General features: G+C 68.3%; 61 protein-coding genes and 5 pseudogenes (1 of these 66 only partly in view). 36 read left to right on the forward strand and 30 right to left on the reverse strand.

What is annotated here, in order from left to right:
• Positions 1-279, reverse strand: a 279-nt coding sequence (locus IG98_RS0140915; RefSeq protein ID WP_211264328.1) for a transposase, incomplete at its 3' end; no start/stop codon positions are given.
• A 44-nt stretch (positions 280-323) separates the two neighbouring features.
• Here IG98_RS0140915 and IG98_RS0140920 point away from each other — a divergent pair.
• A pseudogene (locus tag IG98_RS0140920) lies at positions 324-530 on the forward strand (Tn3 family transposase); the annotation flags it as partial.
• Positions 531-610: 80 nt separating this feature from the next.
• On the opposite strand, the gene IG98_RS0140925 reads toward IG98_RS0140920, so the two are convergent.
• Positions 611-1,750, reverse strand: a complete 1,140-nt coding sequence (locus tag IG98_RS0140925) for a hypothetical protein (protein WP_157594809.1) — start codon at positions 1,748-1,750, stop codon at positions 611-613.
• 147 nt (positions 1,751-1,897) lie between these two features.
• Here IG98_RS0140925 and IG98_RS0140930 point away from each other — a divergent pair, with 147 nt between their 5' ends.
• A complete protein-coding gene (locus IG98_RS0140930; protein ID WP_030925415.1) occupies positions 1,898-2,221 on the forward strand; it encodes a hypothetical protein in 324 nt (107 codons plus the stop codon).
• A 215-nt stretch (positions 2,222-2,436) separates the two neighbouring features.
• On the opposite strand, the gene cuyB is transcribed toward IG98_RS0140930, so the two are convergent.
• Together cuyB and IG98_RS0140940 are read right to left on the reverse strand one after the other, a co-directional pair.
• Entirely contained in the window at positions 2,437-3,273 is an 837-nt protein-coding gene (cuyB, locus tag IG98_RS0140935; RefSeq protein WP_063766376.1) for a cysteate racemase, read from the reverse strand.
• Positions 3,270-3,464, reverse strand: a complete 195-nt coding sequence (locus IG98_RS0140940; protein WP_030925419.1) for a hypothetical protein — start codon at positions 3,462-3,464, stop codon at positions 3,270-3,272. Before IG98_RS0140940 ends, cuyB begins: the two co-directional genes overlap by 4 nt.
• A gap of 121 nt (positions 3,465-3,585) precedes the next feature.
• Between IG98_RS0140940 and IG98_RS0140945 the strand changes: the two genes are divergently transcribed.
• A complete protein-coding gene (locus IG98_RS0140945; protein WP_030925422.1) occupies positions 3,586-4,626 on the forward strand; it encodes an Lrp/AsnC family transcriptional regulator in 1,041 nt (346 codons plus the stop codon).
• Positions 4,627-4,629: 3 nt separating this feature from the next.
• Here IG98_RS0140945 and IG98_RS0140950 read toward each other — a convergent pair whose 3' ends face one another.
• Both IG98_RS0140950 and IG98_RS0140955 read right to left on the reverse strand, forming a co-directional pair.
• Complete coding sequence (locus IG98_RS0140950; RefSeq protein WP_169750281.1) at positions 4,630-5,811, reverse strand: amidase; 1,182 nt, start codon at positions 5,809-5,811, stop codon at positions 4,630-4,632.
• 143 nt (positions 5,812-5,954) lie between these two features.
• Positions 5,955-6,830, reverse strand: a complete 876-nt coding sequence (locus IG98_RS0140955; RefSeq protein WP_030925426.1) for a LysR family transcriptional regulator — start codon at positions 6,828-6,830, stop codon at positions 5,955-5,957.
• Between the two features lie 109 nt (positions 6,831-6,939).
• Here IG98_RS0140955 and IG98_RS0140960 point away from each other — a divergent pair, with 109 nt between their 5' ends.
• The 6 genes and pseudogenes from IG98_RS0140960 to IG98_RS55030 form a co-directional block, all read left to right on the forward strand.
• Positions 6,940-8,508, forward strand: a complete 1,569-nt coding sequence (locus IG98_RS0140960) for an amidohydrolase (RefSeq protein WP_030925428.1) — start codon at positions 6,940-6,942, stop codon at positions 8,506-8,508.
• A 14-nt stretch (positions 8,509-8,522) separates the two neighbouring features.
• Positions 8,523-9,476: an ABC transporter substrate-binding protein gene (locus IG98_RS0140965; protein ID WP_030925431.1), complete on the forward strand. Its 954-nt coding sequence runs from the start codon at positions 8,523-8,525 to the stop codon at positions 9,474-9,476.
• A 2-nt stretch (positions 9,477-9,478) separates the two neighbouring features.
• Complete coding sequence (locus IG98_RS0140970; RefSeq protein ID WP_245651925.1) at positions 9,479-10,387, forward strand: amino acid ABC transporter permease; 909 nt, start codon at positions 9,479-9,481, stop codon at positions 10,385-10,387.
• Positions 10,384-11,184: an amino acid ABC transporter ATP-binding protein gene (locus IG98_RS0140975; protein WP_030925435.1), complete on the forward strand. Its 801-nt coding sequence runs from the start codon at positions 10,384-10,386 to the stop codon at positions 11,182-11,184. Before IG98_RS0140970 ends, IG98_RS0140975 begins: the two co-directional genes overlap by 4 nt.
• Before the next feature lie 166 nt (positions 11,185-11,350).
• A complete protein-coding gene (locus tag IG98_RS49665) occupies positions 11,351-11,596 on the forward strand; it encodes a response regulator (protein ID WP_051753574.1) in 246 nt (81 codons plus the stop codon).
• A 178-nt stretch (positions 11,597-11,774) separates the two neighbouring features.
• Positions 11,775-12,008: pseudogene (locus tag IG98_RS55030) on the forward strand (helix-turn-helix domain-containing protein); the annotation flags it as partial.
• A gap of 31 nt (positions 12,009-12,039) precedes the next feature.
• On the opposite strand, the gene IG98_RS53970 reads toward IG98_RS55030, so the two are convergent.
• Entirely contained in the window at positions 12,040-12,618 is a 579-nt protein-coding gene (locus tag IG98_RS53970) for a hypothetical protein (RefSeq protein WP_030925438.1), read from the reverse strand.
• A gap of 696 nt (positions 12,619-13,314) precedes the next feature.
• On the opposite strand from IG98_RS53970, the gene IG98_RS0140990 reads away from it, so the two are divergent.
• Entirely contained in the window at positions 13,315-13,947 is a 633-nt protein-coding gene (locus IG98_RS0140990; RefSeq protein WP_030925439.1) for a GNAT family N-acetyltransferase, read from the forward strand.
• 315 nt (positions 13,948-14,262) lie between these two features.
• Here IG98_RS0140990 and IG98_RS0140995 read toward each other — a convergent pair whose 3' ends face one another.
• Positions 14,263-15,693 carry an alpha/beta hydrolase family protein gene (locus IG98_RS0140995; protein ID WP_030925441.1) on the reverse strand — a complete coding sequence of 477 codons (1,431 nt, stop codon included), beginning with the start codon at positions 15,691-15,693 and terminating at the stop codon, positions 14,263-14,265.
• A gap of 152 nt (positions 15,694-15,845) precedes the next feature.
• Positions 15,846-15,986 (reverse strand): hypothetical protein, encoded by a 141-nt coding sequence (locus IG98_RS0141000; protein WP_157594810.1) that lies wholly within the window; start codon positions 15,984-15,986, stop codon positions 15,846-15,848.
• A gap of 141 nt (positions 15,987-16,127) precedes the next feature.
• Between IG98_RS0141000 and IG98_RS0141005 the strand changes: the two genes are divergently transcribed.
• Positions 16,128-16,526, forward strand: a complete 399-nt coding sequence (locus tag IG98_RS0141005; RefSeq protein ID WP_030925445.1) for a hypothetical protein — start codon at positions 16,128-16,130, stop codon at positions 16,524-16,526.
• Positions 16,527-16,735: 209 nt separating this feature from the next.
• Here the strand turns inward: IG98_RS0141005 and IG98_RS0141010 are convergent, their stop codons facing one another.
• Entirely contained in the window at positions 16,736-16,915 is a 180-nt protein-coding gene (locus tag IG98_RS0141010) for a hypothetical protein (protein WP_030925447.1), read from the reverse strand.
• A 305-nt stretch (positions 16,916-17,220) separates the two neighbouring features.
• Between IG98_RS0141010 and IG98_RS0141015 the strand changes: the two genes are divergently transcribed.
• Positions 17,221-17,880, forward strand: a complete 660-nt coding sequence (locus IG98_RS0141015; RefSeq protein WP_051753575.1) for a DUF4158 domain-containing protein — start codon at positions 17,221-17,223, stop codon at positions 17,878-17,880.
• Here the strand turns inward: IG98_RS0141015 and IG98_RS0141020 are convergent.
• On the reverse strand, positions 17,838-19,046 hold the full coding sequence (locus tag IG98_RS0141020; RefSeq protein ID WP_084196023.1) for a YncE family protein: 1,209 nt from the start codon (positions 19,044-19,046) through the stop codon (positions 17,838-17,840). The two genes, IG98_RS0141015 and IG98_RS0141020, sit on opposite strands and share 43 nt — an antisense overlap.
• 187 nt (positions 19,047-19,233) lie before the next feature.
• Positions 19,234-19,617 carry a Tn3 family transposase gene (locus IG98_RS0141025; protein ID WP_030925454.1) on the reverse strand — a complete coding sequence of 128 codons (384 nt, stop codon included), beginning with the start codon at positions 19,615-19,617 and terminating at the stop codon, positions 19,234-19,236.
• Between the two features lie 9 nt (positions 19,618-19,626).
• On the opposite strand from IG98_RS0141025, the gene IG98_RS0141030 reads away from it, so the two are divergent.
• From IG98_RS0141030 to IG98_RS0141040, 4 genes are all read left to right on the forward strand, one after another.
• Positions 19,627-19,833, forward strand: a complete 207-nt coding sequence (locus tag IG98_RS0141030) for a hypothetical protein (protein ID WP_030925457.1) — start codon at positions 19,627-19,629, stop codon at positions 19,831-19,833.
• A gap of 118 nt (positions 19,834-19,951) precedes the next feature.
• Complete coding sequence (locus tag IG98_RS55035) at positions 19,952-20,176, forward strand: DUF4158 domain-containing protein (RefSeq protein ID WP_169750282.1); 225 nt, start codon at positions 19,952-19,954, stop codon at positions 20,174-20,176.
• On the forward strand, positions 20,071-20,535 hold the full coding sequence (locus IG98_RS0141035) for a Tn3 family transposase (RefSeq protein WP_084196025.1): 465 nt from the start codon (positions 20,071-20,073) through the stop codon (positions 20,533-20,535). Before IG98_RS55035 ends, IG98_RS0141035 begins: the two co-directional genes overlap by 106 nt.
• Positions 20,528-21,052, forward strand: a complete 525-nt coding sequence (locus IG98_RS0141040) for a hypothetical protein (protein WP_030925462.1) — start codon at positions 20,528-20,530, stop codon at positions 21,050-21,052. Before IG98_RS0141035 ends, IG98_RS0141040 begins: the two co-directional genes overlap by 8 nt.
• Before the next feature lie 89 nt (positions 21,053-21,141).
• Here IG98_RS0141040 and IG98_RS0141045 read toward each other — a convergent pair whose 3' ends face one another.
• Both IG98_RS0141045 and IG98_RS0141050 read right to left on the reverse strand, forming a co-directional pair.
• Complete coding sequence (locus IG98_RS0141045; RefSeq protein ID WP_030925464.1) at positions 21,142-21,549, reverse strand: VOC family protein; 408 nt, start codon at positions 21,547-21,549, stop codon at positions 21,142-21,144.
• A complete protein-coding gene (locus IG98_RS0141050; RefSeq protein ID WP_030925466.1) occupies positions 21,546-22,331 on the reverse strand; it encodes an arsenate reductase/protein-tyrosine-phosphatase family protein in 786 nt (261 codons plus the stop codon). The genes IG98_RS0141045 and IG98_RS0141050 overlap by 4 nt, the downstream gene beginning before the upstream one ends.
• 132 nt (positions 22,332-22,463) lie before the next feature.
• On the opposite strand from IG98_RS0141050, the gene chrA reads away from it, so the two are divergent.
• Together chrA and IG98_RS0141060 are read left to right on the forward strand one after the other, a co-directional pair.
• Complete coding sequence (chrA, locus tag IG98_RS0141055) at positions 22,464-23,669, forward strand: chromate efflux transporter (RefSeq protein ID WP_245651926.1); 1,206 nt, start codon at positions 22,464-22,466, stop codon at positions 23,667-23,669.
• A gap of 12 nt (positions 23,670-23,681) precedes the next feature.
• Complete coding sequence (locus IG98_RS0141060) at positions 23,682-24,113, forward strand: HIT family protein (RefSeq protein ID WP_157594811.1); 432 nt, start codon at positions 23,682-23,684, stop codon at positions 24,111-24,113.
• Between the two features lie 44 nt (positions 24,114-24,157).
• On the opposite strand, the gene IG98_RS45985 is transcribed toward IG98_RS0141060, so the two are convergent.
• Positions 24,158-24,427: a DUF6223 family protein gene (locus tag IG98_RS45985; RefSeq protein ID WP_211264329.1), complete on the reverse strand. Its 270-nt coding sequence runs from the start codon at positions 24,425-24,427 to the stop codon at positions 24,158-24,160.
• A 104-nt stretch (positions 24,428-24,531) separates the two neighbouring features.
• Here IG98_RS45985 and IG98_RS49680 point away from each other — a divergent pair.
• Positions 24,532-24,720: pseudogene (locus IG98_RS49680) on the forward strand (response regulator transcription factor); the annotation flags it as partial.
• A 67-nt stretch (positions 24,721-24,787) separates the two neighbouring features.
• Entirely contained in the window at positions 24,788-25,204 is a 417-nt protein-coding gene (locus IG98_RS0141070) for a Tn3 family transposase (RefSeq protein WP_211264339.1), read from the forward strand.
• Here the strand turns inward: IG98_RS0141070 and IG98_RS45990 are convergent.
• Together IG98_RS45990 and IG98_RS49685 are read right to left on the reverse strand one after the other, a co-directional pair.
• Entirely contained in the window at positions 25,163-26,023 is an 861-nt protein-coding gene (locus tag IG98_RS45990) for an SDR family NAD(P)-dependent oxidoreductase (RefSeq protein ID WP_342666895.1), read from the reverse strand. The two genes, IG98_RS0141070 and IG98_RS45990, sit on opposite strands and share 42 nt — an antisense overlap.
• A 354-nt stretch (positions 26,024-26,377) precedes the next feature.
• Positions 26,378-27,058, reverse strand: coding sequence for a type II toxin-antitoxin system Phd/YefM family antitoxin (locus tag IG98_RS49685; RefSeq protein ID WP_169750283.1), 681 nt, complete (start codon positions 27,056-27,058; stop codon positions 26,378-26,380).
• A 672-nt stretch (positions 27,059-27,730) separates the two neighbouring features.
• On the opposite strand from IG98_RS49685, the gene IG98_RS0141090 reads away from it, so the two are divergent.
• Positions 27,731-29,062, forward strand: a complete 1,332-nt coding sequence (locus tag IG98_RS0141090; protein WP_169750284.1) for a pyridoxal phosphate-dependent decarboxylase family protein — start codon at positions 27,731-27,733, stop codon at positions 29,060-29,062.
• A gap of 636 nt (positions 29,063-29,698) precedes the next feature.
• Here IG98_RS0141090 and IG98_RS0141095 read toward each other — a convergent pair.
• On the reverse strand, positions 29,699-29,902 hold the full coding sequence (locus IG98_RS0141095; protein WP_030925482.1) for a recombinase family protein: 204 nt from the start codon (positions 29,900-29,902) through the stop codon (positions 29,699-29,701).
• A 198-nt stretch (positions 29,903-30,100) separates the two neighbouring features.
• Here IG98_RS0141095 and IG98_RS0141100 point away from each other — a divergent pair, with 198 nt between their 5' ends.
• Complete coding sequence (locus IG98_RS0141100; RefSeq protein ID WP_245651927.1) at positions 30,101-30,691, forward strand: recombinase family protein; 591 nt, start codon at positions 30,101-30,103, stop codon at positions 30,689-30,691.
• A gap of 73 nt (positions 30,692-30,764) precedes the next feature.
• Here IG98_RS0141100 and IG98_RS0141105 read toward each other — a convergent pair whose 3' ends face one another.
• A complete protein-coding gene (locus IG98_RS0141105; protein WP_030925484.1) occupies positions 30,765-31,454 on the reverse strand; it encodes an ABC transporter ATP-binding protein in 690 nt (229 codons plus the stop codon).
• Positions 31,451-32,575: an FtsX-like permease family protein gene (locus tag IG98_RS0141110; RefSeq protein WP_342666896.1), complete on the reverse strand. Its 1,125-nt coding sequence runs from the start codon at positions 32,573-32,575 to the stop codon at positions 31,451-31,453. The genes IG98_RS0141105 and IG98_RS0141110 overlap by 4 nt, the downstream gene beginning before the upstream one ends.
• A 91-nt stretch (positions 32,576-32,666) precedes the next feature.
• Between IG98_RS0141110 and IG98_RS0141115 the strand changes: the two genes are divergently transcribed.
• Both IG98_RS0141115 and IG98_RS0141120 read left to right on the forward strand, forming a co-directional pair.
• Positions 32,667-33,869, forward strand: a complete 1,203-nt coding sequence (locus IG98_RS0141115; protein WP_051753578.1) for a sensor histidine kinase — start codon at positions 32,667-32,669, stop codon at positions 33,867-33,869.
• Positions 33,866-34,489 carry a response regulator gene (locus IG98_RS0141120; protein WP_030925487.1) on the forward strand — a complete coding sequence of 208 codons (624 nt, stop codon included), beginning with the start codon at positions 33,866-33,868 and terminating at the stop codon, positions 34,487-34,489. Before IG98_RS0141115 ends, IG98_RS0141120 begins: the two co-directional genes overlap by 4 nt.
• Before the next feature lie 131 nt (positions 34,490-34,620).
• On the opposite strand, the gene IG98_RS45995 is transcribed toward IG98_RS0141120, so the two are convergent.
• Entirely contained in the window at positions 34,621-34,824 is a 204-nt protein-coding gene (locus IG98_RS45995; protein WP_037972662.1) for a putative signal transducing protein, read from the reverse strand.
• Positions 34,825-34,940: 116 nt separating this feature from the next.
• Complete coding sequence (locus IG98_RS0141130) at positions 34,941-35,126, reverse strand: hypothetical protein (protein WP_030925488.1); 186 nt, start codon at positions 35,124-35,126, stop codon at positions 34,941-34,943.
• A gap of 24 nt (positions 35,127-35,150) precedes the next feature.
• On the opposite strand from IG98_RS0141130, the gene IG98_RS53980 reads away from it, so the two are divergent.
• Positions 35,151-35,597 (forward strand): DUF4158 domain-containing protein, encoded by a 447-nt coding sequence (locus tag IG98_RS53980; protein WP_084196027.1) that lies wholly within the window; start codon positions 35,151-35,153, stop codon positions 35,595-35,597.
• A 74-nt stretch (positions 35,598-35,671) separates the two neighbouring features.
• A complete protein-coding gene (locus IG98_RS46000) occupies positions 35,672-37,006 on the forward strand; it encodes a Tn3 family transposase (RefSeq protein WP_051753584.1) in 1,335 nt (444 codons plus the stop codon).
• Here IG98_RS46000 and IG98_RS0141140 read toward each other — a convergent pair.
• On the reverse strand, positions 36,973-37,707 hold the full coding sequence (locus IG98_RS0141140; protein WP_084196028.1) for a hypothetical protein: 735 nt from the start codon (positions 37,705-37,707) through the stop codon (positions 36,973-36,975). The genes IG98_RS46000 and IG98_RS0141140 overlap by 34 nt on opposite strands.
• A gap of 578 nt (positions 37,708-38,285) precedes the next feature.
• On the opposite strand from IG98_RS0141140, the gene IG98_RS0141145 reads away from it, so the two are divergent.
• Positions 38,286-38,513: an SHOCT domain-containing protein gene (locus tag IG98_RS0141145; protein ID WP_211264330.1), complete on the forward strand. Its 228-nt coding sequence runs from the start codon at positions 38,286-38,288 to the stop codon at positions 38,511-38,513.
• Between the two features lie 280 nt (positions 38,514-38,793).
• A complete protein-coding gene (locus IG98_RS0141150) occupies positions 38,794-41,361 on the forward strand; it encodes a heavy metal translocating P-type ATPase (protein WP_084196029.1) in 2,568 nt (855 codons plus the stop codon).
• Positions 41,362-41,363: 2 nt separating this feature from the next.
• On the opposite strand, the gene IG98_RS49695 is transcribed toward IG98_RS0141150, so the two are convergent.
• Positions 41,364-42,107 (reverse strand): recombinase family protein, encoded by a 744-nt coding sequence (locus IG98_RS49695; protein ID WP_211264331.1) that lies wholly within the window; start codon positions 42,105-42,107, stop codon positions 41,364-41,366.
• 429 nt (positions 42,108-42,536) lie between these two features.
• On the opposite strand from IG98_RS49695, the gene IG98_RS0141165 reads away from it, so the two are divergent.
• Positions 42,537-43,370, forward strand: coding sequence for a hypothetical protein (locus IG98_RS0141165; RefSeq protein WP_211264332.1), 834 nt, complete (start codon positions 42,537-42,539; stop codon positions 43,368-43,370).
• A gap of 505 nt (positions 43,371-43,875) precedes the next feature.
• On the forward strand, positions 43,876-44,760 hold the full coding sequence (locus IG98_RS0141170) for a serine hydrolase domain-containing protein (RefSeq protein WP_051753586.1): 885 nt from the start codon (positions 43,876-43,878) through the stop codon (positions 44,758-44,760).
• 102 nt (positions 44,761-44,862) lie between these two features.
• Here the strand turns inward: IG98_RS0141170 and IG98_RS49700 are convergent.
• From IG98_RS49700 to istA, 3 genes and pseudogenes are all read right to left on the reverse strand, one after another.
• Positions 44,863-45,063: pseudogene (locus tag IG98_RS49700) on the reverse strand (IS630 family transposase); the annotation flags it as partial.
• A gap of 133 nt (positions 45,064-45,196) precedes the next feature.
• The gene (locus IG98_RS52895) at positions 45,197-45,799 is read right to left on the reverse strand and encodes a Mu transposase domain-containing protein (RefSeq protein WP_211264333.1); all 603 of its coding nucleotides are present in this window, start codon (positions 45,797-45,799) and stop codon (positions 45,197-45,199) included.
• A gap of 114 nt (positions 45,800-45,913) precedes the next feature.
• A pseudogene (gene istA / locus IG98_RS52900) lies at positions 45,914-46,716 on the reverse strand (IS21 family transposase); the annotation flags it as partial.
• A gap of 490 nt (positions 46,717-47,206) precedes the next feature.
• Between istA and IG98_RS0141180 the strand changes: the two are divergent.
• Positions 47,207-47,572 (forward strand): hypothetical protein, encoded by a 366-nt coding sequence (locus IG98_RS0141180; RefSeq protein WP_030925502.1) that lies wholly within the window; start codon positions 47,207-47,209, stop codon positions 47,570-47,572.
• Between the two features lie 629 nt (positions 47,573-48,201).
• Here IG98_RS0141180 and IG98_RS0141195 read toward each other — a convergent pair.
• Complete coding sequence (locus tag IG98_RS0141195; RefSeq protein WP_030925506.1) at positions 48,202-48,585, reverse strand: hypothetical protein; 384 nt, start codon at positions 48,583-48,585, stop codon at positions 48,202-48,204.
• Between the two features lie 90 nt (positions 48,586-48,675).
• On the opposite strand from IG98_RS0141195, the gene IG98_RS51515 reads away from it, so the two are divergent.
• Positions 48,676-48,825, forward strand: coding sequence for a hypothetical protein (locus IG98_RS51515; RefSeq protein ID WP_157594813.1), 150 nt, complete (start codon positions 48,676-48,678; stop codon positions 48,823-48,825).
• A 155-nt stretch (positions 48,826-48,980) separates the two neighbouring features.
• A complete protein-coding gene (locus IG98_RS46010) occupies positions 48,981-50,147 on the forward strand; it encodes a site-specific integrase (RefSeq protein WP_211264335.1) in 1,167 nt (388 codons plus the stop codon).
• 135 nt (positions 50,148-50,282) lie between these two features.
• Here IG98_RS46010 and IG98_RS0141205 read toward each other — a convergent pair whose 3' ends face one another.
• Positions 50,283-51,077 carry a nucleotidyltransferase domain-containing protein gene (locus IG98_RS0141205; protein ID WP_030925510.1) on the reverse strand — a complete coding sequence of 265 codons (795 nt, stop codon included), beginning with the start codon at positions 51,075-51,077 and terminating at the stop codon, positions 50,283-50,285.
• A 271-nt stretch (positions 51,078-51,348) separates the two neighbouring features.
• Between IG98_RS0141205 and IG98_RS0141210 the strand changes: the two genes are divergently transcribed.
• Positions 51,349-51,771, forward strand: a complete 423-nt coding sequence (locus tag IG98_RS0141210; RefSeq protein ID WP_030925513.1) for a DUF6924 domain-containing protein — start codon at positions 51,349-51,351, stop codon at positions 51,769-51,771.
• A 288-nt stretch (positions 51,772-52,059) separates the two neighbouring features.
• Here the strand turns inward: IG98_RS0141210 and IG98_RS51520 are convergent, their stop codons facing one another.
• The gene (locus tag IG98_RS51520) at positions 52,060-52,215 is read right to left on the reverse strand and encodes a hypothetical protein (RefSeq protein ID WP_157594814.1); all 156 of its coding nucleotides are present in this window, start codon (positions 52,213-52,215) and stop codon (positions 52,060-52,062) included.
• 8 nt (positions 52,216-52,223) lie between these two features.
• Here IG98_RS51520 and IG98_RS0141220 point away from each other — a divergent pair, with 8 nt between their 5' ends.
• Positions 52,224-53,339, forward strand: coding sequence for a hypothetical protein (locus IG98_RS0141220; RefSeq protein ID WP_051753588.1), 1,116 nt, complete (start codon positions 52,224-52,226; stop codon positions 53,337-53,339).
• Between the two features lie 584 nt (positions 53,340-53,923).
• A protein-coding gene (locus tag IG98_RS47840; protein WP_157594815.1) for an oxidoreductase crosses the window boundary here: on the forward strand, positions 53,924-54,921 show its 5' portion. Its footprint extends 700 nt past the window's final position; only the first 998 of its 1,698 coding nucleotides appear in the window; the start codon lies at positions 53,924-53,926; its stop codon lies beyond the right edge, outside the window.

Below are 54,921 nucleotides of genomic sequence, written 5' to 3' on the forward strand. Positions count from 1 at the left end.
CTTGGACCGCGTCCCGTTGCGGGAGTTGCCCGTCTGGCGGCCGGCTCGCTCGTGCTTGTCACAGCCGAGGTGATCGGTGATCTCGCCTTCCAGCGCCGACTCCAGCACCAGCTTCGTCAGCCGGCCCAGCAGCCCGTTCTCGCCCACCAGCTCCAAGCCCTCGGCGCGGGCCTGGTCGACCAGCCGACCGACCAACTCGCGATCCGACGCCTCGTCTTTCCGCGTCACCGCGGCTTCCTCCAGGTCCGTGTCTGCGGATGCCTGAATCACAGTACTCATCAGGTGTATCTCCTTGATCAGGAGTTACACCGAAAACCGTCCCCGCCCTGGACCTGATGAACGTGGTGCGCACCCTGGTGGCCGAGGGCTGGCCCATCACCGCCGAAGAGCTCGGCGCGCTGTCGCCCTACCTACGCGCCCACATCAGCCGGTTCGGCGCCTATGCCACCGACGAGATCGGTGTAGAGCCTGCGGTGTTCAACCCTGAGCTCAAGAAGATCGACTTCACTGTTCTCGACCTCGCCGCCTGAAGCGCGGAGCGGCACTGGCAGAAAGACACCGCGGGCTGATGGCTGATCATTGGCCCCTGCCAGTGGCGTCTCGACCCTCATCAGCGCCTCATCCAGATCCACCCACTGCTGTGCTCGTCGAAGGAGGGGTTGCCGCCGACCGCGAGCACCTGGTCGCCTCCGGGAACCTTTGCCATGTCGAATACCTCGGGCGCGTTGTTGATCCTGGGCGCCTTCTCGTATGTCCAAGATCGGCCGTCGAAGTGGAGCAGAATGCGATGGTCGTCGTAGGCGTAGTTGGAGGCGCCGAGCCATACCCCGCCGCGGCCGTCCGGCGCCACGGATCCGAACGAGGTCGCCCCCGCAGAGACGCCGCCGGCCAGGTTCCATCGGCCGCCATCCCAGCGCATTAGCAGCGCGGCCTGGCGGCGGCCTGGCCACAGGACCGAGCCTGCAACCCATACCTCCCGCGCCGATATCGCCACGACGTCGCGGAACTGGACCTTTGCGCCGCTGAGCGACGGCGGCGTATGCACGGCTCTCCAGCGGTGTCCGTCCCAGTGCTCGATCATGGAGACGTCGCCCAGATCACCGCCGGCAAGTGCCCACAGGTCATCCGGGGCCGCCGCGCTTAACCTGCTTATGTAGGGCGAGGGGGAGGAAACCTCGGACCAGCCTGACGGAGACCAGCGCGCGAGGGGGAGGGGACGCCAGGACGGGCTGTTCCGCGTGCCGACGTTCTGTGTGCCGGCGACCCACACGTCGGCAGGTCCGGCGACGACGGCGTCCTCCACGACGACCGAGCGCGGCCAGGGCGGTCGTCCCCGGCCTGACCACCGGTGGCCGTCCCAGCGCCACGCGTCCGCGTCCCGATCGAAGATCCAGACGTTGTTCGCGGACATTCCGGACACCACCTTGGGATACCGCAGCCCCTCCGGTGGGCGCGTGGACCGCCATACGCGGCCGTCCCAGCGCTGCAAACTGCCGCCATACCGGCCGAGACTCTCGCCGTCGGTACCCACCGCCCACGCCTCGCCGGGCGCGGTCGCGACGACCCTGATCATCGCGGCGCCCCCACCGCCCGTCTCCGTCCACACTCCCGCAGACAAAGACAGGCCCCCCTCGGCCGGAGTGCTGTGGCCCGGCGCTCTCCCCGAGGAGTCCTGCGAGTCCGCGCCGTCGCCTGAGCATCCCGCCGCGGCGATGCTCAGCATCGCGATCGCGGCTAGTCGCCTGATCATGAGCGGATTGTACGGAAACCGTGCCATGAAGCAGGAGCGGGGGCAGAGTGTGGTGAAACGAAAACGCACAGTAAGCCCGTTCCCGCAGCTCGGCCATGGTGGTGAAGGCCCCTGGAGGTAGATCCGTTATATCGGCTCCAGGAACGCATGGCCCACCGCACCCGCGACCGGCAACCACTGCTGCCAGTCCTGTCCCAGCACGTCAGCGACAGGTGGCACCGGCTGCGCGATTCCACGAGAGACCAGCGCCACAACCGGCCCCCGGTCTGTGCGATAAACCGAGTTACCGGCGAGCCGGTGAAGGTCTTCCGCGAGGAGAAGCTCGCGTTCTGGCAGTGGGCCGTCATCGACACGCTTCGGCTGGCTGGCCTGCGGGCTGAGGAACTGACTGAGCTGAGCCATCTCAGCATCCGCGACTACCAGCGGTTCAACGGCGAAGTGGTCGTTGGCCCGTCCAAGAGCGACCGGTAACGAGTCATCCCCATGTCGGCCGAGCTGTTCCATGTGATCGCCCAGATCATCCGACGCTACCGCGACGAGCGCGGTAGCGTTCCCGTCTGCGCACGCTACGACCTGCACGAGAAGCTCTGGAGCCAGGAACTGCCCTACCTGTTCCAGACCCTTCACAGTGGCAGTCAACGCGGTATGTCCGCTCACACCGTCTGGTGCACAATCGGCCGGGCTTGTCAGGAACTCGCAGCCACCCATCCCGAGTTCGCCACCGTCAGGTTCTCTATCATCTTGGGCCTGTTCACCGGAGCTGCCGTGGGCGCGCCGGCCATGACGGTCGTGTTGTGGCCGGCCGTTCGACGGCGCGGCGGGAGGCGCTGAGCGCCGAGCACCATGTCGACGACCCGGCGGGCCAGCAGGCGGGCGGGGTCGAGAACCGGGACGGGGACGCGGGAGCCGTCCAGAGCCAGGACGAGTTCGGTGCACGCGGTGACGACCCGCTCCGCGCCGCGATCGGCGAGGGCGCGGGAGAGTTCCTCCAGCGCCTGCCGGTGGGTCGGTCGGACGTCGCCGCTCTTGACGGCGCCGATGGCCGTCGTGACCTGCCGCTGGCCGGGCTCGTCCGGCTCGATCGCCGCCACGCCGCGCCGTCGCAGAGCCTCCGCGTACAGGCCGGCGTGCATGGTGCCCGAGGTGGCCAGCACTCCGGCCGCGCGGACGCCGTCGGCGTCGAGGGCGTCGGCCGTGACCTCGATGATGCTCACCAGCTCCAGCCCGGCCTCGTCCGCCAGCCGCGGGACGAAGGCGTGAGCGGTGTTGCAGGGCACGGCTAGCACCTCGCACCCCGCCCGCTTCAGCCCTTCGATGCCGCGCCGCAGGTACGGGGTCGGGTCCTCGCCGCCGCCGAGCAGACTCAGGGAACGGTCGGGGACGCGGGGGTCACCCCAGATGACGACGGGCACGTGTCCCTGGTCGCAGGTGGCCGCTGTCTCCTCCACGAGCTTGCCGTAGAAGTCGACGGTGGCCGCCGGGCCCATGCCGCCCAGGACGCCGACCAGCCGGGTCTCGCTCACCGGGCACCACCGGCGATGACGTGGCCGGACAGTGCCGTGCCGGTGCCGGGCGTGCGCGAGAGGGCGCCGGGCGACATGGGACGCCCGCCCTTGACCACGACGGCCAGGTCCGCGACCGCGTGCGGGCCGGACCCGGGATCGACGGCCCGTCCCCCGGCCGGCACCGGGGCGCAATCGTGGAGCTGGGTCATTGGGAAGCGTCCTCTCCCATGTGGTGAGCTGGGCGAGCCAGGGTCGGCTGCCCGCACAAGGATCGAGGTATAAGGTGAACCCGGTGTTCAGACGCAGCAATGTGACATCGAAGGAGCGATCATGCAGGTTTCCGGCGTCGAGCCTCAGCGGCTGCTGTCGGAGACCGACCTCGAACTCATCGACGCCCTCCAGATCAACCCGCGAGCGAGCTGGGTGGACGTCGGGACGGCGACCCGCGCGGATCCGGTGACGGCGGCGCGGCGCTGGCAGCGGCTGAACAGCACGGGTGAGGCATGGACCAGCGTCGCCCTGGGGCAGCGCCAGATGCACGCGATGAGCATGGCTTTCCTGGAGATCGACTGCGAGGCCGGGGCGGCGGCCGAAGTCGCCGGCACGCTCGCGGCGGCGGGCCACCTCATCACCGTGCAGCACGTCGCCGCCGGTCACGACCTGTTCGTGATCGCCGTCGCCGCGTCGATGCCGGCGCTGGCGGACTACCTGCTCACAGATCTGCCGCGGGTGCCCGGCGTGGCGAAGGTCCGCACCCATATCGCCACGCGCGTCTTCGAGGCCTCGTGCCGCTGGCGGTTGCGGGTGCTGCCGCCGCGATCCGTAGGTGTGCTGGCCAGGCGGTCCGGGCCGGCGGAGTCCACCAGGCAGATGGACGAGATCGACCGGCTGCTGTTCAAGGCCCTGATCGCAGACGGCCGCGCCACCTACTCCGAGCTCGCGGAAGCCGTCGGCAAGTCCGAGCGCACGGTGCAGCGCAGGCTGTCACGCCTGGTCGCGACCGGCGACATCGACTTCCGCTGCGACCTGGCGCGCTCGCACGCGGGCTGGCACTCCTCGGCGGTGCTGTGGCTGCGGATGCCGGACGGCCGGCTGGAGGAGACGGGCCGGGCGCTGCTCGACTGGCCGGAGACGCGGACGTGCGCGGCGCTCGCCGGGGCCCGCAACATGCTTCTTACCGTCGGCCTGCACGGGGTCTCCGACCTGCATCCGCTGGTGATGCGCCTTGAGGAGCGGTTCCCGTACGTGAGCATCGCCGACCGGCAGATCGTTCTGAGGCAGTCGAAGCTCTACGGGCGGGTCCTCGACCCCTTCGGCCGCTGCACGGGCGTCGTCCCGGTGGACCCGTGGAGCCTGTCGCCGCGTATCTGATGTTCAGCGCGGCGCGGGGATCGCGCCTCCGCCGGCCTCCCAGCACAGGCCGGCCCGCAGTACGTCGGCCTCGCCGCGCCCCACCACCTGCAGGTCTCCGATGGCCAGCGCGGGCAGGCCGAGCGCGGACACGACGGAGGTGATCCGGCCGACCTCGCCGCGGACGGCGGCCTCGTCGCAGCCGGCCCGCGGCGCGGGGCCACCGAGTGTCGGCGTGATCAGGACGTCGATGCCGGACATCTCCGCCGAGAACCCGGCCCGGACGGCCAGGAGTTCTTCCACGGCCCGGCGGTACTCCCGATGGCAGACCCCGGCGGCGTCGTCCAGCTTCCGCCGCACACCCTCGCTGTAGCTCGCGGCGTTCACCGGGTAGGTGGCCTCGTGGGTGCGCCGAGCCTGCGCGCCCACGATCGTCCAGTACGGGGCGAGAATCTCGTACGGCAGGGCGATCTCGCGGACCTCGGCGCCCAGGTCCGCGAACTCCCCGGCCTGCGCGCATCCTTCGGCGACGCCGACGACCAGCCCCGACAGCGAGCGCGGTGGCTCGACGGCCTCCCCGGAGAGCACCCGCCACACACGCGCGCAGTCGGCGACCGAGGTGGCCATCGGCCCGACCACGTCGAACATCGGGGCGAGGGGCGCGACCCCCTCGGAGGAAAGGACGCCGGCCCTTGGGCGCAGTCCGACCACACCGCAGCAGGCCGCCGGGATCCTCACCGAGCCGCCGGTGTCGGTGCCGAGGCCGACCCGGGCGATCCCGGCGGCGAGCGCCGCGGCCGTGCCGCCGCTCGACCCGCCGGGAGCCAGGTGCTCGTGGCGCGGGTTGCGCACATCGCCCCAGTGCGGGTTCTCGCTCGTGACGCCCCAGGCGAACTCGTGCTGGTTCGCCTTGCCGACCAGCAGCGCCCCGGCACGCTCCAGCAGTTCGACGCACGGCGCGGTGGTCAGCGCCTCCTCGCTCCCGTACAGGACGGATCCCCGGGTCGTGCGGAGCCCGGCGACATCGATCATGTCTTTGACCACGAACGTCCAGGCCCACAGCTCGGGCGGGGTGGCGGGCACCGGCCGGTCGCGGCGTGCGAGCCGGTCGATGACCGGCTCGGGGCCGGACTCGATGAGGATGTTGTGCCCGCTGTGCAGGCGCATGGCCTCGGCGGACCTGGCGATCGCCGCCTGGTGTTCCACGATCAAGAACCTCCTAACGCCCGCCCCAGTCACAGGGGAGCCGGCCGGTGACGGACCCGGCGCGCCGGGTCCGTCACCGGCTGCGCCCGTAATCCGGCACATGCTGGCAGATCCACCGTGTCCAGTCGAGTGCGCGGGAGCGGTCAGACCGTCAGCGCGTCCAGCAAGGACTGCAGCCGGGCGGTCTCGCGGTCGGGATGGACGAGGGTGAAGATGCTGCGGCTGATGTTCAGCCACGGCACGTCGACGACCACGATGTCCGGGCCGTGCCCGCGCAGCGCGAGGTCGGGGACGAGCGCCGCGCCCATCCCCGCCCCGATCATGGCTATGGTGATCTTGAAGTCGTCGGAGTGGCAGGCCACCCGGGGGTGCAGGCCCCAGTGGGCGAACAGGCCTTCGAAGAGGGAGGCGTCGCTGGTCGCCGGGTGGTGCATGATCCACGGAAGGTCGACGAGGTGCTCGACCCGGTAGGGCGCCAGGTCGGGCCAGCTGCGCGGCAGGACGAGCTTGTAGCGGTCCTCGGCGATCCAGCGCCGGCCCAGCGCCGACGGCCATGACAGGCCGGAGTTCCCCACCTGGTAGATGATCGCCGCGTCCATCTCGCCGCCGGCGCCCAAGCGTGGGATGAGCTGGGAGGACTCGGCGACGGAGACCCGGATGCCGCTGCGCTCCTCGGGCTCCATCCGCCGCAGGACTCCGGTCAGCACGTCGGCGAAGCTGGGGAAGATGCCCAGGCGGATCTGCCGCTCGCTGTTCCTGTGTACGGCCTGGACGGTGGCGACCATGCGCTCGATGTCGATGAGTACGGTCTCCGCCTGCCTGGCCAGCACCTCGGCGGCGCTGGTGGGCAGCACGCTGTGGGCGGAGCGGGCGAACAGCTTCACGCCGATCTCTCGCTCCAGCGAGGCCATCTGCTGGGAGACGGCCGATGAGGTGTAGCCGAGCCGGTTGGCGGCGGCGGCGAAGGACCCCAACTCAACGACTTCACGGAGAGTGCGCAGGTGGTCCGGCTTCAGCATTAGAGTTCCTTGTGCTCAGCGTTGCTAAATGTCGTGTTTATAGCGCTTCCGACTTCTTTCCGCCACTCCTACAGTGATGGCCACCGTTCCTCAACCCTTAGAGAGTCATATGAGCATCCGCGTATATCGCAATGCCGCCATCCGCACAGGAGACAGCGGCCACCCGTTGGCCCAGGCCATGGCCGTGGACGGCGAGCGGCTGCTGGCCGTCGGCGGAGAGGCGGAGGTACGCGAGGTCGCGGGCCCGGGAGCGGAGCTGATCGACCTGGAGGGTGCCGCCGTGCTCCCCGGGCTCTACGACGCCCACATCCACACCGCGCAGTACGCTCTGAGCCTGGACGCGGTGGATCTGCGCGACGTGCGCTCCCTGGACGACGCGCTGACCATGGTGGCCGCGCACGCGGCGCGGCTGCGGCCGGGTGCCTGGCTGTTCGGCGGCCGGTGGAACAGCAACACCTGGGATCCGCCGGCGCAGCCGGACAGGTACGCGCTGGACTCGATCTGCCCCGAACTGCCGGTCGCGCTGCCCAACGTCGACGGCCACACGGTGTGGGCCAACTCCGCCGCCCTGCGGCTGGCCGGCATCGACGCCACCACCCCCGACCCGGTGGGCGGCGAGATCGTCAGGGACGCGAGCGGGGAGCCCACCGGCATCCTGCGCGAGTCGGCCTCCTACCCGCTGCGCAACCTCATGGTCTCCGCCGACCTGCGCGACCAGCTCCGCGCCGGGCAGGAGGAACTGCTCGCACTCGGTCTGACCAGCGTGCACGACATCGACGGCGAGGACTGCCGGGCCGCCTACCTGGAGCTGCGCGAGGCCGGTGAGCTGAAGCTGCGCGTGCACAAGGCGATCCCGATGATCCACCTGGAGGCGGCCATCGCCGAGGGGCGCCGCACCGGGCAGGGCGACGACTGGTTCCGCACCGGGCCCGTGAAGATCTTCAGTGACGGGGCGCTGGGCTCGCACACCTGCCACATGGGCGAGTCCTTCGTCGGCGAGCAGGGCAACGTGGGCATCGCGGTCACGCCGTACGAGGACCTGGTCAAGCTGTTCGGCATGGCAGCCGGGGCCGGCATCGCGGTGGCCACGCACGCCATCGGGGACCAGGCCAACCACCTGGTCATCGACGCCTACGAGGCCATCGGCCGTACGGCGGGGCTGCGGCACCGCATCGAGCACGCCCAGCACCTGCGGACCGGCGACTTGACCAGGATGGCCAGGCTGGGCATCGCCGCCTCGATGCAGCCCGTACACTGCACCAGCGACATCGACCTGGTCGACTCCCTGCTGGCCGGGCACGATCTGGCCTCCTACGCCTGGCGCGGGATGCTGAACGTCGGCGTCGCGCTGGCCTTCGGCTCCGATGCCCCGGTCGAGCACCCCAACCCCTTCGCAGCACTGTACGCCGCGGTGACCCGTACCCGCACCGACGGCACACCCGCCGGTGGCTGGCAGCCCGAGCAGCGGCTGAGCATGGGCGAGGCCCTCACCGCCCACACCCTCGGCGCGGCCTACGCCGCGGGCGAGGAGGAGAACAAGGGCGTCCTCGCCCCCGGCAAGCTCGCCGACTTCATCGCGGTGGACACCGACCCCTTCGTGGAGTCGCCAGACGCGGTGCTGCGTACCAAGGTCATGACCACTGTCGTCGGCGGCGAAGTCCGCTGGCAGCACTCCTGAAGGAGCCCTCCCCGTTGAACACCCGGATTCTCACCACGCTCGCCGCCGGCGCACTGCTGGCCGCCACCACGGCCTGCGGCGCCCAGTCCCTGGACGGCGGCACGTCCGACGCGGCGGTCGCGACGCCGGACGTCGTTCTCGACCCGGCTCCCACCGAGGAGAAGGCTGCCGACGTCATCAACGCCATCACCCCTGACAAGGACCTCGCCGCCAAGGCGCCGGCGAACGTGAAGTCCGCCGGCCTGAAGGTCGTCTCCTCCCTGGGCTACCCGCCGATGGAGATGTTCGCCAGTGACGGCAAGGCGGCGATCGGCTTCGACCCCGCCCTGACCAGGGCCATCGCCAGGAAGCTCGGCGTCAACGTGACCATCACCGACGAGGAGTTCAACTCACAGATCCCCGGGGTGCTCACCGGCCGCTACGACTTCGTCATCTCCTCGATGACCGACAACCCCGAGCGGCAGGGACAGGTCACCTTCGTCGACTACGTGCAGGCGGGCTCGGCGCTGCTGGTCAAGAAGGGCAACCCGGCCGGCATCGCCGGGCCGGCGGACATCTGCGGCAAGACCGTCTCCGTCGTCGACAACGGCTCCTCGATGGAGCTGGCCGAGAGCTACGACGCCGACTGCAAGAAGGACGGCAAGACCGCGGTGAACATCCTGAAGTTCCCCGGCGACACAGAGGCCATGCTCCAGGTGCGCAACGGTCGGGCGCAGGCCACCGTCACCGACTACGTGGTGGCCGCCTACAAGTCCGCAGATCCCAAGCTCGCCATGGAGGCGATCGCCCTCGAAGGCACCGAGAGCCCGTGGGGCATCGGGATGAAGCCGGACAACAAGGAGCTCATCGAGTCCGTCAGGGGCGCGCTGGACGCGCTCATCCAGAGCGGGGAGTACGGCAAGCTGCTCGCGGCGTGGAACCTCGACAAGCTGGCCGTCCAGTCCGCCGTGATCAACGGCGGTAAGTGACCGTGCGGACCGAACCGATCACCGACGCGTCGGGCAGGCCGATCCCCGTCGCGCGGACCTGGCACTGGGGCCGCTGGCTGGCCGCGGCGGTCGCACTGGCGGTCGCGGCCCAGCTGGCCTACCTCATCGTGGCCAACCCAAACCTGGACTGGGGCAAGGTCGCCGAGTACGTGTTCCACGAGCGGATCCTGAGCGGGGTCTGGGTAACCATCGAGATCTCGGTCCTGGCCACGGCCCTCGGGCTGGTCCTGGGCGTGCTGGTCGCGATCATGCGGCTGGCGCACAACCCGGTGCTGAGCGGGCTGGCCACGTTCTACATCTGGTTCTTCCGTGGCACGCCGGTGCTGGTGCAGCTCATCTTCTGGTACAACCTGGCATTCCTGTTCCCCGAGATGGTGCTCAAGATCCCGTTTACCATGATCGGCGTCAAGTGGGACACCAACGAGGTGATGACCGGCTTCACCTCGGCCATGCTGGGGTTGGGGCTGAACCTGGCGGCCTACTTCGCCGAGACTGTGCGCGCCGGGATCCAGGCCGTCGACAACGGCCAGACCGAGGCGGCGTACGCGCTGGGCATGACCCCGGCCAAGCGGATGCGGGTCATCGTGCTGCCCCAGGCGCTGCGCATCATCATCCCGCCCACCGGCAACGAGTTCATCTCCATGCTGAAAACCACCTCGCTGGTCTATGTGGTCGCCGGGCACGACCTGATGACCAATGCCAGCCAGATCTACAAGGTGAACAATCTGATCATGGAGCTGCTGATCGTGGCGAGCCTTTGGTACATGCTCATGACCGCCGTGGCGACCTTCCTGCAGGGCAGACTGGAGCGCCGCTTCGGCGCCGAGGCCGTACGGCTGGTGCGCGGCGGCGGCCTGGCCACCAGGATCCTGCCGAAGGCGGCCGCATGAACACGCCGGACAAGCAGGTCGTGCGGGCCTCGGGCGTCCGGATGAGCTACGGCGAGGTGCAGGTGCTCAACGGCGTGGACCTCACTGTGGCCGCCGGCGAGGTGAGCTGCGTCATCGGCCCGTCGGGCTCGGGCAAGTCCACGTTTTTGCGATGCATCAACGGACTGGAGCCGGTGCTCGACGGCAGCCTGCGAGTGCTCGACCAGGAGGTCGGCCATACCCTGCGCGGCGGCAGATACCACCCCTGGACACCCAAGGAGTTCGCCGCCTTCCGCAGGAACATCGGCATGGTGTTCCAGCGCTTCAACCTGTTCGCCCACCACAGTGCGCTGGAGAACGTCGCCTGCGGCCCCGTCCACGTCCTGGGTATCCCGGCGGACCGGGCACGGGTGCTGGCCATGGAGCACCTGGAGCGGGTGGGCCTGGCCGACCACGCGCACAAGCGGCCCCACCAGCTCTCCGGTGGCCAGCAGCAGCGGGTGGCCATCGCCAGGGCGCTGGCGATGAACCCGGAGCTGATGCTGTTCGACGAGCCCACCTCCGCCCTGGACCCGGAGCTGGTCGACGAGGTACTGGAGGTCATGAAGGGCCTGGCCGCCGAGGGGATGACGATGGTCGTGGTGACCCACGAGATCGCCTTCGCCAGGGAGGTCGGCGACTGGCTGACCTTCTTCGCCGACGGCGTGGTCGTCGAGCGGGGCCGACCCCGCGAACTCCTGGCCAACCCGGGTCACGAACGGACCAGGGCCTTCCTGTCCAGTGTGCTCCACCCGCAGGAGCGACAAGCGTCCCAGTAGCGCTCCGTCAGGTGGCCGGGGCGGCGAGGCCGATGCCGCTCCGGGCCGTGCGGCTCTCTATCTTGGCGGGGGCACGTTCGTCACCAGATGGAAGGGAACCGAGTGATCCGCGTTCTGCTGGCCGCGGACATGAGCATGCTGCGGGAGGCTGGCCGCTCTGCCGGCGTTGGAGGACGACATCGAGATCGTCGCCGAGGTCGGGACCGGTGACGTGATCGTGCCGACGGCTCTGCGCACCCGTCCCGACGTGGCCGTGATCGACATCGAGCTGCCCGGTATGGACGGGCTCAGCGCGGCCGCCGAGCTGCACGAACGACTGCCGGAGTGCCGGGCGCTGATCCTCACCGGCGTCGGGCGATGTCCGCGCACGCGGCGGGGTTCATGGTCAAGGACTCCCTGCCGAAAGAGCTGATCGAGGCCATCCGCACCGTCGCCGGGGGCGGCCGGGTGGTGGCTCCTCCGCTCGCCTTCGTGGCCCTCAACGTCTAGTGAGCCGGTCTTGAGTGCCGGTGTCACCATGTGAGTCGTGTCCTGTTTCAGATTCGAGGGCTGCTGGTGACGCAGCCCGCGCGGTGCGCTCTGCTGGAGAGATGGGGGACACCAGACTGGAGCCGCTGGTGCTGTCAGAGGCCGAGCGGCTGACATTGCAGGGATGGGCCAGGCGCCGCACGACCGCGCAAGGGCTGGCCTTGCGGGCGCGGATCGTACTGGCCTGCGCCGAGGGCGGCAGCAACATGGCGGTGGCGGGACGGCTGCGCATCCACCGCAAGACGGTGGCCCGCTGGCACGGACGGTTCCTGACCGGCCGCCTGGACGGGCTGAGCGACGAGCCCCGGCACGGAGTGGAACGCACCATCACCGACGCCAGGTGGAGGAGGTGGTGGTGCGCACTTTGGAGGAGGTACCTGCCGGCGCCACGCACTGGTCGAAACGGGAGCCAGCCAAACAGGTGGGTATCTCGCCCACCAGCGTGCTGCGGATCTGGCGGGCCTTGGCGCACCCAGGACTCCAAGATCTCGCCCTGCAGGGCGTCCTGGACGCCGAACGCCGCCAGGCCGCCACCGCGGCCGACGACCACGACCGGCAGATCGCCACCCTGCAAACCGCGCCGGCCGACTGCGCCGCCGATCTCGAGCAAGCCCGCAGCGACCTGAAAACCGCAGGTAGCCCATTGAACGCGCCGAGACCGGCCGGCAGAAGGCACACCAGGACGCTGAGGCGGCCCGCGCCGAGACCGGCCGGGTCCGCGAGGAACTCACCGCCGAACGCGTGGACCTGCGGCAAACCCGAGTTCAACGCGATGAGGCACGAACTGCGGACCGCAGTGGCCGACGCCCGACTGGAGCGCTGGAGCGAGCCGAACACCGTGCCCAGGCCGCCGAGCAGCGCGAAGTCACCGCCCAGCAGACGATCAGCCGTCTTCTCGCTCTCCAACCGGCTCCAGAGAACGCGTCGGCTGAGGGCTCAGGCGGCGCCGCGCGTCGCGAGGACTTCTCTGAGCGTCCCTGAGACGCGCACGCCCTTCCGTCGCAGCGGTCGTCGACGCCGGAAAACGCCTCTCTCAACGCCATCTCCCTCCCCCTGTTCAGGGGTGCAGGCATCGACCGGCCAGGCGAAGAGGCTGAGTGCTGGACAGACGATCGTGGAGAGGGTCTGCTACCGGTCCCGCGATGACTGCAAATCTGCAGCGGGATGTCAGTAGCGCTACCTGCGCATTCTGCATGAAGTGTCAGTGAATCTGCATGTGCTGTCAGTGAGAACAACTCCACAGGGCTGACGCCCCTTTGACGACAGGCCTACATACGGGCCACTGCCCCAGCTCCTTCGCGCTCGGCGAGCGTGGCCAGCATCGGTTCCGACGACGGCAAGTGCGCCGGATCGATCAGCGGCCTGGCTCGCGATACGGACGGCGACGACTGGGACCGCTCGATTAACCAATCGCTGGGGACCGGCCCACACTGTGAGATGTCCGATGGCGGCCATCACGCGAGGTGGCCGCACGAAGGCGGGTACGGTCCGAACGTGGCCTCCCTACGTAAGGCTCCTGGTGGCAGCGGACGCATCCCGACCATCACCCCGGAACGCCTCGCGCGTGGATGGTCCGGCCCCGACGGCTCGAAAATTCGACCGATGGCCGACGGCGAGGCCGAACGCTGGCTGAAGCTACTGGAGACGGCTGGCGTCGAGCGTGACGACACTCTCCTGGCGGCAGTGGGCGATGGGCCACTTGGCTGGCTGCTGTCTCTGGGCCTATCCGGCGGGCGCGCTGCTATGAGGCGTCGATTTCTTGAAACGGTGAGCGTGCGGACCGAGGAGGCGGCGGTCCACGCGCTAGTCGGTCTCTCGATACCCTTGATCGTCCAGGACCGTGCCGGCCGGCTGGTAGGAGCGTTGCATGCGGTCTCCCTTCCTCCGAAGCTCGTGGCCAATGCCGCTGACAGGGGTATTCCGCTCGAGGTCATGCTTGCGGCTCTCACCGCAGTGGTGAAGATCCGAGCTGTGGCTGTCGACGAACGGGCCCGCGGCCGGGGCATCGGATCGGCGTTGCTGACCCGGTGCCTGCAGTTGTACTTCCAACTCGGCTTCCTTTTGGCCTACGGTCAGTTCCGCGTCGGTAGCGGCTTGGAGACCTTCTACACCCGGCATGGCTTCGATGTCCTTGATGAGGGCACGGTTCTCAGCTTCCACGACCGCCTCGGCCTTCCCTTCAGCGTCACAGCTGAGCCGGGAGAGCGGATCTTCGCTTGCGCAAGCAGTAGTTAGAGGCTGGACAAGACGCGCCACATGAGTAGCGCAGGCCGCTACCAACGCGACCCATGACGTCTAGAAGATCTTTGGGCCTGTTGAGTGCCTCAGCACTCCTTGCACCATGCTCTCAGGAGGTTCAGCGATCAGGGTTCGTCCGGACTGGAAGGATCCGAAATTAGCCGCAGACCAAAAAATACATCAGGGTGCGCGCTAGCGATGGTTCTATGTCTATAAGTGCTGATTCTGACTGGCCTATCAACCTGAGTGCTCCGCATAAGCGCAGGTGAAAGGCATATCCGTTGGATCCCGCGCCACTACTACCGGGACCCCCTATAGGACGGTCAGGCGGCCGTACCTGGACAGGGCTGCGGTCAGGTCGCCGGATTTGCCTCGGAGTGTGGCGTCCAGGAAGGCGACGGTGGTCGCCGCGGTGATGCGCGGCCCGGCAGTCCGGCCGAGGGAGCCGATGAGCGCGGGCAGGGGCGGCAGGAAGAGCGGGGCGTCGGTGAAGGTGAGGTGCGCCGCGCCGGGGACGGTGAGCCGGTAGCCGGTCGCCGTACTGAGCTGGAGCACCCGCGTGAGGCGCGGGATGTAGTCCGGCTCCTCGCCCGGTTTGACGTCATGGGTGAGCGCGAGCACGGGCTGGTGGAACGGTCGCGTTGCGGGGTCGCGGGGGAAGCCGTCCAGGTCGATGACGGCTGCGAACCGGGGGTCCTGGCGGGCGGCCTGCAGGGCGGCGGCGCCCCCGAGGGAGTGGCCGGTCGCTGCGGCGCGGCGGGTGTCGAGCCGCCCGATCAGGAGGCCCGGGATCTCTCCACGGTCCAGGCGGCCGAGCTGGGTGAGTACGAAGCTGAGGTCGGCGGCCCTGACCGCCGTCCACCCAGCCGCGCGCCTGTCGTCCTCCGCCTGGTCGCCGGTGGCCGCAACCTGGGTGCGGATCGTCCGGCCGTCGGTGAGGGTGACAACGGCCGAGTCGTATGGGTGGTCGAGGGCCGCCACGACGTACCCGTGGCTGGCCAGTTCCTCGGCCCAGGCGGTGTTCTGGGTGCGCACGCCTCCGAGCCCGGGTGAGAACAGCACCACGGGGAACCGGCTGCCTCCGCCGGCCACTGGGGCATCAGGCACTGAGCTCGTGCGGGCGCGTGACGGCTCGTCGAGAATGAAGCGTGGAAGGCCGAGGTAGTCGGCCTCGCCGCGGGCGACGAGCTGTGCTTCTTGCGCCGTGCGGCCGAGGTACCACGCCCGCTGGGCGGCCGGGGGACCGCCCTGCGCGGGATACCAGAGCTGGACGACGACCGTCCGCTTGTCATCGGCCCGGGACGTGGCGATTTCCGTGCGATCAGGGTCGGTCCACTGCACGACGGTGGTGCCAACGGCGTAGGCGCCCGATGGCTTGGGGAACACGGGCAGGGGCAGCGCCCACGCCGCCGCCGCGCCCGCCAGGATCAGGGCCAGGCATGCCACCGATCCCGGCAGGGCCAGCCACCATCGAGTCTGCCGCGCGGGCCGCCCGGCACGCCACCTCAGCAGGGAGGGAGCAGCGAACGCCAGCGCGATGGCCCCACCTGCGAGGACGGGTAGGAGCTGCCAGCGGATCCCGAGCACGGCCAGCACAATCGCGGACACCCCGAGGGCCGCCGCGCCAGCCAGCGTCGAGGGTCGGCGCGCCCCGGTCGGCAGCCAGCGGGCCAGCACCAGCATGACGGCGGACGCCAAGGCCAAGAGCTCTGCGAGGGACAGGCCGAATACGGTCACATTCATGTGATCACTGTGGCGGAATGACCTCAGCCAGACATCGGCCCAATGTCGAGAGTTGTACGCGACCCCGGTATGACCTCTCGCGGCCCGTCTGCGACCGGGGTCGTAGGGGTTCCCGGTAGTCCTGGCGCCTCCCGGACGAACGCTCGACCGGCCTATTTTGGGAGCTCGCCCAGATGCACGCCGACGGCGAGCGCGTGGCGGCGGAACTGCACGCGGAACTCGCGGCCGCCGGGCGCCAGCGTGACCAGGCCCGCCGCGGGCAGCAGCACCGCGAAGACATGTGGGCGACGCATACCGCCCGGGACATCGCCGAAGCCCAGGCCAGCCGAACTGCGCGAACTCGGCGTCATCGCCACCAAGACCGGCATCCCCACGACCTCCCTCCGTCGCTACCGCACCACCGCGGATCAGCAGTCCGACACAGGATCACCCACATGACCGGCCGCCACGACGACCCCACCCACGACGCGGTTCCCGGCCTCGACTGGTGGCTCGACGACTCCGAGCTCTGGACACTGCTCGAGTTCGAAGCCCGGCATGACGAACACAACCGGCCCATCGACCTCACCTGGAAGGAACGGCAGCAGGTCCTTGAAAACCTGATCCGCGGACCCGGCCCCGTTGATCTGCCCTTCGCGCGGTTCCTGCTCACTCAGGAAACACGCGCGTACGGACACTCCTGGGGCTTTCGCCACGGCATCGAGATCGCCGCGATCCTGGTCGCCGAACACCACCAGGTCCAAGACGTCTGGCTCCTGTGGGAAGCGATCTACAGGAGCTTCGACACCTGGGGCATCGGGGTTGAGGAACAGCGGGACAGTCATTGGCGGTAAACCGCTGCGTCGCAGGTCGCGGAAGACTGTGCAGGGCGTCGGGGCGGTGTCTTCCGGAGCCGCCGCTGTTCCTCGACCCCGGTTGCGTCGCGTGAAGGCCTGCGCCGCGGTGGGCGACGAAACCGGCGCGGGTTGCGTCGCGCGAGCTCGGGCCGCGGCCGCCGCGACGAAACGCGGCAAGCTCACGGCGCCGCTGAGCAAGGGGGGCATCAGCTCTTCTGGGATCGGGCGGCCAGCGCCTGGACCAGCCAGGCGCGATCGGCGGCCAGCGTGGCCTCGTCATCAAGGCCGGGTGCGGCTCTGGGCTCGGGTTCGCCGGCCCAGCGCGGGGCGGAGGGCACGGCGTGGCGGGCCAGGACCTCGCGCTCGAAGATCTCCTCGGGCTCCACCAGACCCGATCGGGGCCGCTGAGCGGCGATCGCCGCGTGATCGACCTCTTCTCGCTACAGGCGCTGCAGGGCGTTCCTGACACGCTGGATCCCGGGGGCAGAGAGATTTGGAACGGAATCCGGCGTTAACAGGGTTCCCGCTGGTCAGCGAGCCGAGCGTTTCCCTGCCTCCGAACGCGGCCCGCGCCGGATTCCGTTCGGTTTCACAGCGCGATATTGATCTACCTACTGTCACGTTAGGTAGCACTTGGTAACGGTTATGTCGTTCTGATGGTGCTGTGTCTGTTGAGTCATACGTTGCGTGCATGCCTGTCGACTTCCTGAGCGACTCAGAAGCGGCGAAGTACGGCCGTTCCTCCCGGGCCGAGATGGAGAAGATCTTCTTCCTCGACAACGAGGACATGGCCCTCATCAAGGGGCATCGCGGCCGGCACATCAGGTGCGGCTTCGCTCTGCAGCTGGTGACCGTTCGCTACCTGGGGTGCTTCCTGGCCGATCCGCTGGAGGTGCCGAACGAGGTCCTGGACGTCGTCGCCGCCCAGTTGGGGATCGAGGATCCGTCCTGCGTGAAGCGCTACACCGAGCGGGACAAGACGCGGCTGGAGCACACCTGGGAGATCGCCAAGGCGTTCGGGCTGAAGGACTTCGCCTCGGCCGAGGACGAGCTGGCGGGCAAGGTGCGGGCGCACGCCTGGAACATCGGCGACGGCCCGACCGCGTGCTTCCAGTCCGCGGTGCGCTGGCTGCGGCAGAACGACGTGCTGCTGCCGGGGACCAGCACGCTGACCCGGCTGGTGGCGCGCGAGCGGGGCGAGGTCGACAGCGAGCGACTTGGTGAGCCCACGCGCGGCGTGCTTGGAGCTCACGTAGGCGGCCATGCCGGGAAAGGCGACCTGGAACCCCGCCGTGGAGACGATGTGGCTCAGGTCACGGTGATGGTGAGGGGGCCGGTGATGGCCGTGTAGCTGTCGTTGTACAGGTACCAGACGGTGTAGCGGCCCGGGGCGGGCACGCTGCCGGTGTCCAAGGTGACGCTGCCGGCGGCGTTGGGCGCGTACGCCCAGTGGAAGGAGTTCTTCGTCCCTACGGTGGCGCCGCCGTCGTCGGGGTAGAGGCCGACCCAGTTCTTGCCGCTGACGTTGCCGGGCACGGTGGAGTAGCGCACCTTGAGGGGCGTGCCCTTGACCACCGTGGGCGTGGCGGTGGTGAGGGGAACCCCGGGGCCGAAGGTGACGCTGCACGGATTGGCGCCGACGGTGACCGTGCCGGTCACCGTGTTGCTGGTCGTGTCGACGACCGAGAGCGTATGGGTGGAGAAGTCGGGGGCGTAGACGAACGTGCCGTTTGGAGCGACCGCGAGTGCGGTGACGTCGAAGATGGGGACGGTGGCCACGACCTTGTTGCCGATGGAGTCGATCAACGATACCGGGCCGTCTTCGCACCCGACGTAGACGCCCGATCCGTTGGGGTTGACCGCCACACAGGTGGGGGGCGTGCCCACGCCGATGGAGTGGGTGATCGCGTTGGTGGCGGTGTTGATGACGAACACGCTCCGGGCTTCGTTACCGGCCACGTACACCCGGGTGCCGTCGGGGTGTGCCGCCAGGCCTTGGCAGCCACCGTTGGTGGGCACAGTGGTGATGAGCTTGTTGGTCGTCGTGTCGATCACCGCGACGCTGCGTTCGCTCCACTGGGAGACGTAGAGGCGGCTGCCGTTGGGGGTGACAGCCATGTTCTCGTAGCCGACCACGAGGATCTTGGTGCTGACGGTGTTGGTCGCGGTGTCGATCACCGTGACGGATCCCGTGCCTTGGCCGGTGACGTACACCTTCTTCCCGTCGGGGGAGACGGCAAGCGTGGTGCCGGCCGCTGCGAGCGCGACGGTGGCGGTGACGGTATTGGTCGCCGTGTCGATCACCGACACGGAGCGGCTGTCGGGGTTGGCGGCGTAGGCGCGGGTCCCGTCGGGGCTGACCGCGACGTCCGATGGGCTGGCCCAGCCACTGGTGGCGACCTGGACGGTCGCAGTGGTGGCGCCCTTCACGGTGTCGATCACCGACACCGTGCGGTTGCCGCGGTTGGCGGTGTAGGCCAGACCCGTGTTGGCCGATACCACTGTTGGAAACGCCATTGACTTCGCCTTTCTCTACGCGCCCGTGCAGCCCGGAACGGCATAGCGAATCCGGGTCTACGTACAGAGCTACAACCAAGGCAAACCATGACCGGCCATCGCAAACCGCTCCCAATATGCGACAGTCGGCCAAAGCATACGTTGGCGAACGGGAACGATCCACTGCGCTTTTGTGGCGAAATATCGGCTACTCAAGTCCCACGGCCGGCTCTTCGTCTGGGAGTCGGAGGTCGTCGCCTGGCTGGAGCAGGAACAGGCGCACGACGCGGCCGGGCCGGAAGTAGTTCTGGTAGACGTGCGACAACCGGGAGCGCTCCAGGGCCTCGAAGCCCTTCTTGACGATCGGCCGGTACCCGACGTTGAGCGAGTGGGCCGTCAGGCAGGCGGCGATGGAGACCGGCAGGTCCTTCAGCCGTGACCGGCCGCCCGACACCGCGGTGAACGCCTTGGCGAGCTCGGGCACCCACGACATGACCTCAAGGATCGCCTCGGGCAGCTCCACGCGCGGCAGCATCGCCGTGGTACGGGTCCGCAGGTCCACCAGGGACGGCGGCTCTTCGATAGCCTTCACCCCGGTCAGGTGGATCTTCCCCTCCCCGTCGACCCGGACGTCGGGGTTGACGGCCAGGCGTCCGCCGACCTCCCGCAGGGCGGCGTCCAGGGTGCGGGAGTGCTCGGCCGGCAGCGCGTCAGGATTCGCGGGGAGGCTGAGCGCGGTGAGCGCGTCGGGCCGGATGGACTTCCACTGGGTGCCTTCCAGGGGTCCGAGGACCCTACTCGCCGGTAGTAACGCTAAGGATCGAACCGCTGGCCGGGGGGTTGAATGGTGCCGGACTGGGGTTGGTTGATCTTGGTTTGGGTGTACTGATCAGTAGTGGCTTACCGCACCCGTACGGTCACGAATTGTGGCCTTTGAGTATCTGTCGGAAGAGCAGACCCGCCGGTACGGGGCGTTCGTGGCGGATCCCACGCCGGAGGAGCTGGAGCGGTTCTTCTTCCTGGACGAGGCCGCGCTGGAGATCGCATGGACGAAGCGCCGACGCCACAACCGCCTCGGCTGGGCGGTGCAGTGGGGGACGGTCCGTTGCACCTGCTGCAGGTCATCCACGTGGAGGCCTACCGGCGCATGATCGGCACCCAGCTGAACATCGGAGAGTCCCGCCACACCCTGGCCCGCCGCGTCTTCTTCGGCAACCTCGGCCACCTGGTACGCGGCTACGAGCGTGGCATGGAAGACCAGCTCGGCGCGCTGGGCCTCGGCTTGAACGCGATCATCTGGTGGAACAGCCTCTACATCGACGCCGCCGTCAACCGGCTGGAAGCTGGCGGGCTCGGCGTCGGCCCGGCGATCCGCGCCGGGCTGTCACCGCTGCTGTTCGAGCACATCAACTTCCACGCTTCCTACCCCATCCACCGGCCCAACCTGCAAGGACGGCTGCGCGACCTGCGGGGCCCGAACGCCGCCGAGACCGAGCCGATGGATGAGTAGAGCTACGGGGAGCGACCCCGCCGACACCTCCAACGGCACCGAGACTGCCATAGCCGACCCCGACTACACCGTGCCGACCCGGCCGGACGGCTGGCCCGACCTGCTCGGGCGTCGGCCGCTATCCAGTACCGAGCGTGCCCGGCTGCGCGCTGCCCTGCAGGACGCGGCCCCGCCTGCCCGCACCGGCTCGGACGCCTGCCATCTCACCATCGGCGGTCTGGACGGCATCACCGACCCGGGCAAGGCGATTCGGCTGCGAGGCTGCATCCACGCCGCCGCCCGCAGCGCCGCCGAACGACGCCGAACCACCTTCGAGGCCACCGACTCCACCATCACCATCGGCATCCACGGGCCGGACGCCGCCGAGCGCATCAACCGGCTCCAGGCCATGATCGGCCACCTCGCGACCAAACACGGCTGGACGTTCCACGCCAACCCACCCCATCCCGCCTCCGCGCAAGCCGAGGCGAAGCAGCCCCCGCCAGCAGCCCTTACGGGGCCGGACGGGGGCGCATGAAGGCAACGGGATCGGCCTCGCCGAGGCAGGCACCGTGGAGCGCGTGGCCTGCGTAAATGCGACGGGGGCGCGGTCACAGTGGGCGTCGGTCAGGCTTGGGCTGGTGGGGTGGCTCCAGGAGTGTGGGCGGGCTCGAAGAGTTCGACGAGGTTGCCGGCGGGGTCGGTGAGCAGGATCTGGCGGCCGCCGGGGCCGGCGACTACGTCGCTGCGGAAGGACAGGCCGGCGTTGCGGAGCCGGTCGATCTGCTCGTCGAGGTCGTCGACGAGCAGGTGGATACGGTTGCGTCCGGCAGGGGTGCCTTCGGGGGTGGCGCGGGAGCCGGAGCTGGCGGGGCCGGACAGCAGCAGCCGCAGCGGTCCGCGGACCACGTCGGCGAAGGCGGGCGCGGCGTCCAGGTGCTGGGTGAAGCCGAGGTGGGTGGTGTAGAAGCTGACGGCCGCGCTCACGTCGTCGACGAGGTAGCGGACGGCGGCGAACTGGTCGGGTGTGGTCATGGCTGGGCCTTTCGCGATGTGAGGACAGGCAGCAGGTAGCGGACGCGGGTGTCGATCTCCGCGACGGTGCGGGCGAAGGCGGGGTATCCGGCCTGCTCGGCGGGGCCGGGCGTGGCGGGGTCGGAGATGCTCCAGTGGATGCGCCGGGCGTGGCCGCCAAAGTGGTCGCCGAAGTCGGGACAGACCTCGCGGACTTTGTCGCACAGGCTGATGACGTGGTCGAAGTGACGGCCGGTCAGGGTGTCCAGGTGGCGTGGCCGTTGGTCCTGCAGGTCGATGCCGTGGCCCTCGCGCAGCGCGCGGACGGCGTCGGGGTGCAGGTGCGGCCGGGGGTGGCTGCCCGCGCTGGTGACCTCGACGTGGCCGCCGCCATGGTGGCGCAGCAGGGCTTCGGCGATCGGTGAGCGGGCGCTGTTGCCGGTGCAGGTGAACAAGACGGCGGGCGGGCGCGCGGACGGCTCGGGCAGCTGAGGCAGGTCCTGCGTGAGGCGGAGCGCGGGGTGCAGCGCGAGGCCGGTGGCGGCCAGCGCCTGGGCGCAGCGCTCCAGATCCAGGTGGTAGTAGCTGTCGCGGGCATCAGCGCTGCTGCGCCGCGTCGTGACCAGGCCGCCGTCGCGCAGCAGTCGCAGGTGGTAGGAGATGAGGTTTTGCGGGTGATCCACCAGGTGCACCAGTTCGCGTACCCGGTAGTCGCTGGTGGCCAGCTCGGTCAGCAGCCGCCAGCGCAGTGGGTGGCCGGCCAGCCGGGCGAAGGCCGGGGCGGGTTGAGCCGGGGTCACCATGACGTGATAATACATCAAACAGATTTGATGTACTCGACCGCGGTGGACCGGTCCGGCCTGCTTACGGGCTGACGGCTGGGCCCCTGACGCGGGGTCTTCGACCTGGTGATCAGCACGACCAAAAGGGAAAGAGTGGCAGACGAGCAGGCCGTCGGCGATCCGGCCGGCGATCCCCAAAGCGGCAAGACGTCCTGGCCTGCGGTGCGGGAGGTAGCGCTGCTGTTCCTCAAGCTGGGCACCATCGCCTTCGGCGGCCCGGCCGCGCACACGGCGATGATGCGTGATGAGCTCGTGCGCCGCCGCGGCTGGGTTAGCGACGAGCGGTTCGTCGACCTGATGGGCGCCACCAACCTCATCCCCGGCCCCAACTCCACCGAGCTGGCCATCCATCTGGGCTTCGACCGCGCCCGGTGGCGCGGTCTGCTGGCCGCCGGCGTCTGTTTCATCCTCCCGGCCGCGCTGATCGTCACCGTGCTGGCCTGGGCCTATGTCACCTACGGAACGACACCCGCGGTCGCGGGCATCCTGTACGGCATCGTCCCGGCGGTGATCGCGATCATCGCGCACGCCCTATTCGGCCTGCTCCGCACGGTGATCAAGAACGTGTGGTTCGCGCTGCTGGCCGTCGCCGCCCTGGCCGCCTACCTGCTCGGGGTGAACGAGCTGCTCGTGCTGGCCGCGGGCGCGCTGCTGACGGCCGGAACGCATCTGGTACGGCGGGGCCGGCAGGACACCCCGCACGCTCTGCTGGCGCCGCTGTCGCTGCTTGGCCTCGGCTCGCCGGGCCTGCCGGTCTTTCCTGATCCGACCGGCAGCCAGCTGGCCCAGCTGTTCCTCACCATGCTGAAGATCGGGTCGGTGCTGTACGGCAGCGGCTACGTGCTGCTGGCCTTCCTGCGCGGCGACTTCGTCGACCGTCTCGGCTGGATCACCGGCCAGCAGCTCATCGACGCCGTCTCCATCGGCCAGGTCACCCCGGGCCCGGTCTTCACCACCGCCACCTTCATCGGCTATCTCGTCGCCGGCCCCGTCGGGGCGTTCCTGGCCACCGTCGCCATCTTCCTGCCCTCCTTCATCTTCGTCGGCCTGCTCACCAAGCTCACCGACAAACTCCGCTCAAGCGCCTGGACCTCCGCACTGCTGGACGGCCTCAACGTCGCCGCCCTGGCCCTCATGGCCGGCGTCTCCCTCCAACTCGGCCGAACCGCGATCATCGACCCCCTCACCGCCGCGATCGCCCTGGCCACCTTGGCGCTGCTGTGGAAGACCAAGCTCAACAACGCCTGGTACATCGCCGCCGGCGCCGCCATTGGCCTGGCCCACGCCCTGCTGACCTGAAGGGATTCCCCGATGACTAACACCACCCCTGCCTGCCCCTACTGCCGACTTGGCGCTGCTGACGGCGAACCGCCAGGTGGGTGGGTCTACCGCGACACCCTCTGGCTCGTTCACCACGGCCCGGTCGAGACCTCCCGGCCGGGCACCATGAAGATCGTCTCCACGCGGCACTACACCGACTTCGCCGAGATGACGCCCGAGGAGGCGGCCTCCTTCGGCGCCCTGCTCCACACCCTCGACACCGCCATGCGCGCCGGCACCGACGCCGAGCGCGTCCACCTGGTCTCCACCCGCGACCGCGTCCAGCACTTTCACGCCTGGCTCTACCCCCGCCCCGCCTTCCACCCCCTGCGCGGGACGGACTTCCTCAACGCGCCCCAGCACAGCCAAGCTGCCGACGCCGACCTGGCCGCCGAGGCAGTACGCCAGCACCTGTCTGGCTAGCGCGGGTTTCGCCGGTAGCTTCGGGGGCAGCGTCGGCGGCGGGGTCAGGTGGTGCGGCAGGCCCGGGCCGTGGCCAGCCCGACCAGAACCAGGGCGATCAGCCCGACCACCAGGTCAACGTAGCCTCCGACTATTCCGTAGCCGGTGCCGGGACCACCCTCGGCGGCGGTCACAATCACGCCGCCGATGACCATGCTGGCCAGCCCCGCCACCAGTGCCATGACGGCTCCCATTGTCCAGGGGCCGTTACCGAACCGGCCGGTGGAGCGGGCCAGGGCGGCCGGGGCATCCTCGGCATGCGCAAGCGCTGTCACTTGCTGGGCGGAGAACTCGACGCCGCGCCGCTTCCATGCGGCGGGTTCGAGGTCAACGCCAGGCTGCCTCTCCTCCCGAACGGGTCACGCGCATGAGCGCGGCGATGGCCTCCCCATCGGCCCACGCTCCGATCACCGTGGTGCTCGCCGACGACGAAGGCCTCGTGCGGTCCGGGTTCAAAGTGCTGCTCGACCTTGAAGACGACATCACGGTGGTGGGCGAAGCCACCACCGGCGCCGAAGCAGCCGAACAGGCCCGCGCGCTGCGCCCCGACATCGTCGTCATGGATATCCGCATGCCGAAACCGGGGAGGGTCGAAGCACCCGACGTACCGGGCGATCGAAGAACTTGGGCGGGCGGTGAGGACCTCGTTCGTCTGCGACTACCTGGCCGACATCGAGATGCGCCAAGAGATCCACGAGGGGTTGCAGGTGGTGGAGAACTGGAACTCCGCGAACAAGGACCTCTTCTACGGCAAGGACGGCGACCTGGTCGGTGTGGACAAGGAGTCCCAGGAGGTCAGCATGCTCGCGCTGCACCTGCTCCAGTCCGCGCTGGTGCACGTCAACACGCTGCTGATGCAGGAGGTCCTGGCCGATCCGAAGTGGGCGGACAAGCTCACCGACGCGGACCGGCGGGCGCTGTCTCCGCCGCCAGTGATGAAGAAGGACTGGTCGGAGGTAAAGAACTCGGCAACGTGGGGGTGGCCAGACGGCTCAGGGGCACAGAGTCGATCAAGATCTTCTTGTACGGATCGGTGTTGGCAACGCCGGTGAAGATGCGCGGCCCGTCGTGCGGCGGGGCTGGTCTGTACCGCCGCACGGGGCGATCACCTGCCGGAGGAGGAGCAGGTTGTGGTCAGATGATGCCGCCGTTGGCGCGGAGGATCTGGCCGTTGACCCAGTGACCGGCCGGGGAGGTGAGGAAGGCTGTGACCTCGGCGATGCCAGGCGCTCCAGCGGGGGCTGGGCGGCCAGCTTGGCGATGGTCGCCTCGTCCTTTCCATCCAGGAAGAGGGCGGTGGCGGTGGGGCCGGGGGCGACGGTGTTGACGGTGACGTCCCGGCCGCGCATCTCGCGGGCGAGGATCATCGTCATCGCTTCCACAGCACCCTTGCTGGCGACGTAGGGGGCATAGGCGGGGAAGGCCAGGCCGATCGCGGAGGTGGAGAACAGGACGATCGCGCCTCCTGCCCGCACGCGGCGGGCGGCCTGCTGAGCGACGACGAAGGTGCCGCGGATGTTGGTGCGGAAGAGGGCGTCCAGCGCGTCGAGGTCCACGTCGGCGATCGGGGCCTGGTACATCCGGCCGGCGGCGTTGATGACGGCGTCGATACCGCCGTACGTGGCTTCCGCGGTGTCGAAGAGTGCGGCGACGGCCTTTTCGTCGGCCACGTCGGCCTGCACGGCGATCGCCTGCCCGCCGGCGGCGATGGCCTCGGCGACGGCGGACTCGGCCTGCTCGCGGTTGCCGGCGTAGTTGACCACGACCGCGTGGCCTTCGGAGGCCAGGCGCAGGACGGTCTGGCGGCCGATGCCGCGCGAGCCGCCGGTTACGATCGCGACGCGCTGTTCCTGGGGCGTGGGGGTGCTCATCAGGGATTCCTTTTTCATCGGTGGGGTTGCCGGTCTCCGAGGACGGAGAGCAGCTGGAGTTTGTAAGAAGAACTTCTCCAGATCCGACAGCGACGGCAGCTCCTCGAACGCCGTATACGCCCTGACCTGGTCATCGGACAAAAACCCCACAGGCATGAGCGACGACGATAGACACGCTACTTAGCCCCCAGTAACCACCAGACAGACGCCAGATGGCCGATTCCTTACCAGAAATGATCAAGCCGGGATCGCTTCCCGGAAGGGCAAGATCATTCTCAGCGCCAACGGCTGTTCCTGGGTTCCTCAACCCCGAACTCGTCGTCGTCAAGCTGGCGGCGCAGCTGCTCGCGCTCCTCATCGGTGATACCGGTCAGCCATTCCCAACGGGTGACCCGGCGCACCTTTCCGCGGGCCAGGTCGTGGGCCAGCACGATGCGTGAGGCCCGCCCCATCTCCTGCTCGGCGACGACGTAGGGGTTGCCCGCCTCCCACGGCACGTCGGCCCAGGAGGCGTTCTCGGCGATGTCGACGGCGGCGCGGTAGGCCGGCCCCGTGCTCGCGGGGACGTGTGCCCATCGGCTCCCAGCACGAGGCGCAGCGTACGAATGCCACCTCCTGGGCCATCGCCGGGTCGGTGTCGGCCACGGCCGCCTGCACGTCCGCGGCGGGGTCGGCGGTGTTGACCAGCGCGATGACGACCGGTCCGGTGAAGACCACATGCATGAACGACGATCTGCACCCCGGGCAGACCGCGCCGCGCGTCCCGGCCGGCCTGCGCTCGCCGAGCGTGGTCTCCTCGGCCCGGCGCCGCAGCTCGGCCTCCTGCGCGGCCAAGTGGGCCTGCCAGACCTCGACCGCCTCGATGGGCAGCAGCGCCGCGGCGTTGCGCTGCGGGCCGCGCCGGCGCAACACCACCGGCTCGCCCGCCCCGGCCCGCTCGACGAGCTCGGCCAGCCGCACCCTGGCCTCTCGGATCCCGATCTCCTCGACCTCGCCCGGCGGGTCGGGCTCCTTGCTGATGTCCGCCTTGTGCACGCCTGGCATTGTGTCGGCCCCGCCCCGGCCCGCGCGACCGAGCATGGGGCCGGGGCGAAGACGGAACGCGTTTGTGTACACAACGGGGCGACCGATCAAGATCATTGGAGCTAAGGGGCAGGCGCCGTGCAGGGTCAGGGCTTCCTCCTCCCGAACGTGTCCTCAGCCGCCAACTAGCGACGCGGTCCTGTTCTCGGAAGTGCCGAGCTGAGGTTTCGCCTCTCAGTCGTGCACGTTCTCGGAAGTTGTGGCTGTCTCCGCTTCCGAGAACGCGATCTTCTCGGAAGTCCGATGACCTGCGCGGACCGGCCCACTTTGGGGCTGGGGCCGCGTTAGGGAGAAGAACGCCATCATGGCAGGTCGGGCGGCGAATCGCCTGGTCAGTGGCCCGGCGGTACGTCCCCCGCGTATTCCGGCCGTACCCGTACGTGGCTAACACCATGTCCGATTTCCGCCAGAGCCCACGAGAAAGTTTGGGACAGGCTGTCCGTGGGCCGGCACACGACGTGCCCTACGGCCTGGACACCTCTGTCGAGATGAGAATGCGTGAACCACGACGACATATCCTCGGACTCGCCGGTTGACGACCTAGAGTTCGGCGACATTCTCCAGCGTGCGTACCGACACGTGCTGAGCTGGCGGCAATCGGTTACCGATCGCCCGGTTTTTCCCGTGGTGACATCGAATGAACTGCGCGATCTTCTCACGGACGGGAGCCCACCCGAAGCCGGCACCGATGCGATCTCGACTCTGGACATCCTGGCGCGGGCCGGTGAACTGGGGTCGACAGCCAGCGCGGGGCCCCGCTACTTCGGCTATGTCATCGGCTCCTCCCTGCCCGTGGCCGTGGGCGCGGACTGGCTGGTCACCGCCTGGGACCAAAACGCGACGCTGTACTCGTGCGGCCCGGCGGTCTCGGTGATCGAGGAGGTCTGCGCCGACTGGTTGGTGAAAATGCTCGGACTGCCTCCGCATACGTCAGCGGGATTCACCACAGGTACCCAGATGGCCGCCTTCACCTGCCTGGCGGCGGCCAGGCACCATCTGCTGGCCCGGCAGGGCTGGGACGCTGAGGCGGACGGGCTGTGGGGAGCGCCGCGCATCCCGGTGATAGCCGGCGAGCAGCGCCACGCCTCGATCGATCGCGCCCTGCGCTACCTGGGAATGGGGACGCGTGTTCACGATGTCGGGTGCGACGCCAACGGCGCGATCGACCTCTCCGCGCTGCGCGCGGAACTGGACCGGGTGGATCGACCACCGATCGTCTGCGTGCAGGCCGGCAATATCAACACCGGTGCCGTCGACCCGCTGCGCGAGGTGTGCGAGCTCACGCACGACCGAGGCGGATGGGTGCACGTCGATGGAGCGATCGGACTGTGGGCTCTGGCCAGCGACAAGTACCGCCACCTTTTTGACGGAGCACACCTGGCGGACTCCTGGACCACAGACGCGCACAAGTGGCTGAACGTGCCCTTCGACTGCGGCATCGCATTCGTCGCCCATCCCGACGCGCACCGGGCGGCTGTCGGGGTCACCGCGGCCTATCTGGAGGCATCCGCCCACCGAGATCAGATCAACACCGTGCCGGACTGGTCCAGGCGTGCCCGCTCGGTTCCCGTCTACGCAGTACTGCGGACGCTGGGCCGGGCAGGCATTGCCAGGCTCATCGACCGCAACGTCGAGCACGCTCACCGCATCGCCGCCCACCTCGCGGCGGAACTCGGCATCGAAATCGTCAACGAGGTCGTCCTGAACCAGGTCCTGGTGCGATTCACCGCACCCGGCCACGACGATGACGAGCTCACCCGAGAGGTCATCGCCAGGGTCCAGGACGACGGCACCTGCTGGCTCAGCGGATCAGTCTTCGATAACCGAGTAGTCATGCGCATATCGATCTGCTCGGCGTACACCACGGCCGAAGACATCCGGCGAAGCGCCGACGCCATCATCCGCTGCGGCCGCGACGCCATGGCCAGACGGGCGCGGACCACGGGTACCGGCTGACCCGCGCCAGTCCGTTGGCGCGGAGCCACAACGTAGAACGAATCAGCACTTCACGCCGTCTCTGGGGTTGAGGAACCTGCGGACAGGGCCTGTCTAATCATGAATCTTCGCCCCTGGTCAGAGGTTGATCATTTCCGGTGAGGTTCCAGCCATCGGCGGTTGCCGAAAGAATCCGGAACCTTCGCCGCGACGGTGGTGAAGGTTCCGGCACCTCGCGGTGCCGAGTTGGTCGATGCGGCCTGCCGAAAGATCCAGTGGGGTTCAGCCGTTCGCGCCGGCCTCTGCGGAGGTCGGCCTGATGACGCGTCCAAGGCCCGGCGCTCGGGTCCGTGTCATAGGCCGCAAATTAGGGGCGTATCCCCAGGTCAGGGCAGTGCGCCGATGCCTGTCGGAATCCGCTCACCGACCTGTTTATCGACGTTGATTCTCGGCACGAGTTTTCGACGCTCACCATCTGCGATCTCGTAGTTTCCCGAGGAGTGTCGACAGACGAGGGTTTGCCGACACTGAGACGCGATTACACACAGCTACTTTGCGTCCTATGGCACCGACCCGAGCGCCGGGCCAACTTAGCTGGATGCTTCGGGGGCACGTCCTGCGCTGCAAGTGCGCGGCAGGGAGTGGATCGGCCGATCTTCAGGTGGCGGGCGATGGCGAGGGTGTCGTGGTCGATTTGGCGGGGCGGCCACCGTAGCGGCCTTGGGTGTTGGCGGTGGCCAGGCCGTCCATGGTGCGTTCGTGGATGAGGTCGTGTTCCATTTCCGCGGCCATCGCAGCGACCATGAACGGCATCTTGTCGGCGATGGTCTGCCCGTTCGGGCCGATGCAGGCCGGCGCCATCCGGGGATCTACGCGATCCGGACGCCGCCGATGACGACGAGATCTGACCCCGTCACGCCAACGGGTCCGCCCGGGTGTTCATCTAACGGTCGTCTGATGAACACCCGGGCGGGAGCACGTCCGGGCGAGCCGCCGTGTCTCGTCAAAGCGTTCATCTGGCCGTTCATTTTCCAGTACTGTTCAGCTACCTCCCACAGCATGTTTGATGAACGGAGGGCGCCCCTGATGGCGCTCATCGGCTTGGTCCGGGTCAGTACCGACAAGCAGAACACCCAGCGGCAGCACGACGCCCTCGATCCGATCTGTCTGAAGGTCTTCGAGGAGAAGACCAGCGGCAAGCTCGCCACCGACGACCGGCCCGTGCTGCTGAACGCGCTGTCCCACATCCGCGACGGCGACCTGCTGACCGTCCAGGAGGTCGACCGCCTCGGCCGCAACCTCCTCGAAGGACTCATCGTCCTCAACGACCTGTTCCAGCGCGGCGTCGGCGTCAAGGTGCTGGAGGGCATCGCGGCCGGCGAGCACACCGAACGCTCCCTGATCCTCGACCTGGCCCTCGCCCTGGCTGAAGACCGCCGCCGCGACATCACCCGCAAGACCAAGAACGGCCTGGAAGCAGCCCGCAAACGCGGCAGGGTCGGCGGCCGCCGACCGGTCGTCGACGACGACAAACGCGCCGCCATCCTCGCCCGCCGCGAACGCGGCGAATCCATCCGCACCATCGCCGCCGGAGTCAAAGTCTCCATCGGCGTCGTCCACAAAACCCTCGCAGACGCCAAGGCCCGGTAGACCGCCCCGGCGACCTGTTGTGGGATCTACCAGGGCTTGCCCCTTGGAAAGCTCGCAGCCGGATCCAGCGCGGTCAAGCGACCGGTACCGCGGCTCCCTCGGTGAGCCTGCCGTCGGTCATGGTCTTGATCGTGTCCACCATCGCCAGGGTGGCCAGGTCGTGCGTCACCATGACGGTGGCCAGATTGTTGCGCTTGGTGAGCTCGGCCAACAGTGAGACGATCTGCTCGCCGCGGTGATGGTCGAGCGCGCTGGTGGGCTCGTCGACCAGCAGGACCTCGGGAGAGTTCATCAGCGCGCGGGCGATGTTGACCCGCTGCCGCTCGCCACCGGAGAGCTGGTGCGGGCGCTTGTGCCCCTTGTCGGCGAGGTCCATGGCCAGGAGTAGTTCCCGGGCCCGCATGCTGGCGGCCCGGGGAGATCCCCCGGCCAGATGCGCCATGACCAGGAGCTGGTCGAGAGCGGTGAGGGACGGTAACAGATTGGCCTGCTGGAACACGATTCCGATGTGGTCCCGGCGCACCTTTGTTCGTTTAGCCTGGCTAGCTTGGGAGAGGTCCTGCCCGGCGATGCTAACGGTGCCGGAGGCGGGTGTGATGAGGGTGGCGGCGGCGGCGAGCAGGCTGGATTTGCCCGAGCCTGACGGGCCGACGACGGCGGCGAACTCGCCCGGGCCGACGGCAAGGCTGACATGGTCGAGCGCGGTCAGTGTACGGTCCCCGTCGGGATAGGTCAGGACAATGTCGGTGAGCTTGAGGGTCATCGGGAGGCTCCCAGCGCGATCAGCGGGTCGACAGAGGTGATCTTGCGGATGGCCAGCGCGGCGCCGGCGGCGCCGAGCAGGATCATCACCGCCACCGGCACGACGGTGGTGGCCACGGACAACACGAACGGGACGGTGCCCTCGGCGAGCGCGCCGAGCGCCGCGCCGAGCGCTCCACCGACGCCCGCGCCCAGCAGCAGCACGATGACGGCCTGGGCGAGCGCGTCACGCAGCAGGTAGCCGGAGCTAGCGCCGAGCGCCTTGAGCACGGCGACGTCGCCGCGGCGCTGGATCGTCCAGACGGTGAAGAAGGCGCCGATGACCAGGGCTGAGATCGCGAACAGGAAGCCGCGCATGAGCTGGAGCGAGCCGTTCTCGGAGGAGAAGGAGCCGATCGCGGCGGGCGCGTCGGACAACGGGACGGTCGTGGTGCCGAGCCTGCTATCGGTCGCGGCCAGGTCCGGAGTCCCGCTGCTGCGCAGAGCCAGGACGGTGGCCACCGTGTCAGCGCTGGCCTGCCGGACCATCCACTCCCAGTCGCCGATGCTGATCCAGGCGACCGGGGTGTGGCTGTAGGAGGCCTCGCCCCCGGTTCCGGCGACGATGAAGTCCTTACCGGAGATCTGCACGGTGTCCCCGGACTTCAGCCCGCTGCCGGTCGCCAGCGCGGCGGACAGTACGACCTTGCCGGTGTCGACCGGCCGCTCGTCGGCGAGCTCGCCGTCTGGCTTGACGCCGAAGAGGGCCACCCCAGCGCTCTGATCGTCGCCGAAGGCGATCCTCGACATGGAGACGCCGAGCCGCTCGGCGGTGACGCCTGGCACGTTCTGCCAGTCCTGCCACGCGGCATCGGTGATGCGGCTGTCGGCGAAGGCGGGCTTTTCACCGCTGTCGAAGACGATGTGATCGGCGGGAAGCTTCTCCACGGCCGAGATGTTCTCCTGCGCCAGGCCGGCGGTCAGGCCGGACAACATGGTCACCAGGAGGGTGATGAGAAAGACGACGGTGCCCATCAGGGCGAACCGTCCCTTGGCGAAGCGTAGGTCTCTGAGCGCCACGAACACGGCGCGTCCCCCGTTGCAGACGAAGTGGAAATCTGACCCCTCCAGCCTGCGCGTCATCGGCATTTCCACACATCGTGCACTCGGTCAGCCGAAATACTTCTTTTGAACGATGCGGTAGGTGATCGTTGTTGCATACGCTGTGTGAGACATGTCTGACTATCTGTTCCCGCCCGCTCTGCGGATGCTTCGGTGGGCCATCCACGGCACCTTCGCGATTCTCCTGGTGATCGCGGTAGCTGGCGCTGCCCGGCAGGGCCAGGCCCTGCCGGTGATCGGGGGAACACTGCTCGGCGTCCTGTACGCGGCCGGGATCTTCATCGAGGGGCGGTTGCCGCACTTCGGCGGGCAGACGCACCTGCGGCTGGGACGGCTGTGGCTGGTGGTGATCACGCTCGGGTGGGCGGCGCTGGCCGTTGCCTCGCCGCAGTTCGTCTGGCTGGCCTTCCCGCTCTTCTTCGCCTACCTCCACCTTTTGCCGCTGGCGGTCGCGTTGCCGGGCGTGGCGGTGCTGACCGTCGCGGCCATCCTGGCCGCCGCCTGGCACGAGGGAGGGTTGACTCCCGCACAGGTCATCGGACCGACGATCGGCGCCGCCGTAGCAACGCTCATGGCGATGGTCTACAAGGCGCTCTACACCGAGAGCGAGGAACGCCGCCTGCTCATCGACGACCTGGTCCGCACTCGCGGCAAGCTGGTTGAGGTGGAGAGCGACGCCGCCCGGCTGGCCGAACGCGAACGCCTGGCCCGCGAGATCCACGACGCCCTGGCACAGGGCATGTCCAGCATCATCCTGCTCCTGCGCGCCGCCCGCCGCGACCTCGCCGATGATCCGGGCAAGGCCGAGCGCCGCATCGTCGAAGCGGAGGCGGCGGCCAAGGAGAACCTGGAGGAGGCGCGCAACTTCGTGCGAGCCCTGGCCCCGCCTGCCCTTCAACATTCCTCCCTGGTCGCGGCGCTGCGCAGGATCAGCGACACGGCCGTGGCCGGCACCTGCACCACGGTGCGCTTCGAGGTCTCGGGCACCCCACTCCCGCTGCCCGCCGACTACGACGTCACGCTGCTGCGCGTCGCCCAGGGCGCGCTGGGCAACGTCAGCCGCCACGCCGGAGCCGAACATGCCAGAGTGACCCTCACCTACCTGGACGACATGGTCATGCTGGATGTCTACGACGACGGCCGCGGCTTCGATGTGAGCAATCCCGCCGGACAGGCGACGGGGACCGGATATGGCCTGCGGGCCATGCGCGAGCGCGTGAGCACCCTCGGGGGCACCCTGACCGTGGAGTCGTCTCCCGGGGACGGCACGGCCGTCGTGGCCACCCTGCCTCTGCCACGCGGGGAGGCGGCATGATCCGGCTCATCCTGGTCGACGATCACCCCGTCGTCCGCTCCGGCATCCGCGCGATGCTCACCGGGCAGCCCGACTTCGAGCTGATCGGCGAGGCCGCCACCGGAGAAGAAGGCGTCGAGCTCGCCCGCACGCTCGCCCCCGACGTCGTGCTGATGGATCTCCAACTGGGGCCGGGCATGCACGGCAGCCAGGCGACACGGCAGATCGTCGCGCTAAACGGTCCCCGGGTCCTGGTACTGACCACCTTCGACACCGACGCCGACATCGTGGCCGCCATCGAGGCCGGCGCGACGGGCTACCTGCTCAAAGACGCCCCATCGGACGATCTGCACGCCGCCATCCGCTCGGCCGCTACCGGAGCCAGCGCACTGACACCGAGCGTCGCTTCACGCCTGCTGGGCCGAGTCCGCACCCCTGACACCACGCTCTCCCCCCGCGAACTGGAGGTTCTCGGCCATGTCGCGGCGGGCCTGTCCAACCGGCAGATCAGCAAGGCGATGTTCCTCAGCGAGACCACGGTCAAGACCCACCTGGTGCACATCTACACCAAACTCGGCGTGGACTCCCGCACCGCCGCCGTCGCCGCAGCCTCGAAGAGGGGCCTCATCCGCCCCCCGTGAGCTGAGGCCACGCGCCAGCCCTGAGGAGATACCCCAAGCCAAGACAACCCGAGCACCTCAGGCCGCCATTCCCCTCACCGCTACAAAACAGGAGCGCGTGATCATGGCCTGCCAGTAGAGGAGCGGAGCGGTCAACCCAGCGGCTTGTCGAGTATCCTGGCGCCGGTCAAGATGCGCCGAGCGAGCATGACCTGATCATCAGCCACCAAGCGCGGCTGCAGGTCACCGATCGAACTGTCACTCAGATGATCGTCGGCCACGTGATGGGCAACGTCCGATTCGGTGAGCAGCGCCGCCGCCAAGGACAAAACCACCGGACCATTGGTGCGAAGCAACTATCGAAGGCCATCGGCCGGACGCCGTGCATAGCGAGCGGGGTCTTGAACGGCAGTTGCCCGAAAGGGGTGAGCGCGAGAACACCCCAATCTCTCCAGGCTTAAAAGCCTGGGGTCTACACGGCCTCCTCATCCACTGCGCCCTCGCCGTCGGGCAGGTCAGGGATCTCGCCGAGCTGGCGCAGGCCGTCGGCTGGGGCGGAGGAGGTGATGGCGTAGCGGCCCAGGACGTTGACGTGGGCGTGGCCGGGCGGGCTGAGCCGGGTTGTGTCGTTAAGGGCCCTCCACTCGGGTCCGCACAACCAGCCCCAAAGTAGCTCTCTGTAATGTTTCGGAATCGCCACGTAGCGGTCACGGATGAGCGGTACCGGGCCGTAGCGACATTGGTGCGGAGCAGGGTGCTCGCGAATCTTCGGTGCGATCGGGGGAGAAAGGGTCCCTGCCGATGCGCAGAGAGTGGGAGCTGGACACTGGATGAGGCCGAGGTCGAGCTGTTGGCGAACAAGAGCGGTGCCACCCGTCTCGGATTCGCGCTGATGCTGAAGTTCTTCGAGTTGGAGGGCCGGTTTCCGCGCCGGGAGGACGTGCCGAAGGCTGCGGTCGACTACGTGGCCGGCCAGGTGAAGGTGGATGCGGCCCAGTTCGCTGAGTACCGCTGGTCGGGCAGCACGATCGAGTATCACCGGGCGCAGATCCGCCGGTTCCACGGCTTTCGCGAGCCGACGGTCGCCGATGAGGACAAGCTGACGTTCTGGCTGGCCGACAAGATCTGATTGCGGTTCCCGATCCCGACCCGGACGGCGAGGGCGAGGCTGGGGCCGCCGGAGCGCGCAACTTCCTGTAGGAGTTGAAGGAGGACCCGGGGCCGCTGCAACTGGAGACGCTGCTGACCGAGATCGTCAAGCTGGAGCGGGTCAAGGCGATCGGCCTGCCGGAGCACCTGTTCGAGGGGGTGTCGGAAAAGGTCGTGGAGGCGTGGCGGGCGCGGGCGATGCGCATGTACCCGTCCGACTTCGCCGCCGCACCTGAGCCGATCAGGCTGACTTTGCTGGCGGCGCTGTGCTGGGTGCGCAAGGCGGAGATGATCGACGGCCTGGTGGAGCTGCTGATCCAGCTCGTGCACAAGGTCAGCGTGCGGGCCGAGAAGAAGGTCGAAAACGAGATTAGCAGCGAGTTCCGGCGGGTGCAGGGCAAGCACGGCATCTTGGCACGGCTCGCCCAGGCCGCCTTGGACCTGCCCGAGGAGCTGGTCCGCACGGCGATCTACCCGGTGGTCGGCATCGGCACGCTGGCCGACATCGTGGCCGAGGCCAAGGCCAACGAGAAGGCCTTCAACCAGCGGGTGCGGATCAAGCTGCGCGGCTCTTACTCGCGCCACTACCGGCGCGGTCTGCCCAAGCTGCTGCGCGCACTGGCGTTCCACTGCAACAACACCACCTTCCAGCCGGTGATGGACGCCCTGGCGCTGCTGGACCGCTACGCCGGCTCCGAGGCCGTCTTCTACGACCGCGCCGAGACCGTGCCGATCGAGCATGTGGTGCCCGAGGACTGGCAGGAGGCGGTGGTCGACGAACGCGGCCGTATCGAGCGCATCCCGTACGAGCTGTGCGTGCTGGTCGCGCTGCGCAAGGCGATCCGTCGGCGGGAGATCTGGGTGGAGGGCGGCAAGATCTGGCGCAACCCCGAGGCCGACCTGCCGGCCGACTTCGACGACAACCGCGACGTGCACTACGAGGCCCTCTCCAAGCCCCGCGGCCCGGCGACGTTCATCGCCGACCTGCAGCGCCGCCACACCGCCGCCCTCGATCGGCTGGACAAGGCGATCCGCAAGGACACCACCGGCGGCGTGAAGATCACCCGGAAGAAGGGCGAGCCGTGGATCAGCGTCCCGCCGCTGGGCAAGCAGGAGGAGCCGGCGTGCCTGAAGGCGCTGAAGGTGGAGATCTCCCGCCGGTGGGGCGTGATCGACCTGCTGGACGTGCTCAAGGACGTCGCCCACGTCACCGGCTACACCACCGCGTTCACCTCTGTCGCCTCGCGCACCGTCACCGACCCGGCGGTCGTGCAAAGACGGTTGTTGTTGTGCCTGTACGGGCTCGGGACGAACGTCGAGATCAAGCGGGTGGCCGACGGACGGCTGCGGCTTTGTCAGCGGACATGCAGAGTGACGGCGGCGGTGTGAAGGACACCGGCGGTCTGGAACTGCAGGAACAGCCGCCAGTTGCCGGAGACCGTCAGGTCGGTCATGAACTGCAGGGCGGGGCCGCCATGCCCACCGATGACCTTGGTCTGCGGGTGAAGGTGGGCGAACGCCTGATCGCCCTGGTGGAAGGCAGTCAAATGGGCGTAGGTGTCCAGGTAAGGCTGCAGGTCGGTGACCGGCTTGCCATCCTTGCCAATCATCACGGTCAGTGGGCTCATCATGCCGGCCTTCAGATCGCCGCGCAGGGTCAGGGTGTAGCCGTCGACCATGGTGGAGGCCGAGGGCGGCGGCAAGGCGGTGGTGGCGGCGGGGACGGTGAGGGTGCGGCTGAGCACGAAGTCCCGGCCCTTGCCCGGCCCGGTTTCCGGGGTGAACTGGGTGAACAGCCGCCAGTGGCCGGGCTGGAGGGCGGCCAGATGCGCGGTCCAGGTGCCGTCGCCGGCCATGGTGGGGTGGAGGTGCTGGAAACCGGTCAGGTCCGAGCGGACGACGTAGAAGTGCAGCCGCTTGGTCTGATTGAGGGCGAAGGCGGTGATGGGTCTACCACTGGAGCCAGTGATGGTGAACCGGTAGGTGGCCGCCTTACCGGCCGGGAGAGCGGCGGTATGCGAGGTCAGGGTGTAGCCGCCCTGCTGAGCGGACAGCCCGTTGGTGGCGTTCATGTCGCTCGTGCCCGGCATGGGAGTGGGGGAAGGGGACATCGACGCCGATGGCGGCATGGGTGCGTGAGGGGTGTGAGAGGCGTATGCGGCAGGCCCCAGTGTCAAGGTTCCCGCCAGGCAGGCCGCGGCGACCGCATGCCAGGAAGAGGCCGGACGCGCAAGATTCGCCACCGCCATCACCTCCTCAGCAGCAGCACCTTGCTGAGGGGTTGAGAGCCACCAAAGATGCGGAGATCTTCCTCCCAGCGCCGGAGCGGGCACGCGGCCTTGTCACGCCGCAACACCGCTGCCCTGTCTTGCGGTCGACGCTGGCGCCCTGGACGGGGGTCTCAAAGCGTTGCCTGGCTGGCACAGCGTCATGGCGATCACCGTGAGCCTGGATCAATGGTGAGAAGAGGAGGGAGTGGAGCCGGGGCGGGGGCATCTGATCCCGGTGACGATCACGCGTGACCAAGATCGCAGCGTGGTGACCGAACGGCCCGCTCATCCTGGTCAAAGGGCTTTACCACCTGTTCTGATCGGCGTGGATACACTGAAAGTGATCCCTTCCCTAGGAGGTGAGTACGGTGATGTACGGGGATGGGGGATGGCTATGGATGGCCTTCATGCCGTTGCTGTGGATCGTGGTGATCGGTCTCGTGGTGTGGGTGGTGATCCGGCTGACGCAGGGGCCACGGGGCGGCCGCTACCGCGAAGACGGCCGTGAGCGTCGGGAGACGCCGGAGGAGATCCTCGATCGCCGCTACGCCTCTGGTGAGATCGACACCGAAACGTACACCGAGGCCCGTGAACGCCTTGCCGCGCGCCGCCCGGGGCCCCGGTGATCAGGCTCCAGGGACGCTGACTGGCACTGAGGGGGCGTGGTCGCCTTGATCGCCGTATCGCTCGCTTTGCGCGCGAGGGCATGCCGTTCGCGCCGGCAGTGGTCGCCACGGCGAGCAAGTGAGATCACCTCTCCCCGCGACAGGCGGCCCTCAAGGAGGCCGACATGACGACGCGACACCCGACGCCGTCGGGCATCGCCGCAGCGGTGGCCCCGGCAGCGATCACGGCGGCGATCATGGCGGGGGCGCCTGCGGACGCCGGTATACGGATCGGTGTCTGATGGACATGGCCGGCTGGGGGGTCGTGCTGCTGTCCGGTGGGCTGCTGGCCTTCCTGGCCTGGTACTTCTTCGGGCCGCGGGGAAGCCGCCTGGCGGTGTTGCGCGAGGGTGTGCAAGAGGCCGAGATCGTGGTGCGCGGTGGCTACTCGCCGGATGTGATCCGGGTGCGGCAGGGCATCCCGTTGCGTCTGTTCTTCGACCGGCGTGAGAGCGGGGAGTGCACATCCCGGGTGGTCTTCCCTGATTTCGGGATCAACCAGCCGTTGCCTGCTTTCTCCACCACCATCGTCGAACTGAATCCTCAGCAGGCGGGGGAGTACGGTTTCGCCTGCGGCATGAGCATGGTGCACGGCCGACTGATCGTTGAACCGGCCGGCGACTCACCCCCGCCCCGCCCATCGCCGGTCCGCCCCTCGCCCCTGACCTCCGACGCGGTCCGGCCGCCGTCGACGCCGCTGCCGGCGCAACCCGCGCAAGCGCCGCAGGACAGCGAGGCGGCCGAGCGGCGGGCCGAGATCGGAGACCTGTCGCGGCGGGTCCTGGCCGGCGCGGTGCTGACCCTGCCGGTGGCCTTCGCCGTGATGGCGCACGAGATCTTCGGTGCCACCTGGATGCCGGAGCTGCTGCTGAACCGATGGCTGCAGCTGGCCCTGGTCACGCCGGTGATGTTCTACACCGGTTGGCCGATCCACAAGGTCGGCTGGCTCGCCCTGCGCCACCGCTCGGCGGACATGAACAGCTTGATCACCTTGGGCACGAGCGCCGCCTACGGCTACAGCCTGCTGGTCACCCTCGCTCCCGGGGTGCTGCCGGAACAGGCGCGTGAGGTCTACTACGAGGCCGTGGGCGTCATTTTGACCCTGATCCTGCTCGGCCGGTTGCTGGAGATGCGGGCGAAGGCCGGCACCGGTGAGGCGATCCGCAAGCTGATCGGGTTGCAGGCGCGCACCGCCCGGGTCCGCCGCGACGAAGCCGAGATCGAGATCGGCGTCGATGAGGTGCTGCCGGGCGATGTCGTGGTCATGCGGCCAGGCGAGAAGGTCCCGGTCGACGGGGTGATCCTGACCGGCCGTTCGACGCTGGATGAGTCCATGGTCACCGGCGAGTCCATCCCCGTGGACAAAGGGCCGGGGGATGAGGTGGTAGGCGCGACGGTGAACCAGACCGGTGCCTTCACCTTCCGCGCGCAGAAGGTCGGCGCCGAGACGATGCTGGCCCAGATCATCCACCTGGTGCAGGCAGCGCAGGCCTCTCGCGCGCCGATCCAGCGCCTGGCGGATCTGGTGTCCGGCTACTTCGTCCCGGCGGTCATCGCCATCGCCATCACGACGTTCGTCGTGTGGTTCGCGGCCGGGCCCGAGCCGGTGCTGACGTCGGCGCTGGTGGCGGCGGTCGCCGTGCTGATCATCGCCTGCCCGTGCGCGCTCGGCCTGGCCACCCCGCTGTCGATCATGGTGGGCACCGGCAAGGGCGCCCAAGCGGGCATCTTGATCCGCGACGCCGAGGCGCTGGAGAGCGCCTGCAAGCTCCAGATGATCGTGCTGGACAAGACCGGCACCATCACCCGTGGGCAGCCCGCGCTCACTGACATCGAACCCCATGTCGCCTGGACGGCCGAGGAGATGCTGCGCCTGGCCGCGAGCGCCGAGCGCGTCTCGGAACACCCGCTCGGTCAGGCGGTGGTGCACGGGGCCGTGAAACGCCAGATGCCCGTGGGCGACCCCGCGGAGTTCGAGTCGGTCACCGGGCAGGGCATCATCGCGAGCGTGGAGGGCCATCGGGTGCTGGTCGGCGGCTCCCGCCTGCTGAGCGGGCACGGCATCGACGCGAGCGTGCTCGATCCCGCCGCCGGGAGGCTGGCCGGTGCCGGCCGCACGCCGATCCTGGTCGCCGTGGACGGCGAGCCGGCCGGTGTGCTGGGCGTCGCCGACACCGTCAAGGACGACTCGGCCGCTGCGGTCGCCGCCCTGCAACGGCTTGGCCTGGAAGTCGTCATGATCACCGGGGATAACCGGCGCACCGCCGAAGCCATCGCCCGCCAGGTCGGCATCACCCGGGTGCTGGCCGAGGTGCTGCCGGACCGCAAGGCCGCCGAGATCGCCCGCCTGCAGGGCCAGGGCCGCAAGGTCGGCATGGTCGGCGACGGCGTCAACGACGCCCCTGCGCTGGCACAGTCTGACGTCGGCTTCGCCATCGGCACCGGCACCGACGTGGCCATCGAGGCCTCCGACATCACGCTCATCTCCGGTGCGCTGTCCGGGGTGGTGACCGTGGTACGGCTCTCGCGCGCCACCATGCGCAACATCCGGCAGAACCTGTTCCTGGCCTTCGTCTACAACGTCATCGGCATCCCGGTCGCGGCCGGGATCCTGTACCCGTTGTGGGGCATCCGGCTCTCTCCGGTCATCGCCGCCGCCGCGATGGCCGCCTCCTCGCTGTCGGTGGTCGGCAACGCCAACCGGCTACGCCGCTTCACCGCCCCGCCCCTGGCTCCGGCACCGGAGCCCTCCACCGGCCCGCGCGTCAGCGTGGAGGCCGGCGCGCCGCACAAGACCCATGACGGCTGACGTCAAGGGGTCCCGGCAGCAATGAAGAAATTTTCAACGGAAATACCGCTGACCTGCGATAACAGAGTGTCCTGTGGCTGAGGTCTTGGTTGGATTACGGTGTTGGCCATGAGGAACGACCGACCACGGTTCGGGTATGGCCGGGGACGACGGCCTCTATGAAACGAGCGCGACCTCGTCGTGGTCGCGCAGCATGCGCAGGACGGTGGCGGGCGAGGGGTGCCGGCCTTTCTTGGCGCCCTGGGTGATGACGAGGCGGGCGGCGATCTCGCGGAGCCGCGGCCGAGCCGCTTGTGCTCGTGGATGACCAGGGTGACCGCGATGCCGGAGGCGCGCATCTCGCGGGCCAGGGCCACGGCCCGCTCGAGTTCGGGCCGACGGGTGGCGCGAGTGGAGATCTTCTCGGAGAAGATGCGGCTCACCCCGGCGGTCTTGAGGGAGTCGAGCTGGGTGTCCAGTGATTGGCGAAGCGTCGAGGCGCGGGCGTAGCCGATCTTGGCGTGCCCGGAGGTGGCGCCGGACGCGGCGGGGCGGGGCAGCTCAGCCCAGGCCGACCCGGGTTTGCGCAGCGCGGGGGTCGGCACGTTGAGCACCTTGGCCAGGGAGGGCACCAGCCGGAAGCGGGCGGTGTGGTACTGAGCGGCCACCTTGCCGTGGCCGGTGCGACACGGCGAGCCGGCCGGGACGGCGCAGGAGGACATCGGGCAGTCGGATGCTTCTACGCGCAGGAAGTCGTCGTCGCTCACCCCCGAGATCGTTTCATGAGTGCGTTTCACTGGTCCAGCGTTTTGCACCGACCTATGAAACAGCGAATGCCCTGGACACGGCGAGTCGTGAGCCGTGTTTCATGGGCCCTCGCTTATGAAACAAGCCCGAACACCCCGGGGAACACAATCCGTGAGCGCGATTACAGAGAGCTACTTTGAGGCTCGTCGCGCGGACCCGAGTGGAGGGCGGTGACGGCCTTCGTTCGCTGTGGATGCCGGGAGGGGAGTGCGACATCCAAAGAAATGATCACGGCGGTGGCGTCCCAGGTGAGCATTTTTCCGGTGTGGCCGAACTCGCCACATCGAAGGAATACTGCGAATGTGGCGTCGACTGTCCGAAGGATGTCCCGGTTCCGGCAGTACGGAGGCTGATGGCGCATGGTTGCAGTGATATCTGCGGTTATAGCCGTGTTGGGGGCGATCTCCACAGCAGGCATCGGCTACTGGTGGCAGGCTCGGCTGAAGAACGTCGAACGACAGGACTACATGGGCCGATACCGCGATTCCCTGCTGTGGGCGGCCTTTGATCTTCAGAGCCGGATCTACAACATTCTCTTCGGCCATCAGGTCGCCCGAGAGGGCACGGGACGTGGCTTCATGCAGGCGTTCTTGCTTGAGGGAAGCGAACGGGAGGCAGCATACGTCCGCTTCAGCACGGCATTCCTCTTCGCTGAATATCTTGGATGGGCCGAGATCTTCCGGCGCGACATCCAGTTCCTGGATCTGGGCAGGAGCGGTAGTAACCACAAGGTGATGCTCTGCTTGGCGAACATCAGCCGCACGCTCAGCTCGGTTCGTGTCGGCGGAACAGGGTTCATGCTCTTTCGAGCCGACCAGCGAGCCATCGGCGAACTGATGATCGCCGATGACAGCGACCCCGGACAACGCTGGTGCCGCGGCTACGCCGAGTTCACCCGCAAGGTCCTGGAGGGCGGGGAGTTCCGGGAGTGGATGCAGCCCCTTCTTGACCAGGTCGACACGACCGCACACGATCCCGACGGTGCGACCGAACCGCTGATCAGGCTCCAGCACCAACTGATCGAGCTGGTCGGCCTCCTTGATCCTGATCAGATGCGCTTCCCTTCCCGCGAGCGGACGCGCTTCGATACGGAGCGCCCCGTTGCAGGGCTCAGGTCCTTCCACGGGGATGGACAGCTAGCCGGGAAGGAGCATCGGGAAGATCACGGCAGTGTGGACCCGTGGAAAGGCCGCAGCCCGGAAGAACAGCAAGACAAGAAGTGACTTCACCGTCGATCACCGGCTCGCTTCCCGTTTGCTCGGGGACGAGCCGGTGCCATGTCCAAGAACTAAGGACCGGCATCCGACTCCTGGGCCGCCCGGCAGGTGACCGCTCCTCGCTGGTCCGCGAGTGCGCAGCACGCAACCGCCGCCCCCCGCAAGATCAAAAACTTTTCAGATTCCCGACGCCAACTTCAGCGTGAACTCCTCACCCCCGGGGAGGGGTAAAGCTGCTCCCACGCGCACTGCTACCGGTCGGGGAAACCACCAACGGAGCTAGCCGGCCACGGGGTTTCGGTAGTACTGGGGAAATTTTCGACGGATATGCAGGTCGGAGCACCCGTACAGGCCTTGGATCACATCTTGGAAGACGGGCCGCTGACCTGCATATCCGTTGTTTTCTTCGCCGGGTCTGCTGTCCGATTTTGCTGTCGGGCTACCTCGCTGGGCGCGTGCATGTGGCGGGTATGGGTTTGATCAGGTTTTGGGATGTTGGGAGGATCACGGGGTGATCGGTGGTCTTGAGATGGTTCCGGATGCCGCGGTGGCTGTGCTGGACGAGGACGGCGGCCTGACGCTGACGGGTACGGACACGGCCCAGCCGGTTTTCAGCGTGACGAAGATGTTCATGGCCGTAGCAGTGCTGCGGCTGGTCGACTCGGGCAGGCTTACGTTGGAGGACGAGGTGTCGCTCCGGGTCCCGCTCGCCCCGTCCGGGATCACGGTTCGCGAGCTGCTCAACCACACCGGCGGACTGCCCGATTACGCCACTACGGCCCCGTACCTGGACGCAGTCGCCAGGCGACCGGACCAGCCCTGGGGCCTTGAGCGGATCCTCACGGTTGCGCTCGAGGACGGCCGTTCGGCACGTGGGCGGTTTCGCTACAGCAACCTCGGCTACTGGCTGCTCGGCACACTCGTGGAGGACATCAGCGGCGCGCCGCTGGAACAGACGCTCGCAGCCTTGGTCTTCGGTCAGGCAGGGATGCGGTCGACGTTCTTTCCCGCCTCAGGCACCGGACTCACCGGGACCGGCTACGACACCCGGTGGGCCGGTCCGGCCGGGGCCGCCTGGGCGACACCGCGGGATCTGGTGATATTCCTGACCGGGTTGCTCGACGGGTCACTGCTGTCGGCACAGTCTCTGACCGCGATGACCACCACTGTGCCGGTCGCCGCCGCCGGCCCGCCATGGCGCAAGCCGGGTTACGGTCTCGGCCTGATGATCGACGACGAGTACCGCATATTCGGCCACGGTGGCGGCGGACCCGGCTACACCAGCGCCGCAATGATCACGCCCGACCGGCGACGGTCTGTGGCCGTAATCGCGCGCTCATCAGCGAACGTGGATCCAACCGCGTTGACGTTGCGACTCCTCCAGGTCGACACCTGATCGGCGGGGCGCCTGCCAGTCCAGTTCCGTGATCCCGAGCGGGGAGTGGGATGGTTACAGCGCAGGTCGCCCTGATCAGACCACGTCCAGGAGCCGTCCTCCTCAGCGGATCCCCTTCTCGCTGCGGATGCGAGCGCGCTCCCTTCTCTGGGCGGCGAGGACGTCGGGGTGGCGAGCGTTCTGGTTGCGCCAGCGCAAGTAGGCGTGCAGAGCCCGGGTCTGGACAGTGTGGTTGCGGTGGTTGGAGTTGGCAACGGTGAACCGCCGCAGCGGTCCGAAATGGGCTTCGATCGGGTTGGCCCAACGCCCGATCCGGATCACGCGGCCGTTGGCTTTTGGCAAGTAGGCGGCGAGTTTGCGGATGGACCAGCGGGTGAAGGGCTGGCCGAGCTTGGGGTCCCGGTAGTAACGGCGAAGAAAACAACGGATATGCAGGTCAGCGGCCCGTCTTCCAAGATGTGATCCAAGGCCTGTACGGGTGCTCCGACCTGCTTTCCACTTCAGGCTCGGTCTCGGTGTCGGCCACCAAGATGCCCTTGATGGTGCGGTAAGAGGGATCGCCGACCGTCATCGCCTTGGCGCAGGCGGCCTCCAGGCGCATCTGGCCGTACTTGGCGTGCAGGCCCACCACCCCTTGGGCGGCGCGTAGCCGATAGAGCGCGTTGACCTCCAGCAGATGATCGATGACCGCGCGACAGGACTGGCCGGCCTCATCGGCCTGGGTGCGACACCACAGCGGCGTGCGCATCTGGAAGGCGATCTTCTCCGGCGGGTAGTCGCCCGGATCGGTGCGTTTGCCCTGTTCCAGAGCGGCGTGTGTCTTGACCAACGCGCCGTCGCAGAAGATCTGCACCATGGTGGCGGTGGAACGCACGTCGACGCGTCTGCCGATCAGTTTCCACGGCACCGAATACAGGGTGCGGCCGACCCTGATGTGGATGTCCGGCCCGACCGTGGCCGCCGACCGGCGGGCCAGCGTGAACGGCCGGGTCGGTAGCGGTAACAATGCTTCGGCTTCGACAGCCTCGAACACGGTCACGGGGGCGGCGCCGCCCAGCGGACGGCACTGCCGCCGCCCTGCCACCTGCATGCACCAGCGAGTCGCCTCGGCCTGCATGTGCTCGACCGAGACGAATTCCCGTCCGCGCCAAAACGAGTCACGGATGTAGGGCATGGGCCGCTCGACCTGAGGCTTGTCCTTCGGCCTGCCCGCCCGGGCGGGGCGACCAGCGCACCGTAGTGGGCGGCCGGCTCGGCATACGCCTTGTTGATCTTCGGGTCGTAGAGGTCGGGCTTGTCCACCCCGGTGCGCAGGTTGTCCGGCACCAGGCGGCGCGGCGCCCCGCCGAAGAAACCGAACGCCTCCACGTGCGCCTCGGTCCACGCGTGCTGGTCCAGATGCACGACCGGCCGCACGAACATGTGCCGCGAGCACGGCAGCACCATCACAAACGCCCAGATCCGGTGCCGGGCGCCGGTGCGAGGGTTGGTCCACTGGCCCAGGAAGCCGTAGTCGATCTGCGCTTCCGCGCCCGGCTCGATCTCCTGGCGCAGCACGGTCACCTGCGCGCGGTGCACCTGCTCGGGCAGTGTGGCGTGCACCCAGCGGCGAAAGGAGGAGATCGACACCTTGAGCCCGTGCTCATCGCGCAGACGCTGGTGGATCGTGGTGACGGTCACGGTCCCCAGTAGGCCCTTGATGTAGTCGCGGTGCTTGTCGATCTCCGGCCAGGTGATCTGCCGCAGCGCGGAGTCGGCCAGTTCGGGAAACCAGCGCTTGATCAGCGCGGCCCAGTCGGCCTGGCTCATTGGGGGTCCGTCCGGGGTGATCCCGGCGGCCTCCGCCGCGGCCAGGTACTTCCTGACCGTCTTGCGATCCACTCCCAGTGAGGTGGCGACCGCGCTCTTGGAGCGGCCCGCGTACCAGTGGACGTAGATCTCGGTGATGTCGACCACGGTGAACGTTCTCCTTGCCATCCGAGCTGTCCCTCGATCGCTCGACCACTGAACGAGGGAAGCGTGCCGTTATCTCGATGGCCAGGACCCCGAAACCCACCACCGTCGTCCCCATGGGGAATTACGTGACGGCGGGGGTGGGGAATTACGTGATGCTACGGCAGCTCTAGCTGGGGAATTTTGTGACCGTCGACACCGGTCGACCGTTTCCTTCCCGCCGACTTCGAAGAGCGCCTGTCACGGGCTTGGGCTTCGACGGTGTGGCGGCACCTCAACTCGGGCTCACCGTTGCGCGCCTTTGCCGAAGCGGCCCGCCTCCGCTGTGCGGAGGCGGCGTGGAGCGGGCCGGACGTCGGCGAAAGGCGCAATGCGGCTCGGGCCTTGAGCGACTAGGAACGGTCGGCTCGCTAACGCCACCGGCCGTTCCGTTGTCGCCCAAGGCCCTACTCCTGACGCTTTGGAACGCCTGATAATTGATCGGGAGGTGGGTATGGTCTGGGAAACTGACGACTGCGCACACGAGGGATGGGCCGCTGCCGAGTTTTCAGACGGCAGGGTCTCGGTGGGCTCGGAGACCGGCGGTGCCGTGGTGGTGCGCTGGGGCCCGGAAGGCGAGGCCGAACCGGCCGGTCTGCTGGATGGCCGGGACGCGGTCGGCTGGTGTGCGGTGTGCGAGTGCGGCTGGCGCGGTCCGCTGTGGGCCCGAGTCGCCACCCCCGCCGAGCACGACGCCGAGCGCCGCCGCGTCCACGCCGCCCCTGGCCTGCATGGTGACGCCCCCGACGACGTCGAGGACGCTCTCCGCCGCGAGTGGACGGACCACCTGGGGCCAGCCACGTTCTGGTCGGCGCCTTGATCAGCGACCGGTTTCCAACTGGTTTTTAAAACGCTGATGGGTACATCGGGCTGTGGTCGGTAAGGCTCAGTCACTGGATCTGTGCTGCCGCCGCTCGGCCCACCGATGGCGAACGTCGGCCACCAGCTCGGCGACCGCCTTGTCCCGGGTAGCCGGATGGCTGCTGTGTCCCTTGCCGCTCAGGTGGTAGGCGGGGGCGCCGCCGCGGTGACGGGCCTCCCATCCCGACTGGGTTCCCCGGGCCGACAGGTGCGGCGGACGGTGCCGAGGATGTCGCCGGCGACGATGACCCATGAGGCGCCGTCGACGTCGCCCGTGACGACGACCTGGACGGCGGCGAGCTCGTCGTCGGTGTAGGGATGCCGTTAACGAACGTGTGCCCGAGCGCCCAAAAGTTGATCTTCCGGGATAGGCGCACGTCACGAGCGGGTTCCCGGCTCACGGGAATGGTTCTTCCCGCCACGTACCGGCCGGCAGAGACAGACTCCGCGTCTGAGATTCCGCAGGTGAGCACCTAAATGGCGGCGGGTGACAGCTTCGTTAACGGCACCCCATGGTGCGGATCTGGGCGGCGGTGTAGGTCATCGGGGACTCCAGTTCATCAAGACGCATGGGGGACATCCCGGAGTTCAGGCCCCGGGGGTCTGCGGGGTGAGGGCGTCGCGGGCCTTGGCGTGTGCCTGGTGCATCCGGGCGGTGGCTTCGTCCAGGGCCCGGAGGGTGTCTAGGGCGGCGCCGTAGGCGGGGTCGTCCCATGCGCGTTCGTCGGTCGGGCCGACGCCGAGCCGGTCCTCGGCGCCCTGGCGGACGTCGTCGGCCCACAGCAGGGCCTCGGGGTAGGCGCCTTCTACGCCGACGGCCGCGGCGGCGAGCGCGTCGGCGAACGTGGCGGGGGCGCCGGTCGTCTTGCCCCACCGTTCGTGGGCGGATTGGCGGGTGATGCCGACATCGGATCCGCGGTCGGCACCAGCCGCCAGGCCGCCCACGAACGGTGGGGCCCCGAGGCCCCGCACGCCCCCTCCCCGGGCCGAACGGCCGGCCGAGACCGCCGACCCGCGGCAGCGACCGAACACACCACCGACGACGAGCGCTACACCGACGCGATGCTGGTGGCCCTGTGGGACGGCCTGAGCCGCACCACCACCATGCGCGACGGCATGCTGACCCAGATGGACCCGGCCGCCCGCGAGGACGTCTGGCACCACGTCGCCGAGGCCCGCGACCGCATCGCCACCCGAGCCCAGAAGGGATAGTCCCGGGGCTGTCGTTACCAGCCCCGGGACCGCCCCTGATCACATCACACAGCCCTCTCCTGGGTGGGCGACTTTGTGAGCGCTGCACCCTCAGCGACCGGCTCACCACCGTCCTGGACGATGGCACCGGCCGCATCCGCCCGGAGCTGACCCCCTTGTTCAGCCTGCTGGTGGCGATGGAACGGCCCGCCAGCGGGCTGGCCTGGTTGGCGATGCGGCCCAACCATCCAGGCAAAGCGTCGACTCTTCTGCGACGGCTCGCTCGCGGGCAGATCCCGCTTACCCGCGACGCCTTCCACGAACTCCAGCCCTGGCGGGCCATCGCTCACCTGGAAGAACTCCTCGTGGCCAGCGGCGTCCTGCCCGCCGTCGACAAGTACATCTGTTCCTTCCAACGCTGGCTCCCCAGCCACCTGGCCAGCGTTGCCAACCCGGAGCACGTCAAGACGATCCGGCTGTTCGCATCCTGGCGCGTCCTTCCTGTGCTCCGCAACCGCGCCGAGCGGAGCAACATCACCCCCAGCGTTCGTCGCAACGCCGCCGATCAGATCAGATACGCGACTGCATTCCTGGCCTGGCTCGCCGAGCGCGACCGCATCCTCGTCTCTTGCCGCCAGAGCGACATCGACGCCTGGTATGCCGAGAACACGGAGCATGCCCGCAAACGGCTACGAGTCTTCCTCGCCTGGGCCATGCAGAGCCGTAAGTGCTCACGATCATTGTCCCTGCCTGCGATGAAGGCCTCCCGTCAGGCACCCTTGACCGAGGAGGAGCGCCTGGCTGCTCTCTGCTGCCTGTTACTCGATGCCGATGTTCCCCAGCTTCTGCGTGTGGCCGGCATCATCGTGCTTCTCTACGCGCAACCCCTTACGCGGGTCGTCCGGCTCACCGTCGACGATCTGCTCCGCGACGGAGAAGCCGTGTTCCTGCGGCTCGGGGATCCGCCCTCACCCGTCCCTGAGCCGGCCGCATCCCTACTGCTGCACTACATCGCGGCCCGCGACAACATGAACACCGCCACCAACAGAGCCTCTCGCTGGCTGTTCCCTGGCCGCCGAGCAGGCCAACCCTGCCGCCCCGACCATCTGTCCGCCCTCCTCAACGAGATCGGCATCCCGGTGACCGCTGCCCGCGGCGCCGCCATCCGGCAGCAACTCCTTGAGATGCCCGCTCCCGTCGTCGCCGACGCCCTCGGCTATCACGACGGGATCACTGCTCGTCTCCTCCGGGAAGGCGGCGGAGCCTGGAGCCGCTACGCCGCCGGAGAACACGGAAGGTCACCAGCAGGCCCCACCGAACCGACAACTCCGGCAGTTGAATAGGCGACCTCAACAGTAAACTGCCGTTGGACAATGTCGCCGAACGATGTGGGCGGCGGCGAGGTCTTCGATGGCCCGTCGTTGGCGCCCTTGGCCCTCACCGTGAGACAGCCGCCGCCCGACGGTGTGCGCGGCGGGTCAGCTCGCCGGATCGATGACATCGTGGAGGTACTGCACGGCGAGCTTTTCGGCGTGGCGGCGGCGTTCGATCGCCGCTTCGGTGTCGTCGAGCCACTGCCGGTAGAGCTCGACGCTGGCGAGGAGAGCCTGACCGGCGTCGTGCCGGTCGTAACCGCAGAGAGTTCTCCGAAGGTCACGCGCCTCATCCGGTGCGATGGATTCGAGATGGCGGACTCCGCGGGGTGATGCACCCACCCGTTGAGCAGCCAGAGGACCCAGCACGGCCTCGCGCAGGTAGCTGAGGAAGCCGATGACCTCGAACAGCTCACCGCGGCCGAGTTTCGTCGCACCATAGTGCACCCAGATCCAGAACCGGTCCTCGATCCACTGGAGGTCGAGCGGCGGGACTGCCAGCGGATGCTCCGCGAGGGAGCCGGCCAGACCGCCGTCTCGGTCCCACAGGATGTCCGGGTCCTCAACGCGCTCGGCGAATTCGGAAGCCCGCACGAACTTGAAGTCGACATGGAGGAGGGGTGGCCCGACGAGCGTGATGATCAGGCGGGGTTCGCCGACGTGCTCCCCGGTGAACCCCGCCACAAGGGCGGCCCACGAGCCGATCAGTGCGAGACGCTCCTTCATGACCGAACCGAACACCTCGTCGTCGATGACCACGATGAGATCGACATCGGAGTAGATGTCGGGGTGTCCCCCCGCGAGTGACCCCGCGACGGCAACACCGGCCACTCTCGAATCCTGCTGAATCCGAGGAAGCGCGTCGCTGAGGAACCGGCTGTGCAAAGAGAGGGCGTCCATGGCGGTCCTTCCCGGTACGAACAAAGTTTTCAAACATACCAGGCCAGCCGGTCGGATTCGCGAGGAGAACACGGCGAAGAAGGCGCGGGCCGAGCCCGCGGTGCTCTCCAGGAGCTCGGCCCCGTTGTCGCACGCCGATACCCTGCCGGAGATCACCTACGGTTACCATCCAGGCCGGGCTTCACGGGGAACCGGCGACAGTTGAATACGCGACCCCACCAGTAAAATGCCGTACTTGCGGAGCCACCGGCTTCGCCTCGAAGATCGTCCGATGGACATGTTGCCCAAAGCCGATGCCCTGCTCGTGGTGCGTACCGACTTCTCCGACCAGGAACGATGGCAGGCTGTACGAACCTCGCTCGGCGACATCGACAAGGGCGGCTGGGCAAAGGAGTTCTCAGGCCAGGTGAAGGTCGTCGAGGACCCTGCCTATCAAGGCCTCACCGTGCAGCAGATCCTCGCCCTGCTTCCGGACGGCTACAAGGACCCGATCCTCGTCATCGCCGACAAGGTCACCGTCGATTCGCAGGAGATGCTGTTCCTGGTCATCGAGCTGGAATTCACATGGGAGATGCGCGTCATCCCCTCCGAGATCCCTGGGATTCACGCCAACCTCTCCATCGGCAACATGGACTTCGGCGAGTTCGCCGAGAGCGCGGATGCGGACGGCGTCTTCCGCGGGTTCCACGACTGAACCGCCACGCCTCCGGGGAGCACGGAACGTCACCAATAGGGCCCAGGGGAACGACAACTCGCGACAGTTGAATACGCGACTCCACCCGTACCGAGGCCGTCCTTGCCCTGCTCCGCCGGTTTCCCGGTTGTCACAAAGCGCCCTCCATGGGCCGTGGTCATGATTACTCATCGCTACTTCACCCCTGCCGTAGCTTCGGGAGTCCCGGGTTTTGACCTGGGACGACAGCACTACTTTGCGGCTGGGCGTAGCTATAGGAGTCCGGGGCCTATAAGAACAATTCGGCAATCACTCGTCGTCTTCGTCGTGCTCGTGCTTGTCGGCTGCGGACTGGGCCCGCCGGTCGAATCCGTCCTGCGCGGTCTTACTGTCCGGGTTCTTCGCCGCTGCGGCCTGGATCCGAGCGGAATCACCCTTGACGGTCTTGCCGGTCTTTTTTCCCATGTCACGGGGTGTACCCGCGCACTCGGATCCTTTCGGTAATCGCTGATCAAGGGGTCATCAAGGGCGACGACGGATTCGGCAATCGCGTCGACCAGCTCGGCGCCGCAGGATGCCGGCACCTTCACCGGATTCTTTCGGCAACCGCCCAGCGAGCCCTGGACGCCTTCGTCGCCGACTACAACACTCACCGCCCCCACCAGGGGGTGGACATGGCCCGTCCCGCCGACCGCTTTCGGCCCCGCTGCGATGAGAGGCTGCCGCTGCGCCTGCCGGCGACCCTCCACGCCGCAGGAGCGCTTTTCGCCTTTGAGACGGAACCTGAGCCCGAATCTCCCCCTGAGCCGGTGATGACGCCACTGCCGCTCAAGGCAGCAGGACCGGTGATACCAGGAAACGAGATCGATCCGGTGGATCTGGCCGTTGAGCTCACCCGCATCGTGCCCGCCTCGGGCAACCTGACCGTCTGCGGGCAGCAGTTCTGGCTCGGCACCCACCGCGCGGGCCTGACACTCAGGCTGCGAGCCGACGCCGGCACCGTCGAGCTGCTGGCCGCCGGGGTCAGGATCAAGAAAGTGCCCTCCCGGCTCACCCCGCAGCACCTGCGGCAGCTGATCGCCGAGGGCGGCACCCACATCCAGCCCACCACCACACCGGCCCACCCCGGTGCCGGCGCGGCGGTCGAGGTGGAGCGGACCGTCAACGCCTCCGGCCTGGTCTCCCTCGGCGGCCGGCAATACCCGGTCGGCTCCCCGTTCGCCGGACGCCGACTGACCGTCCGCCTGGAGGGCGCCCTGTTGCACCTGAGCGACGGGCGCACGCTGCTGCGTACCCTGCCCAATCCACTCACCGGTGAGGCCACGGCCCGCCTGCGCGATGCCCACCCCGCCGGACCCGCACCCCAACCGGCCACCGAACCCGTTCAGGTGCAGCGGCGGGTCAGCAGCCGCGGCTGGATCGCCGTCGCCGGACAGCGCATCGGCGTCGGCCACGCCGCAGCGACCGTGACCGTCGAAGCAGCCGACGCCACCTTCCGCATCACCCGCGCCGGCCAGGTCATCGCCGAGGTCGCCCGCACCACCACCAAACCGATCGCCCGGTTCAAAGTCCGCAAACCTCAGCGCTAGCAGGGGCCCCGCTCGGGTCGGTGTCACCAGGGGCAAAGTAGAGCGTTCGCGCAGGTCGTGGATGTCTCAGAACCGTCTCTCAGAACGTTCCGGTTGTGAGAGGAGTTCTGCGAGCGGTGACCTGGGCGAACGTCTCGTCGAACAAGGGAAACCCTGACCTCTCACAATCGGTCATTTCTGCGAATCGCGCACTTTGCGATCCAAGGGATAGGCCGGGCATGAAACATGAAGGTTGCTAAGACAGGTGGTGACCTTGGAGGCTCTCCTTAACGACGCATACGACCTTCCAGGAGTGCCCTGTGATCATCGAGGATCTGTCCGAGCCGGAACTCGCCCTCTGGGAGGCGTTTCCCGCAGCGCGTCCTGTGGATCTTCCCGGTACCCCCGTTCGGGCTGCGATCATCGCAAGGATGTTGCTCGGCGCCCGGGAACGCCTTGAAGGGCAGACGCCCGGCATGCACCTGTCCGGCGCCCGGATCGCGGGCCGATTGGACCTGTCGTACGCCGAGGTACAACACCCTCTGATCTTGACCAAGTGCGAGTTCGAGGAAACGCCGGTCTTCACCGGAGCCCGCACCGGCCTGGTGGACCTCGCGGCCTCCCGGGCACCCGGACTGCAGGCCGTAGACGCTGTGATCGGCGGGGCACTGCGCCTGGAAGGCTGCGAGATGGCCGGCCCGATCCAGCTCGCCGGGGCCCACGTGTCCGGGACACTGAATCTCAGCGGCGCAGCGATCCACGCACTTCAGGCCGTCCATGCCGACGGCCTGATTGTCGACCGTGATCTTCTGTGCGCGAACGCCGTCATCGACGGTGAGTTACGCGTTGTTGGCGCCAGGATCGGCGGGACGATGACCCTCGATGGCGCACGGGTCGGGCGGTCAGGCGGCTTCAGCCTCACCGCCGAGGGGGTCGTCATCGACGGCGGGTTGTCGTGTGCCCGCGGTTTCCGCTCCTGGGGGGAGCTGAGCGTGCAGGACGCCCGGATAGGGCGCCGGTGCGTCTTCAGCGGAGCCCAGCTGTCCAACCCGGACGGCATCGCCCTGAACGCGGAGAGACTCAGTGTCGAGGGCGGGCTGCGCATCGATGACGGCTTCTCGACCGAAGGTGAAGTCCTTCTGCGCGGAGCCCGCGTGGCTGGTTCGCTCCGTTTCGCGCAGGCGAGCCTCGCCAATCCGGGAAGACGCGCGCTGAACGCGCCGCTGATGGAGATCGGCAGCGGACTGCGGCTCACACCAGGTTTTGCGGCGAACGGAGAGGTCTTTCTGGACTCCACCCAGGTCCGCGGATCGGTCAACCTCGACGGCGGGACGTTGTCCAACCCGGGTGCGACGGCGCTTTCCCTGCGTCGGCTGGGGGTCACCGGCAGGCTCAGCTGCAGCGAAGGCTTCCGTGCCGACGGGGAGATCGTGCTCATCAACGCCCGAATCGAGGGCAGCTTGGAGTTTCACGGTGCCGCCCTCAGTAATCCCGGCGGGCGGGTTCTGTCCCTGTGGGAGGTGATCGCGGGCGGGGGCATCGACTGCTGCGAAGGCTTCGCGGCCACGGGAGACGTCTCGATCAGGAACTCCCGGATCGCCGC

The organism is Streptosporangium amethystogenes (assembly GCF_000721075.1).
Lineage (GTDB): Bacteria > Actinomycetota > Actinomycetes > Streptosporangiales > Streptosporangiaceae > Streptosporangium > Streptosporangium amethystogenes.

What these genes read in the sequence shown, in the direction of transcription:
- IG98_RS0140925 (WP_157594809.1), bottom strand. Translation starts at nt 1,750, where the DNA reads ATGATCAGGCGACTAGCCGCGATCGCGATGCTGAGCATCGCCGCGGCG.
- IG98_RS0140930 (WP_030925415.1), top strand. Translation starts at nt 1,898, where the DNA reads ATGGCCCACCGCACCCGCGACCGGCAACCACTGCTGCCAGTCCTGTCC.
- IG98_RS0140940 (WP_030925419.1), bottom strand. Translation starts at nt 3,464, where the DNA reads ATGACCCAGCTCCACGATTGCGCCCCGGTGCCGGCCGGGGGACGGGCC.
- IG98_RS0140945 (WP_030925422.1), top strand. Translation starts at nt 3,586, where the DNA reads ATGCAGGTTTCCGGCGTCGAGCCTCAGCGGCTGCTGTCGGAGACCGAC.
- IG98_RS0140955 (WP_030925426.1), bottom strand. Translation starts at nt 6,830, where the DNA reads ATGCTGAAGCCGGACCACCTGCGCACTCTCCGTGAAGTCGTTGAGTTG.
- IG98_RS0140960 (WP_030925428.1), top strand. Translation starts at nt 6,940, where the DNA reads ATGAGCATCCGCGTATATCGCAATGCCGCCATCCGCACAGGAGACAGC.
- IG98_RS0140975 (WP_030925435.1), top strand. Translation starts at nt 10,384, where the DNA reads ATGAACACGCCGGACAAGCAGGTCGTGCGGGCCTCGGGCGTCCGGATG.
- IG98_RS0140990 (WP_030925439.1), top strand. Translation starts at nt 13,315, where the DNA reads ATGGCCGACGGCGAGGCCGAACGCTGGCTGAAGCTACTGGAGACGGCT.
- IG98_RS0140995 (WP_030925441.1), bottom strand. Translation starts at nt 15,693, where the DNA reads ATGAATGTGACCGTATTCGGCCTGTCCCTCGCAGAGCTCTTGGCCTTG.
- IG98_RS0141000 (WP_157594810.1), bottom strand. Translation starts at nt 15,986, where the DNA reads ATGCGTCGCCCACATGTCTTCGCGGTGCTGCTGCCCGCGGCGGGCCTG.
- IG98_RS0141005 (WP_030925445.1), top strand. Translation starts at nt 16,128, where the DNA reads ATGACCGGCCGCCACGACGACCCCACCCACGACGCGGTTCCCGGCCTC.
- IG98_RS0141015 (WP_051753575.1), top strand. Translation starts at nt 17,221, where the DNA reads ATGCCTGTCGACTTCCTGAGCGACTCAGAAGCGGCGAAGTACGGCCGT.
- IG98_RS0141020 (WP_084196023.1), bottom strand. Translation starts at nt 19,046, where the DNA reads ATGGCGTTTCCAACAGTGGTATCGGCCAACACGGGTCTGGCCTACACC.
- IG98_RS0141035 (WP_084196025.1), top strand. Translation starts at nt 20,071, where the DNA reads ATGGACGAAGCGCCGACGCCACAACCGCCTCGGCTGGGCGGTGCAGTG.
- IG98_RS0141040 (WP_030925462.1), top strand. Translation starts at nt 20,528, where the DNA reads ATGAGTAGAGCTACGGGGAGCGACCCCGCCGACACCTCCAACGGCACC.
- IG98_RS0141045 (WP_030925464.1), bottom strand. Translation starts at nt 21,549, where the DNA reads ATGACCACACCCGACCAGTTCGCCGCCGTCCGCTACCTCGTCGACGAC.
- IG98_RS0141050 (WP_030925466.1), bottom strand. Translation starts at nt 22,331, where the DNA reads ATGGTGACCCCGGCTCAACCCGCCCCGGCCTTCGCCCGGCTGGCCGGC.
- IG98_RS0141060 (WP_157594811.1), top strand. Translation starts at nt 23,682, where the DNA reads ATGACTAACACCACCCCTGCCTGCCCCTACTGCCGACTTGGCGCTGCT.
- IG98_RS45990 (WP_342666895.1), bottom strand. Translation starts at nt 26,023, where the DNA reads ATGAGCACCCCCACGCCCCAGGAACAGCGCGTCGCGATCGTAACCGGC.
- IG98_RS0141095 (WP_030925482.1), bottom strand. Translation starts at nt 29,902, where the DNA reads ATGGCGCCGGCCTGCATCGGCCCGAACGGGCAGACCATCGCCGACAAG.
- IG98_RS0141100 (WP_245651927.1), top strand. Translation starts at nt 30,101, where the DNA reads ATGTTTGATGAACGGAGGGCGCCCCTGATGGCGCTCATCGGCTTGGTC.
- IG98_RS0141105 (WP_030925484.1), bottom strand. Translation starts at nt 31,454, where the DNA reads ATGACCCTCAAGCTCACCGACATTGTCCTGACCTATCCCGACGGGGAC.
- IG98_RS0141110 (WP_342666896.1), bottom strand. Translation starts at nt 32,575, where the DNA reads ATGACGCGCAGGCTGGAGGGGTCAGATTTCCACTTCGTCTGCAACGGG.
- IG98_RS0141115 (WP_051753578.1), top strand. Translation starts at nt 32,667, where the DNA reads ATGTCTGACTATCTGTTCCCGCCCGCTCTGCGGATGCTTCGGTGGGCC.
- IG98_RS0141120 (WP_030925487.1), top strand. Translation starts at nt 33,866, where the DNA reads ATGATCCGGCTCATCCTGGTCGACGATCACCCCGTCGTCCGCTCCGGC.
- IG98_RS53980 (WP_084196027.1), top strand. Translation starts at nt 35,151, where the DNA reads ATGTTTCGGAATCGCCACGTAGCGGTCACGGATGAGCGGTACCGGGCC.
- IG98_RS0141140 (WP_084196028.1), bottom strand. Translation starts at nt 37,707, where the DNA reads ATGCCGGGCACGAGCGACATGAACGCCACCAACGGGCTGTCCGCTCAG.
- IG98_RS0141145 (WP_211264330.1), top strand. Translation starts at nt 38,286, where the DNA reads ATGGCCTTCATGCCGTTGCTGTGGATCGTGGTGATCGGTCTCGTGGTG.
- IG98_RS0141150 (WP_084196029.1), top strand. Translation starts at nt 38,794, where the DNA reads ATGGACATGGCCGGCTGGGGGGTCGTGCTGCTGTCCGGTGGGCTGCTG.
- IG98_RS0141180 (WP_030925502.1), top strand. Translation starts at nt 47,207, where the DNA reads ATGGTCTGGGAAACTGACGACTGCGCACACGAGGGATGGGCCGCTGCC.
- IG98_RS51515 (WP_157594813.1), top strand. Translation starts at nt 48,676, where the DNA reads ATGCTGGTGGCCCTGTGGGACGGCCTGAGCCGCACCACCACCATGCGC.
- IG98_RS0141205 (WP_030925510.1), bottom strand. Translation starts at nt 51,077, where the DNA reads ATGGACGCCCTCTCTTTGCACAGCCGGTTCCTCAGCGACGCGCTTCCT.
- IG98_RS0141210 (WP_030925513.1), top strand. Translation starts at nt 51,349, where the DNA reads ATGGACATGTTGCCCAAAGCCGATGCCCTGCTCGTGGTGCGTACCGAC.
- IG98_RS51520 (WP_157594814.1), bottom strand. Translation starts at nt 52,215, where the DNA reads ATGGGAAAAAAGACCGGCAAGACCGTCAAGGGTGATTCCGCTCGGATC.